A 56,912-nucleotide genomic window follows, 5' to 3' on the forward strand; every position below is an offset into this window, starting at 1 on the left:
TGAGCATCGGCGTCGAGGCCGAGGCCACCCACATCCCCACCGGCATCGAGGTCGACGTCGAGGGCTTCGCGGTCGGCCGCGTCGTCACCGCCGCCGACCTGGTCGTGCCGCAGGGCTCCTCGCTGGCCGCCGACCCGGAGACCGTCGTCCTCCAGGTCATCGCCAAGCCGACCGAGGCCGCCGAGGAGGACGAGGCCACCGAGGCCGAGACCGTCGCCACCGAGGCCCCCGAGGGTGAGAGCGCCGAGTAACACCCACGTTCACCGCACGGGGCAGCCGGGATCATCCGGCTGCCCCGTCGTGGTGTTCTCGTAGAGTTACGGCAGGCCGCCACGTGAGCAAGGAGTCGCATTGGACCGCTGGCTGATCGTCGGGCTGGGCAATCCCGGCGACGAATACGCGGGAAACCGGCACAACGCCGGTTTCATGGTGCTCGACGAACTGGCCGCCCGCGCGGGGGGCAAGTTCAAGGCGCACAAGAGCCGCTCGGCCGTCCTGGAGACGCGGCCGGCGATCCTGGCCAAGCCCCTCACCTACATGAACCTCTCCGGCGGCCCCGCCAAGCTCCTGGCCGACTTCTACAAGGTCGCCCCCGAGCGGATGATCGTCGTGCACGACGAGCTTGACGTCCCCTACGGCGCGTTGCGCGCCAAGCTGGGCGGCGGCGACAACGGCCACAACGGGCTCAAGTCCATCACCAAGGTCTTCGGCACCCGTGACTACCTGCGTGTCCGCTTCGGCATCGGCCGCCCGCCCGGCCGCATGGACCCGGCCGCGTACGTGCTCAAGGACTTCGCCACCGCCGAGCGCAAGGACCTCGCCTTCCTCGTCGACCGCGCCGCGGACGTGGTCGAGTCGCTCATGGAACGCGGCCTCGAAGTCACCCAGAACGAGTTCCACCGGTCAGACCTCAACATTTCCGGCCCTCCACGCTGATCACCACGTAAGGCCGTTCGCGATCCGGCCGACGTTGCCCGCCGCTACTATCTGGTGACCATTCGTTGACGGTCGGTCACGGGGAGGCGCGGCGTGAGCAAGGGCGAGGTGCTGATGGCCGTCGTCCGTGCGCATCCTGAGCTCGTCTGGCAGGCCGCTCCCGGCGTGCCCGGCTGGGTCCGCGCCTACCGGGTGCGGGCGCTGGTGGCCGATCTGGGCGGCGCGGGCGCCGGCGCGGCGCTGGCCTTCTTCGCCCGCTTCGGTGAGCTGACCCCCTACGCCGCGCCGTACCTGCTGCTGAGCGCGGCCCTGCCGCTGGCCTGGGTCTGCGCGAACGCGCTCAACCGCGCCTACGAGCCGCGCATGTTCGGCGTCGGGCCCGAGGAGTTCCAGCGCGTCGTGCGCTGCGGCCTCGCGCTGACCGCCGCCACCGCCATCGTCGCCTACCTCACCAAGACCGACGTCGCGCGCGGCTACGTCGTGCTCGCCCTGCCCCTGACCACCCTGCTCACCCTCGTCTTCCGGTACTGCTTGCGCCGCGCCCTGCACCGGCGCAGGGCCCGCGGCGAGTGCATGCGCCGCGTGGTCGCCGTCGGGCACCGCGCCTCGATCGCCGAGCTCGTCGAGCGGTTCAGGCGCGAGCGCTACCACGGCATGGAGGTGGTGGCCGCCTGCCTGCCCGAGGACGCGCCCGGCGACGACGTGGCGGGGGTGCCGGTGGCGGGCGGGCTCAGTGACGCGCCGCTCGTGGTGGAGCAGTCGGGGGCCGACTCCGTCGCCGTGCTCGCCTGCCCCGAGATGGACGGCGTGGCCCTGCGGCGGCTGGCCTGGCGGCTGGAGCGTACCCACACCGAGCTGGTCGTCGCGCCCGCCCTCATGGAGGTCGCCGGGCCGCGCACCACCATCCGCCCGGCGGCCGGGCTGGCATTGCTGCACGTGGAGCATCCGGAGCTGGCGGGGGCGAGGCAACTGGTGAAGAACGTCTTCGACCGGCTCGTGGCCGCCTCGCTGCTGGTGGCGCTGTCGCCGTTGCTGGCGGGGCTGGCGGTGGCCGTACGGGCGAGCAGTTCCGGACCCGCGCTGTTCAGGCAGACGCGCGTCGGCCGCGACGGCGCGCTGTTCACGATCGTGAAGTTCCGTACCATGCGGCAGGGCGCCGAGCACCAGAAGCTCACCCTCGTCAGCGACGCCGACGGAGTGCTGTTCAAGGTGCGCAACGACCCACGCGTGACCTCGCTGGGCGCGCTGATGCGGCGGCACTCGCTCGACGAGCTGCCCCAGCTGATCAACGTGGTGTGCGGGCACATGTCGCTCGTCGGCCCCCGCCCGCCGCTGCCCGAGGAGGTCGAGCGCTACGGCGACGACGTCCGGCGGCGGCTGCTGGTGCGCCCGGGGCTGACGGGGCTGTGGCAGGTGAGCGGCAGATCTGATCTGTCGTGGGAGGAATCCGTCCGCCTCGACCTGCGTTACGTTGAGAACTGGTCCCTCATGCTGGACCTCCAGATCCTGTGGAAGACTTGGTCGGCCGTCGCCCGCGGGCAAGGAGCTTATTGATGACGATTCGCGACGACCACGCCCTCGCCTCCGATCTCGCCGACGAGGCGGGACGGCGGCTGCTGGACATCCGCGAGCGCGAAGGGTATGGCGAGGCGCCGGCGCTGCGCAAAGCAGGTGACCGGGGCGCCCACCTCTATCTGATGGAGGCGCTGGCCCGGCTGCGGCCCAGCGACGGCGTGCTGTCGGAGGAGGCCACGCGCGAGGAGCGGGAGGACCCGCGCAGGCAGCGCGCCGAGCGGGTGTGGATCGTCGACCCGCTCGACGGCACCCGCGAGTTCGCCGAGGAGGGCCGCTCCGACTGGGCCGTGCACGTGGCGCTGTGGGAGCGCGGGGCGCTGGCCGCGGGCGCGGTGGCGCTGCCCGCTCAGGGGCGCACGCTCACCACCGGTGCGCCGCCGAAGCTGCCCGCCTATGACAAGGGCAGGTTCAGGATCGCCGTCAGCCGTACCAGGCCGCCGGAGTTCGTGCAAAGACTTGCCTATCTCGTCGGGGCCGATCTGGTGCCCATCGGCTCGGCCGGAGCGAAGATCTCCGCGGTGCTCACCGGAGACGTCGAGGCCTACGTTCACGCAGGCGGACAATATGAATGGGACTCCGCCGCGCCGGTCGCCGTCGCCCAGGCCGCGGGCGCCCACGCCAGCCGGATCGACGGCTCGAAGCTGACCTACAACCAGGCCGACCCCTCACTACCGGATATCCTTGTATCCCTACCTGAGCTGGCGCCAACGTTGCTCGCCGGAATTCGGGACCTGCACCGCTGACACCACGCCGGAGGAAGCCCCATGCTCCAGCGCGACTACACCACGTCGCAGCTAGACGTTCTCGAGGCCGAGGCCATTCACATCATGCGTGAAGTGGCCGCCGAGTTCGAGCGTCCCTGTTTGCTCTTCTCCGGCGGCAAAGACTCGATCGTCATGCTCCGCATCGCCGAGAAGGCATTCTGGCCCGCGCCACTGCCCTTCCCGCTGATGCACGTCGACACCGGGCACAACTTCGACGAGGTCATCGAGTTCCGCGACCGCAGGGCCGCCGAACTCGGCGCCCGCCTGGTCGTCGCCAGCGTGCAGGAGTCCATCGACGCCGGCCGGGTCACCGAGGAGACGGGGCGGCGCGCCTCGCGCAACCGCCTGCAGACCACGACGCTGCTCGACGCGATCGAGGAGCACGAGTTCGACGCGGTCTTCGGCGGGGCCCGCCGCGACGAGGAGAAGGCCAGGGCCAAGGAGCGCGTCTTCTCCTTCCGCGACGACTTCGGCCAGTGGGACCCCAAGAACCAGCGCCCCGAGCTGTGGAACCTCTACAACTCCCGCATCCGCAAGGGCGAGCACATCCGGGTCTTCCCGCTGTCCAACTGGACCGAGCTCGACATCTGGGACTACATCCGCCGCGAGGGCATCGAGATCCCCTCGATCTACTACGCCCACACCCGCCAGGTGTTCGAGCGTGACGGCATGCTGCTGCCCGACGCGCCGGTCGTGTCGCGCGGCGACGACGAGCCGCTGTTCGAGGCCGTCGTGCGCTACCGCACCGTCGGTGACATGACCTGCACCGGCGCCGTCCAGTCGGCCGCCGCGACGGTCGAGGAGATCATCGAGGAGATCGCGGCCACCCGCATCACCGAGCGGGGCGCCACCAGGGCCGACGACCGCGCCTCAGAAGCCGCAATGGAAGACCGCAAGCGCGAGGGCTACTTCTAAGATGGACATTCTTCGTTTCGCCACCGCCGGCTCCGTCGATGACGGAAAGTCCACCCTCATCGGACGCCTGCTCTTCGACTCCAAAGCGATCTTCGAAGACCAGCTGGAGGCGGTCGAGCGCACCTCGCGCGACCGCGGCACCGAGTACACCGACCTGTCGCTGCTCACCGACGGCCTGCGGGCCGAGCGCGAGCAGGGCATCACCATCGACGTGGCCTACCGCTACTTCGCGACCCCGCGGCGCAAGTTCATCATCGCCGACACCCCGGGCCACATCCAGTACACCCGGAACATGGTCACCGGCGCCTCCACCGCCGACCTGGCCATCATCCTCATCGACGCCCGCAAGGGCGTGCTGGAGCAGTCGCGCCGCCACGCGTTCCTGACCACGCTGCTGCGGGTGCCGCACCTGGTGCTCGCGGTCAACAAGATGGACCTCGTCGACTACTCGGAGGAGCGCTTCGAGGAGATCCGCGAGGAGTTCACCTCCTTCGCCTCCAAGCTCAACGTGGCCGACCTGACCTTCATCCCGATCTCCGCGCTCCACGGCGACAACGTCGTGTCCCGCTCGGAGACCATGCCCTGGTACCACGGCAGCTCGCTTCTCCACCACCTGGAGAACGTGCACATCGCCTCCGACCGGAACCTGGTCGACGTGCGCTTCCCGGTCCAGTACGTCATCCGGCCGCACAAGACCGAGTTCCACGACTACCGCGGCTACGCGGGCCAGGTGGCCGGCGGCGTCCTGAAGCCGGGCGACGAGGTGCTTCACCTGCCCTCCGGCCTGACCAGCAGGATCGCCTCCATCGACACCTACGACGGGCCCGTCGAGGAAGCGTTCCCGCCCATGTCGGTGACGCTGCGGCTGGAAGACGAGATCGACATCTCGCGCGGCGACATGATCTGCCGGCCCAACAACCAGCCGACCGCCGCGCAGGAACTGGAGGCCATGGTCTGCTGGATGACCGACGCCACCAAGCTCGCGCCCCGCTCCAAGCTGGTCATCAAGCACACCACCCGCACCGCGCGGGCGATGGTGCGCGAGCTGCACTACCGGCTCGACGTCAACACGCTCCACCGCGACGAGACCGCGACCGGGCTCGGCCTGAACGAGATCGGGCGGGTGTCGCTGCGGGTGACGCAGCCGCTGTTCGTGGACGACTACGCGCGCAACCGGGCGACCGGCGGCTTCATCCTGGTCGACGAGACCACCAACACCACGGTGGGCGCCGGCATGGTCATCGAATCCCGCTGACCCGGGTCACCTCCGTCTGCGCCTGAGCAGGCCGTACGCGGTACGGAGGGCGGCGATGCCGGCCGCCCCCACCGCGCCGACCAGAGGTTCGCGTTCCTCCAGGGCGCTCGGCCCCACGTCCGGCAGGGCGGGGCCGGGCTCCCCGGCGCGTGCCGCCTCCAGTTGCGCCGCGAACGCCAGCCCCAGGAACAGCGCGATCGAGCTCAGGAACGCCCACAGCAGCAGCGCCATCACCGTGGTCAGCGGGCCGTAGGTGCTGCCGAACGTGCCGCTCTTGTCCGTGTAGAGGGCCAGGGCGAGCGTGAACGAGGTCCACAACACCAGCGTCACCACCGCCCCGAACGCCAGCCACGTGTGGCCGGGCTGCCGCCGCCTGGGCGCCGCCCGGAACAGCACCGACGTGGACACCAGCGCCAGCAGGAACCCCACCGGCCAGCGCACCACGTCGAACGCCAGATGTTGCCCGGAGGTCCAGCCCCACACCTGTGCCAGCGCGCCACCGATGGCGGCGCCGCCGACCATGGCCACGAAGCCGGTCACCATGAGGGCGCCGGCGGTCAGGGCCAGGATGACGGCTCTGCCGTACTTGCGGGGGAAGGGTCTGTCGCGCTCCATGCCGTAGATGCGGTTGGCGCCGCGCTCGACCTGGGCCATCGTGGACGTCAGCGAGACCAGTGAGGTGGCCAGTCCCAGCCACAGGGCCAGCGCGTCGCGCCGCGAGCCGCCGCCGAGGACGTCGATGACCGAGGCGCCCCCTTCGCCCGGCGCGAGGCGGCTGAGGGAGAGCTGGAGGACCTGGCCGAGTTGTTCCTGGTGGGTGACGGAGCTGAGGCCGACCAGGGCGATGGCGCCCGGGATGATCGACAGGCACATCTGGAACGCCAGGGCCCTGGAGTGGCTCATGCCGTCGCCGTACCGGAATCGGACGAACGAGTCATGGGCCAGGCGGCGCATGCCGTACTCGCGCAGGGTGGTCCACGCATGATCGGCGGAAAGCTCCATCGTGCGTGTTTGAGGTACTAATGTCGCGGATCCCACGCCGCACAGCTAACCACCGTGGGGGAGTCCTCGGCGACTTCGAACGTCAGGTAGATCATTTGGGCTTTCGGTGACTGCGTGATTACTCCGCGCTACTGTCTCCCACGTTCCGTATTCACGAGGTTAGGTCCCTGTCCGTGACTGACCGTTCGCCCGCCCCCGGGGTGATCTTCCTGGGCGGCCTTGGCCGCAGTGGCACCACGCTGCTGGAGCGGTTGCTCGGCGAGTCGCCGGGCGTGACCGCGCTGGGCGAGGTGGCCCATCTGTGGGCCAGAGGCGTGCTCGCGGGGGAGCCGTGCGGGTGCGGTGTGGGGTTCGCGGCGTGTGACTTCTGGCGGCGGGTGGGGGAGCGGGCGTTCGGCGGATGGTCGCCGATGCTGGCCGAGCGGGTGCTGGGGCTGCGCGACCGCGTCGACCGGACCCGGCGCATCCCTCGCATGGGGCATCCCGACCTCGACGAGTACGTGCGCGCCTATCGCCGCGTCTACACGGCCGCGGCCTCGGTTGCCGGGGCTCGGCTGGTCATCGACTCCAGCAAGCACGCCTCGCTGGCGTGGTGCCTGGCCGCCGGGGGCGTGGCTGTGCACGTCGTCCATGTGGTGCGCGATCCGCGGGCGGTGGCCCATTCCTGGCGGCGCGACGTCGAACGCCCCGAGGACGGGCGGCCCATGACCCGCTGGGGCCCGATCCGCACCTCCCTTCACTGGACTGCCCAGAACCTCGCGCTCGACCTGCTGGCGCGGCGCGGAGCGCCGGTCACCCGGGTCCGATACGAAGATCTGCTCGCCGACCCGCGCGCGACCCTCACCGGGCTGGCCGTGCGTCTCGGTCTCGACCCTGCCTTCCCGCACCTGGACGGCTCGCTCGCGACCCTGGGCCCGGCCCACACGGCGTCGGGCAACCCGATGCGGTTCGCCGTCGGCCAGGTCAGGCTGACCAGGGACGACTCGTGGAACACCGGCATGCCCCGCCACCTGGTCGCCGCCCTGACCAAACCCCTCATGCGCCGGTACGGCTACCGCCCCGGCGGCACTGGGCCTGGCGGTCCGGCCGGCGACCACGCCGGCGATCTGAACGGCGGCGTCCCGATGCGGGGCGGGGAGGAGGCGGAGTGAGTGCGTCCATCGGCGTGGTGATCCCCACCCGGGGCAACCGGCCCGAGCAGTTGCGGGCGGCGACCAAGGCGGCGCTCGACCAGGCGTACCCCGGGACCATCGACCTGGTCATCGTGGTCGACGGGACGTCACCGGAGAAGGTCGCCGAACAGGTGGCCGACGTGATCGCGCCCCGCGACGCCACGGCCGGGCACCACCGGGTCCGCGTGCTGCCCAACCGGCTCAGCCCCGGCCTGCCCGGCGCCCGCAACACCGGCATCGCCGCCTGCGACACCGACCTGATCGCCTTCTGCGACGACGACGACATGTGGCTGCCGGGCAAACTCGCCGCCCAGGTAGGCCGGTTGGAGCCGGGGGCCGAGTTCGCCTCCTGCGCCATCGAGATCGCGTACGGCTCCCGCCGCGTACCCAGGCTCGCCGGAACCGACCGCGTCACCAAGGCCGACCTGATCCGGTCGCGGATGGTGATGGTGCACAGCTCGACGTTCCTGTTCCGGCGCGGGTCGCTGTGGGTCGACGAGAGCGCCCCCGGCGGCCAGAACGAGGACTGGGACCTCGCCCTGCGCGCCGCCCGGCGGCAGCCGATCGTCCACGTCGACCGGCCGCTCGTCCGGGTCGCCTGGGGCGCCTCCCACTACGTCGCCCGCTGGGCCGACCGCATCGCCGGGCTGGAGTGGATGCTTGCCCGGCACCCCGAACTGGCCGTGGATCCGCGCGGCGCGGCGCGGATCTACGGTCAACTCGCCTTCCACAACGCCGCACTGGGGCGGCGCCGGGAGGCTGGACGCTGGGCGCTGCGTACCTTCGCCGCCCGGATCGGCGAGCCACGCGCACCGATCGCGCTCGCCGTGGCCGCCGGGCTGATCCCGGCCTCGGCGGTCCTATCCCTGCTGCACCATCGGGGGCACGGCATTTGACCACCCGAGACCTCACCCACCCCACCTCCCCGGACCCCGGTCCCCCGGAGCCATCCCCCGCTGCCCCGACCTCCGGCCGTGCGGAGCCACCCCCTGCTGCCTCGATCTCCGGCTCTGCGGTGCCGCACCTGGCGTCCTCGGGCCTTGATGTCGCGGACGTGCGCCTTCCCGCCCTTCCCCGCCAGCGCACCGAACCCCCACCACCCACACCCCAGACCGACCTCCAGCACCCCGCCGACGACCTGTCGGCAACTGCCCAGGCCGACCCTCAGCGTCCCGCCGGCGGTTCGCTCACGGCTCGGGTCGGCCCTCAGGGCCTTGCTGGCGGTTCGCTCACGGCTCGGGTCGGCCCTCAGGGCCTTGCCGGCGGCCCGTCCACGGCTTGGGTCGACCCTCAGCGCCCCGCCGGCGGCTCGCCTGACCCGGGCACCGCTCCTGACCTGGGCACTGCTCCCCACCCGGGCGCTCCTCACGCGAGCGACAGCGGTCACCCGGATTCCGCGGGTCATGCGGGTGGTGCGGATTGTCCGGGCGGCACGGCCCGCGTTGGGGATGGGGCTGCGGGGGGTGGCAGGCATCGGAGCAGTCCGCATGTGGTGCCGAGGGTTGGCCGGGGTGGCCAGGAGCTGCCCGTTGGGGCGTTGGAGGTGCTCCGGCGGGTCAAGGGGAGCGACACCGCGCGGCCGTACGAGAGGGAACGGCATGTTTGCACACCCTCCACGGCCGACCAGGCCGGGCGGGTGGTCGTCGGTGGGGTGGCGGTTGATCCGCTGACCGAGCGGCAGGTCGTGGAGCGGGTGGCGGCCGAGCTGGCGGCCGGGCGGGGTGGGCACATCATCACCCCGAATGTGGACATCTGCAGGACCGTCGCCAAAGACGAGGCGCTGCGTCGGCTCGTACATGAGGCCGAGGTCGTGGTGGCCGATGGGATGCCGCTCGTGTGGGCGTCTCGGCTCATCGGGGTGGCGTTGCCGGAGCGGGTGACCGGCGCGGATCTGATCTGGTCGCTCAGCAAGATGGCGGCGCGGAAGGGGTTCTCGATCTACCTGCTGGGCGGGCCGCCAGGGGTGGCGCGGCAGGCGGGAGAAGAGCTCAGTAGCTGCCATCCCCGGTTGAACGTCTGCGGGTACGATGCGCCGCCGTTCGACTTCGACGTGACCGCTCAAGGGCGGGACGGGGTGCGGGCGCGGGTCGTGGCGGCCGGGCCGAAGCTGGTGTTCGTGGGCCTCGGCTTTCCCAAGCAGGACCTGCTGATCGAGGAACTGCGGCCGGAACTGCCGGGCGCGTGGTTCGTGGGCTGCGGGTCGGCGATCGCGTTCGCGGCGGGAACGGTTCACCGTGCGCCGGACTGGATGCAGAGCCTGGGCCTGGAGTGGCTCTACCGGCTGACGAGCGAGCCGGGACGGCTGGCGAAGCGCTACCTGGTGGACGACCTGCCCTTCGCCGCCCGCTTGCTGGGTGGATGCCTGGTCCACTACATCAGGCGCCGCGCGAGGTGAGATGGCGGACGCGGCTCATCTCCTCGGAGGTGAGCCCGCGGGTGGCGTTGTGGAGGGCCTGGCGGGAGTTCATGGGGCGGTACGCGGTCCTGGACACGCCGGTCCAGGCGAAGCCCCGCTCGGCGCTGCCCTCCGCCAGGCAGGCGCGGGCGACGTGGTGCTCGGCGGCCGGGGTCCAGGTCAGGTTGGCGTAGGAGTACAGGGCACGGAAGCCGTTCACGGGGTCGGCGGCCAGTTTGTCGTAGGAGACCTGGAGGACGTCCGGGGTCTTGTCGAGGACGGCCCGGGTGACCCGCCACAGGGCGGCGGCCTTGGCCAGGTGGTCCTGGGAGCCGATCAGGGGGCGTAGTTCCTCCACCTCGGGGTGGTCGCGGACCAGGAGCGGCTGTTCGAGCAGTTCGTGGAAGTAGACGGTCCAGCTGAGCCGCCGCCAGCTGGCCGCGAACGCGACCGGGTCGCGGACGAGCGCGATGACCCGGCAGCCCAGCCTCCTGGCGAACCAGCCGGCCGACAGTACGGCGAACGGGTCGTCCAGCAGCGCTCGCCTGCCGGTCAGGCGGCCGTGGGTGAAGGCGGCGCCGTAACGGATCATTCTGGCCAGGTCGTACGGCGAGCGGTTCGCGCGCAGTTCGGCCAGGAACCGGTAGCGCAGGCGGACGGTGTCGCGGAAGGCGGGCAGCCAGTCGGCGGCGTTGTCATCACAGATGTACTGGAACCGGTGGGTAACGCTGGCGCGTAGCACGCCGGGGCAGCGGCCGGGCGGGTGTTGCGGGTTGAGCGGCTCGTTGACGTAGACGAGTTCGCCGCCGGCGGCCAGCATCTTGCCGACCCAGCTCGTCCCACTGCGAGGCAGCCCGGTGACCAGGATCGGAGTCATCGCGTGGCCCACGGGGCGGCTTGGGTGCGTCCGGTGATCGTGCTCGGGATCATGTGGTGGCCCAGGTTCGGGGGCGTAGCGCTGCGTGAGGCTGTCCGGTGATGGCGCGCGGGGTCGCATGGTGGCCCGGACTTGGGGTGTGGGGGATCGTGCTCGGGATCATGTGGTGGCCCAGGTTCGGGGGCGTAGGGCGGTCAGGCTGTGGCGGCCGAAGGGGTGGAGGCCGTAGCGGCGGTGGAGTTGCCAGAGCGGGAGCAGGTTTTTGACGATCACGCCGCCGGACCAGCCGAGCACCGCGCCGACGGCTCCGTGTGACGGGATCAGCGCCAGGTCGAGCGCCAGCGTGCAGGCGATGGCGGCGACCAGGTTGAGGAGGCTTGAGGTGGTGTGTCCGGCGGCGGTGAGCACCACGTCGACCATCCCGCACGCGGTGGCCAGCATCATCGTCGCGGACAGGATCAGCGCCACGGGTACCGCCGCGCCGTACTCCTGGCCGAAGATCCGCAGCAGCCACGGCGCGACGGCCGCGTAACCGAGCCAGACGGGCCAGGTCAGCAGCACCAGCCACATGGTCGTGGCCTGGTAGAGCTCGCGGGCGCGCACCAGGTCACCGCGGGCGAGCGCCTGGATGAGCCGGGGCTGCGCGGCCTGGGCGAGGCCCTGGTTGGCGAGCTGGCCGATGACCTTGAACCGGGTGGCGGCGGTGTAGACGGCGGCAGGGGCGGGCCCGGCCAGCGCCGCGACGACCACGATGTCGAGCCGCTGGAAGATCGCCTGGATCGCGCCGGCCGCCGACCGCGGCGCGGTGTAGCGCCACAGGTCGTGCCCGGTCCCGGGCAGGTAGGGGGTGCGCGGCAGCCGCCCGCGCAGGCTGAACCCCGCCAGCACCAGCACCACCGGGTACGGCACCGCCCAGGCCGCCAGCAACCACCCTTCCGGAGAGCCCACCAGGGCCGAGCCCCCCGCCGATCCCACCAGGGCCGATCCCTCCGATGAGCCTCCCGCCGATCCCACCAGGGCCGAGCTCCCCGATGAGCCTCCCGCCGAGCCCACCAGGCCTGAGCCCTCCGACGGGCCCCCCGCCCAGCCCATCAAGGCCGATGAGCCCCCGGCCAAGCTCTCCGGCGAACCTGTGGGCAACCACCCGCGTGTCCACGCCAGACAGGTCGCGGACACGAGGACGAGCTGGGCGACGGGCAGCAGGATGCCGTCGAACAGGACGGTAGGCCGCATCACGCCGAACCCGCGCGTGGCCGCCAGCAGGATGTCCGCGGCGACCATGACGGGCAGGACCAGCGCGACAATCCCCAGCTGTGGATGGAGAACGACACCCGCGACCGACGCCAGCACCACTCCCGGCACCAACGCCGCCCTGACATATCCGGAAATGCCGCGATACTCAAAGGTCTTCGCCCGCGCGATGAAGAAGATCAGCCCGTTGCCCGCGTCCAGCTTGGCCACCCCGGCGACCATCAGCGCCAGCGCCACCGCGGTGAAGAACGACCCGGCAACCGACACCTCGAAGGCCCTGGTCACCAGCACCACGAGCACGAACTGCGCCACCGCCCCCGCGGCCGCCCCGGTGAGCCCCGCCGCGCCGCCCCTGGCCACCCGGCGCAGCGACGCCCGCCGTACCCCGGTCACTGGCGCCATGACGGATCACCGCCCAGCCATCGCACGAGCTGCTGGTCGTAGACCTCGAAGTGGTCGCGCAGGGTCTGCCGCAGCGACTCCGCGACCGGCTTGGGGAGCGGACGCCCGTTGTGCCGCTCGAACACCGGATTGCCCAGACGCGGGACTCCCAGGAACTCCAGCACCCGGTCATAGATCCGCTCGGGCGTGCGGAAGAAGCGGTGGCTGTCGATCACCAGGATGCGGTCCTGCCCGAACAGCGGCTCCAGGCGGTCGAGCTGCTCGGCGTAGCGGCCGCGGGCCAGGTAGGCGTGGTGGCGGTGGGAGTGGTGGACGGCCTCCGGTCGGCGGCGCAGCAGTTCCTCGGCGCCGGCCAGCCGCTTGTCCTCCAGCTCCACCGCGTACTCGAAGTGCGACTCCGTCTCGAAACCGCGTGCCAGCTCGTGCGCATGGGCCGAGCAGGCCCGCTCCACGGGGTCGCGCACGAGCACGATCAGCTTCACCTCCGGCAGGTCACGGGCGATGCGCTCACCGGCCAGCGGATGGAACAGGTAGTACGGCGACGACTCGAACGCCAGCGGCCGGTGCCCGTGCTTGCGCGCCAGCAGTGCCGCGCCCACCTTCAGCGGAAAGTGGCCCTGGTACCAGGACATGCCGCGCCCGTGGTTCACGTCGAAGTAGTGCACGCCCTTGTGCAGCACCGGCTTGAGCAGCAGCGGATGCTGCGCCAGCGCGCGGTAGAGCGAGGTGGTGCCGCACCGCTGCGCGCCGACGATCAGGAAGGAGGGCAGGATCCGCCCGGCCGAGGTGAATCTGCCCGTGGTCCGCGAGACGGCGAGCACCGATTGCTTCATCGCGTTCATGTGAGCAGCTCCTGGGAGTCGACGAGCGGGTTGAGCCAGGTGCTCGGCGGGCCGAGCGGCTCGTGGCCGTCGGCGGCGTGCCGGTCGGCCAGCGCGATCAGGTAGAACAGGGCGGTCTGCCTGGCGACGGCGGCGCTCAGCCCGAGCGGCGCCAGCACGCCCACGGCCTGGGCCAGGCAGGCGCGGGCGGCGGTGGGCGCGTCCATCCTGCGCAGCGCGCGCTGGAAGAGGTGGTGAAGGGCGTCGAAGCCGTACGGCACGCCGATCTCGTACCGTTCCCAGTCCCAGACCAGCAGGCGGCCGTCGGCCGACGGGCAGATGTTCCACGGGGAGAGGTCACCGTGCCAGGCGTGCTCGGTGCCGCCGGTGGCGGCGATCTCCTTGACCGCCCGCGCCAGCAACGTCGCCGGCACCCGGCCCCGTCCCGTGACCGGCAGCGGCGACAGCGCCAGCACCGACAGATCCCGCCAGCGGGAGTGGTGGAGGACGGTCGGCGGCTGGATCGTCTTCAGCGGCAGGTCGGCCAGCCGCTGGAGCGCGCCGGCCTCGTTGGCGATCAGTTCCTGGGCACGTGGGGTATCGCCGATCTTGACGAAGGCGATCAGCCCGGACTCGGTGTGCGCCTCCAGGATCGGCTTGCGGTTGGCGCGCCTGGCCGGCCGTACGTGCAGGACGGTCTCGACCCGGACGCCGAAGACCTCGCTCAGGTACGCCGAGATCGACCCCTCGACCGGAACCATCACCCTGGGCCCGAGCGCGGCGTGCCACCACCGGCGCGGCGCCAGCCGCCTGGGCAGCAGCGCGTGCGGCAGCAGACTGTACGGCTGAGGCGACCCGTGACCGGGAAACAGCACCCTGACGGTCTGCCCCAGATAGCGCAGCCGGATCTTCGCGTCGTTCATGTCGTGTTCCTCCACAGGAGGGCGAAGGAGATGAGGTAGAGGCTGAGCGGCGTGACCAGGCCGTCGTAGACGAACATGTAGAACAGCACGAGCAGCATCACCAGCACCCCGGCCAGCCCCACGGGGCTGCGGTCGCGCCAGTGACGTCGCACCGCGCCGGCGAAGAAGGCCACGTAGAGGACGGCGCCGGTGACGCCCTGGGTGATGAGCAGCAGCCAGAGCTGCCCGTCGCTGCCCAGCGGAGGATGGCCGCAGCCGGCGCACCAGTCGGTCTTGCCGGTGGTGATCGTGCGGTGGTTGCCGGTGGCGTTGCGCGTGTTGCCGAAGCCGATCACGGGGGAGTGGGCGGCGGCCTCGATCGTCGCCGAGACGGTGAACGCCCGGATGTCGTTGGAGTGCGGGTTGTCCAGGCGCTGGATGACCAGCGCGGCCAGTGGGCTGAGCGCGAAGGCCAGCGCTGCGGCGGCGGCGATCGCGCAGACGGTGAGCCTGGTCCGGCCGCCGACCCGGACCACGAGGTAGAGGGCGGCCAGGCCGAGCCCGATCCACAGGCCGCGGTTGAGCGAGTACACGACGGGGACGGCGGCCAGGCAGATCAGCACCACGGCTGCCGCCTTGCGGTGCCGCCCGCCGTACACCCACCAGCCGACCACGAACCAGACCAGCAGGATCGACAGGTTGCTGCCCCAGGCGTTGGCCCATTCGAAGGGGGCCTCGGGGCGGGGCAGGCCGTAGCCGAGCACCTTCTGCGTCTGGGCGGCGGTGGGGTGGATGAGGTTCTGCACGAAGGAGTTGTCGGCGATCCAGCCGGGCAGCACGTACTCGACCGGCGAGGTGTAGGCGAACTTCGGGAACAGGACGCCGAGCAGCCCGCCGGCCACCGTCCAGACGAACAGCACGCCCAGCATCCGCACCAGCCGCAGCTGCGACAGCTCCTGTTTCGTGAGGTTGCCCAGGTAGAGGACGACGACGAACAGGGAGGCGTAGAGCGCGAACCGCATGCCGTAGCCGATCAGCCGCCCCGGCCCGAGGCCGCCGTAGGTGCCGGGCGGCGCCTCGGCCAGCGCCAGGCCGCTGACCAGGTAGCCGGCCAGCAGCAGCACCCACAGCCCCGCGCCGCGAGGCAGCCTGATGGGCCGGCGCCGCCACAGGATGACCGCCATCGGCACCGCCATCACCACGACCGACAGCCCGCCGAAGCCCAGGGCCCACCACACGGGGTAGCCGACGAGAAGCGCGGCGATCGGCCACGCAGGATCCTTCACGGCTTGGGGCCCGGAGTGTCGGTGACGGCGGGCATGGGGGTGGTCTCGGGTTCCGGCGCGGGCGCGGGGACGACGAGCTTGTCGAGGGTCTGCGACAGCTTCGGCAGCGCCCTGGACTTCGCCGGCGGTGCCGGGAGGTCGCCCGTGCAGGTCACCGCGCCGATGATCGGCACGTTGTGCCTGCTCAGATGGCGTACGGCTGCCGCGACGTCCCCGCCCGCCGCCTTGCGCAACGTGATCAGGAGGATCGCCGCGTCGGCCTTGGCCAGGTCGTTCACGTCCTCGCCGCTGAGCACCGACAGCGGGGCACGGGCGGACAGCGGGACGGCCAGGGCGTGGGCGCCCGGACCCGGCGGAACCACCCTGACCAGCAGTCGCTTGCCGGGACATGCCGCGACCACCGAGGAGGCCAGGTCGTGGAGCGTGCCCTTGTCCAGGACCTTGACCTGATCGGACAGGTCGGCCAGGACGGCGACGCCGGTCAGCCGCTCGACGTCGGCGGCGCGGCGCAGCCGGGTGTCGAGCCGGTCGCGGCCGTAGGCGGCGGCGGAGCCGGACAGCAGGCCGAGCATGAGGCCCGCGCCGAGATACAGCGGCAGGCTGGGGGCACTGGGCGCGGTCGGCGTGGCCGCCTCGCTGATCACCGTGCCCGGCGTGATGGCGACCGTCTTCAGGCTGTCGTACTTCATCGTCAGGCTGAGGGCCTGCCGGTTGAGCACGCTCTGCCGGTGGGTGGCGACGGCGTGGCCGGCGGTGCCCCTGCGCAGCTTGGTCACCTGCTCGGCGGTGTCGCCGAGGGCGGAGTTGACCTGTTTGAGCTTGGCCAGGAGCGCCTTCTGCTGGGCGGCGAGCGCGGTCTGCGCGGATTCGGTGCGATGGGTCAGATACGCCTGCCCGTAGGCCCGCGACTGCGCGACGGCCGTCAGCGGGTCCGCCGCGGTGACCGCGATCGCCAGCACCGAGGAGTTGGGCGGCACGCTCACCTCGGCCGGCTCGGCCACCGGGACCTTGAGCGCCGTCGCCGTCATGGCCGCCACGACGGCCGACTGCGCGACCCGCGCCTCGGTGTCGAGATTGAGCGCCTCGCGCTGACGGCTGGTGACCTGGTTGTTCTGCTCCTGGACGCCGACCGGGGCGACCAGCACCTCGGTGGTCGCGGTGTAGGCGGGTGGTACGAGCCTCCAGAGGCCGAGCGCGGCGGCGACCGCGGCCAGCAGGCAGCCGGTGAAGAGCAGCTTGCGCCTGCGGAGCAGCGACAGGTGCTCCGCCAGGTCCGTGCCGGAGCTACGGGCCTGGACGGCCGGCGGCGGGCTCATGGAAGTGTTTACCCCGTGCTTCCGATCGGCGACTCTGCGTCACTATAGGGCGCGCGGATATTGCCCCGTTTGAATACGGAAGATTTTCTCCGGTACGGCTCCGCCATCCGCCCGGAAATGTCCCAAGATAATAGGGAAATGCCACTCAAAATCGGGCGAAAGGAATTGGCGGCGGAGTGGATTCCGCGGTGACTGATCGGCGCTCTCGGCAAGCTCGGTTCCCCGAGTGTACCTGCGATTTCCCGCGCATCGAACCACCTCGACAGTGGGGAACCGGGAAGGTGGCACTGGCTGAAAGTGTCGGCCGGCCGTGGCAAAGTTGCAACGTTGTTTTACCCCGGGGTGGGGGTCCCGGGAGGAAGGACAAAGGGGTCGACGTGTTTCAACGGGGAATTCTCATTAAAAGCCGAAAAATCGGGATGAGGGTGCTGCTTATCGGCGCCCTCCTGCCGGTCGCGGCCTGCGGCGGCGCCGAGGGCGTCCGCGATCCGGGCACCGGCGACGCCGCCCGGGTCAACGGACGGCTGGGCATCGGGAGGTCGCCCGCCTGCGCGGTCACGGCCAAGCTCATCCCGTCGTGCGGCGCCTGGTGGGGCATGGCGCCCGAGATCTTCACCGGGCTGCCGGTCGGCAGGGCCGTACACAAAGCGGAAGAGCGGATGGGCGCGACCGCCGACATCGTGCACGTCTACCACCGGGGGAAGGAGCTGTTTCCCACGGACAAGGAGGTCGAGCTCGCCCGAGACCCCCTCAAACCGCGCATGCTGCTCATCAACTGGAAGCCCTCGTTCGAGCACACGTGGGCCGAGATCGCCGACGGCGCGCTCGACCGCAGGATCGACCGCCTGGCGGCGCACGTCCGCGACACGTTCCCCGAGCGCTTCTTCCTCACGGTCCACCACGAACCGGAGAACGACGTCGTGCCCTCCGCGGGCTCCGGCATGCAGGCGGCCGACTACGCCGCGATGTACCGGCACGTGGTGCTCCGGCTGCGGGAGAAGGGCGTGAAGAACGCCATCACCGTCATGACCTACATGGGCGCGCCCAACTGGGCGGCCAAGTCCTGGTTCCAGAACCTGTACCCGGGTGACGACGTCGTCGACTGGGTCGCCATGGACCCCTACGCCGACGACAACGTCCGCGACCTGGCCGGACTGGTCAACAAGACCCGCAAGGACTACCCCGGCTGGCCGGGCTTCTACCGGTGGATGCAGTGGCGCTTCCCCGGCAAGCCCATCATGGTCGCCGAATGGGGCGTCTTCGAGCGCTGGAGCGACCGCGCGTTCAAACGTGCCTTCTACGAGTCGGTCCGGGCCCAGATCAAGCACTATCCGCAGATCAGGGCGCTGGTCTACTTCGACTCCCCGAAGGCGCCGCGCGGCGACACGCGCTTCGACACCACCCCTGAGGGCCGCCGAGCCTTCACCGACCTGGCCCGCGACCCCTACTTCCGTTCCACCCGGGTCCCGCGCCCCTGAACGTCAGCGGATCCAGCGCCCGGCGCGCATGGTGTCCAGCACCCGCGACACCGCCGCCTCGATCGAGAGGTGCGTGGTGTCGATCGTGAGGTCGGCGTCCTCGGGCTCCTCATACGGATCGGAGACGCCGGTGAACGACGGGATGGCGCCGGAGCGGGCCTTGGCGTACAGGCCCTTGCGGTCGCGCCGCTCGCACTCCTCCAGCGGGGTGGCCACGTGGACCAGCAGGAAGTCCGCCCCGACCCCCTCCACCATGGCCCGCACCTCGTCCCGGGTCCGTGCGTAGGGGGCGATCGGGGCGCAGATGGCCAGGCCGCCGTGCCGCGCGGTCTCGGCGGCGACGAAGCCGATGCGCCGGATGTTGAGGTCGCGGTCCTCCTTGGAGAACGTCAGTCCCTTCGACAGCAGGTGCCGCACCACGTCCCCGTCGAGGTAGGTGATCGTCCTGCCGCCCTCTTCGAGCAGGGCGTCGCGCAGCCCGCGGGCGATCGTGGACTTCCCCGAACCGGACAGACCAGTGAAGAACACCACCAGCCCGCGCCGGTGCGGCGGTCCGGGGATCTTCACGGGTTCCGGGCCGGCCAGGTGCTCGGTGGCTCCGTAGGCGGCGGCGACGTGCTCGCGTAGTTCGAGGTCGAGCTCGGGTTCCTCGCGCGGCGCGAGTGGCACGGGGACGACGAGGGTGTCCTCGGGGAGCTGGTTCTTGGCCTTGAGTGCGGCTCGCACGACGGCCGGGCCGGCTTCGCCGTACGCGAGAGGAAGAAGGAGGATGCGCGCGCCGAGCTCCTTGGCGGTGGCGACGACCTCACCGAGGTCGTCGAGAGGGCCGCGCATCGTGACCGCGAGCGTCTCGCGCCCGCCCAGCTCGGCGCGGACCTGCTCAGGGGTACGGCGCAGCCGCGCGAACGGCCCGTGCTCCGGCGGGTTGAGGCTCCTGAGCGGCCCGGTGGCGCCCTGCCCGGTCACGGTGACCACGGCCAGCGGCAGGCCTTCCGGGTCGAGAAGGGTGACCTCGTCGCCGGGTCCGGCCTGCTCGGGCAGGTGGAGCGCCACCGGCGCCGGCCAGGGCGTACCGTCGGCCAAGGTGCCGCGCTCCTCGACGGAGTGCAGGTCGTCGTGCCCGAGGAAGCCCTTGAGCGGCTCGAAGGCCCCCGACAGGAGAAGCTCGAGATCGGCGAGTTCGCGCTCGTCTGGGGTGAACTCCACGTATTCCATCCCAAGTGAATCGGTAGGAAGGAACTCTAGCGTGCGGCAGGCATAGCGGGACGGTGCATGCGGCGTCTCAGGGGTGACCCATTGGAGGTGAACGTGGACGAACCAGCCTTCCGCGAGTTCGTCGCGGCACGGTCTCCAGCCCTGATGCGGCTGGCGTTCCTGCTGACCGGCGGTGACCAGCACGCGGCGGAGGACCTGGTGCAGATCGCGCTGTCCAAACTCGCGGGGAAATGGCGGCGCGTGAGCACGCCCGAGGCATATGTACGCCAGATCATGTACCGCCAGCAGGTGAGCTGGTGGCGCGCGGCCGGACGGCGACCGGAGGTGGTGCGCCCGGAGGTGCCCGACCTGGCGGAAGCGGACGCCACCCACCAGAGCGAACTGCGCATGGTCTTACGCGGCGCGCTGGCCAGGCTGACCCCGCGGCAGCGGACGGTCGTGGTGCTGCGCTACTTCGAGGACCTGCCCGACCACGAGGTGGCCAAGGTGCTGGGCTGCTCGGTCGGGACCGTGCGGAGCACCGCACACCGATCGCTCGCCAAGTTGCGGGAGCTCTTCCCGGAGCTGGAGGTAGTGGGATGACGAATAAGTTGCGCGAGGTGATGGGCGAGTGGGCCGACGAGGTCCAGGTGCCGCACGACCTGGCCGACCGGGCGCTACGGCGGCGTGCCCGGCGACCCTGGGTCTACGGCGCGCTGGCGGTGGGGGTCGCGGCGGCGCTGGCCGTGGTGGCGATGATCGTGCCGGGAGAGGGAGACATCGTGATCAAGCCCGCGACCGAGGTGACGTTGCCCGCCAGGCCGTCACCGGCGCCGACGGACGTGCGGACGGACGTGGACAACGTCCCGCCCAGGAACATGATCGCGGCGGGGAACTACGCGATCTCCTCATACTTCGTGTACACGACGGAGAAACTGGGCGGCCGTTGGGAGCGGCGCCGCCATACCTGGTGGCTGCTGAACCCCCGGACCGGCACCTATGAGAAGACCCCCTACGCGTGGCTGGACGTGGCGCCCGGCCTGCAGGTGGCCGCCGTGCTCGAAGGCGAGGTGATGGGGCGCAGGATCGGCATACTCGACCTGAACACCGGGCAGTTCCTGACCTGGATCGAGCTGGACCAGGACGTCATCGGCCTGAAGTGGTCACCCGACGGCACGAAGCTGCTGGCCACCGCCTACACCGAGTACCCCATGCGCTGGAAGCGGATTGACCCCAACACCACAACGGAGGAACCGACGACCCGCACCGGCTTCTACGTCGTGGACGTGCCGACGAAAAGGGTGGCGTTCCGCCCCATGCCCATCGACAGGAACATCCTCCCCAACGGCTCGCAGAATTTCTCCTGGAGCCAGGACGGCACGCTGGTCTGGGAGGGCCGCGGCGGCCAGCCGAACCGTGTGTACTTCACCCTCGACGGACGTCCGCACGAGGCGCCCCAGGAGGAGTACTCCAGCGGAGGCGTCACTGCGCTGTCGCCCAACGGCGCCCTGCTGCTCGGCGACGCCGGCCTGCCCACCTCGATCACCGACAAGGCGACCGGCCGCGTCGTCGGCAGGCAGCGGGCGCTGCAACTCCACGCATGGGCCGACGACGAGAGCGTCCTTGGCCTGCGATGCGCGGGCGAATGTGACAACGAGTTTCATTCGGCGCTGACGCTGATGGGCGTGGACGGCTCGATGAAGCAGCAGCTCAGCGGCTACAAGGACGAGACGAAGGAGGACCCCTGGGTCTGGGTGCTGACGCCTAGATGAGCCGGGCGAAGTGGTTCTGGGGCTTGCGGATGACCATCGTCACCTCGTCGTGAGCGGACGGGAGGCGGCCGCGCGTGAGTTTGTCCACGAGCGCGACGGCCGCGCTCCCGATCCGCCCCATGGCGGGGCCGGTGGTCGCCGTCTGATCGTCGGTGATCATCAGGCCGCGGGTGAGGCAGAAGGCGTGCATGCCGTCGCGCGAGGTGATCGGCTCGTACACCGCCGGCAGCGGCCCCGGAGTGCCCTCGGCGACCAGCCGCTTCCAGAGCAGCGAACGCAGCCACGACGGAACGGCCCGATCGCACCACCCGTAGGCGGAACGCCGATCGCGCATCCTGAGCAGCACCAGCCCGCCCGGCCGCAGGGCCTGGAGCATGCGGTCGAGAACCAGCTCGGCATGCTGGATCCGCTCCAGCAGAAACGTCAGCTGGATCACGTCGAACGACCGCGGCGGCATCGGCACCGACCGCATGTCACCCAGCGCCCACGAGGCCAGGTCCTGCCGCCCCTCGACGACCGCCCGGACAGCCGGCAGCTCCTCATCGACCCCCGTGACCCTGGTCTCCATGCGCTCCAGAAGGAGCGGCTCGTCACGCGCGCACCCGGCGATGAGAATGTCGAGCCGCCGCCCCAACTGCTCGGTCCACTGCTCGCGGATCCGCTGACCAAACAGGTCGCCCCGCAGAGCGACCGCACGCACCTCTGACATGTCACCAACAGTAATCACTCGATCGCTCTTAGTTGCGCATTTCTCCTCTCTTCCCAGCCCCCTTTCCCCCACGACCCCCGTTCGCCCGCTTCCACCACCCCTGCACGCAACCTCCCGCCCACTGCCTCCCGTCCTGCGCCAAAGCTCCCGCGCGGTGCCCGACCGCGCCTCCGCCACCCGTCCGCCTCGCGCCGCGTCTTTGCTCAAGCCGGTCCGTTGTGGCAGGGCGCCTTGGTTCCCCTCGCGTCTCGTTCCACGCCCATCCGTTACGGCAAGCCGCCCCCACGCCCCCCGCCGCCATGGGCGCGCCTCCGTGCAAGGTCGCCCGGCAGCCGGACAAACGCGCCGCCGCGACGACGCCTGTTTCACCACCCGCGCGGAAACCACGAACTGGGAGCGCGCGGAAGCCGTGCACCGGGACCGAGCGGAAGCCGTGAACCGGAGGCCAGCAGAAGCCGTGCACCGGGACCGAGCAGAAGCCGTGAACCGGAGGCCAGCAGAAGCCGTGAACCGGGACCGAGCAGAAGCCGTGAACCTGACCTGAGCGGAAGCTGTGAATCGGGACCGACTCGTAACGCGGCAAGTAGGGATAAATCTGGTGAAATGTCGGAGTGGAGACGCTGAAGGACCTCCTTGACGGCGTGGCGGCCGGACAACTGCCCGCTCCCGACGGAGCCGTGGACCTCCTCCCGCAACCCACCACCCGAGACCTGGGCATCATCGCCTTCACCGCCCACACCGTGGTCTTCGCCGACCTTCACCCCATCTGGCTGCGCGCCCGCCTGCCGGAAGGCGACCTGTCGGCGCCGCTGAACCCGCCCTTCCTTCGCGCCCTGGAACGCAAGACAGGCCGCCGCGTGGACGGCCTGGACATGCTCCTCCTCGCCCAGCCCCTGCCCGGCCCCCCGGCGGCCGCCCTGGCCGAGGTCACCAGCCGCGCCCACCCGAGGGTCGCGCGAGCCCACCGCCACCGCGACGGCGTACGCGCGTGGGGCTGCCAGGGGGGCCTCCTCGTCCTGGGCCGAGGCGTGGCGGGCCGCTGGGAGGCCGCCGTGGAGATCGCCCCCGAACACCGGGGCAGAGGCCTGGGCCGCACCTTGGCCACCGCCGCCCGCCACCTGACCCCGGAACCCGTCTGGGCCCAGGTCGCCCCGGGCAACGCCGCCAGCGTCCGCGCCTTCCTCGCCGCCGGCTTCCTCCCCATGGGCTCAGAAGCCCTCCTCCCCCCACCCGACTAACCCCCACCCGACCTAACCCCAACCCCGAACCCCCAACCCCAACCCCCAACCCCGAACCCCCGAACCCCAACCCCCAACCCCCAACCCCGAACCCCCGAACCCCAACCCCCAACCCCGAACCCCGAACCCCGAACCCCAACCCCCAACCTCAAGCGGTCCGCCACTTTGCCCGCCTGCCGTTCGGGTTCATCCGCTGATCTCTCGCGGTGACCTGCCAAGCGGGGTTGCCACCGGGAGCTGGCTGCCTGGGCACGACGCGCCACCTGGATGCGGGGCGGCGCGGGTGGTGAACGGGCGCCGTTACGGCGGTGCGTATGTCCGACTGCCGGGCGACCTTGCACGGACGTTTCGCCCGCGTCGGTGGGAGGCGGTGGTGTGGCGCAGCCGTAAGGGATGGGCCGGACGCGAGGAAGCGCGGCGGGGCAGGAGCAGACCACGGGATGTGCAGTCGGCGAGGAGAAGGGGAGGCAAGGGAGGCAAGGGACGGGGAGATGAGGGGACGAGAGGGCGGGAGGAGGGGACGAGAGGGCGGGAGGCGGGGACCGGGGGGAGGGAGGCGGGGACCGGGGGGAGGGGCAGGAGCCACAGCGAAGAAGACAGGACCCACAGCGAAGAGGAGATGGGGCGGGGAGGGGATTGGGGGCGGACAGTAGGGTGGGGGTGACCCCCGCGACCGATGCAGGCCGGGGGTAGTCGTGTTGCCCCGGGCTGGGGTGATCATGTTGCGTGGGGCTGTGGATGAGTCTTTCCGGACTGCTTGACCTTGTTGCCGCCGATCCCAAGTTGACCGCCGCTCTCGAGGAGGGTGGCGATGTCGCGCTGGTCGCGCCCGCGGCCATGCGCCCGTTCGGGGTGGCCGCGCTGGTCGGCCATGACCAGCGGACGGTGCTGGCCGTCACCGCGACCGGGCGTGAAGCCGAGGACCTGGCGGCGGCGCTGACGAGCCTGATCGAGCCCGGCACCGTCGCCGTCTTCCCCGCCTGGGAGACGCTGCCGCACGAACGGCTCTCGCCGCGCAGCGACACCGTCGGCCAGCGGCTGGCGGTGCTCAGGAGGCTGGCGCATCCGGTGAGCGGTGACGTCTCGGCCGGGCCGCTCAGCGTGATCGTGGCGCCGGTGCGCGCGCTTCTGCAGCCCATCGTGAAGGGGCTCGGCGATCTGGAGCCGATCCGGCTGCGGGCGGGTGACGACGCCGATCTCGACGACGTGGTGGACCGGCTGGTCACCAACGGCTACCACCGCGTGGACATGGTGGAGCGGCGCGGTGAGGTGGCGGTTCGTGGCGGGCTGCTGGACGTGTTCCCGCCTACGGAGGAGCATCCGCTGCGGCTGGAGTTCTGGGGCGACACGGTCGAGGAGATCCGCTGGTTCAAGGTGGCCGACCAGCGTTCGCTGGAGGCGGCGGAGGACGGGTTGTTCGCGCCGCCGTGCCGGGAGCTGCTGCTGACGCCGGAGGTGCGTGAGCGGGCCAGGGCGCTGGGGGAGGAGCATCCTTCGCTGGCGGAGGTGCTCGACCAGCTGGCCGAGGGGCTGCCGGTGGAGGGGATGGAGGCGTTCGCGCCGGTGCTGGCGGGGGAGATGGACCTGCTGGTCGATCATCTTCCGGCGCGGTCGGCGGTGTTCGTGTGTGATCCGGAGCGGATTCGCGGGCGGGCAGAGGAGCTCGTCCGGACTTCTCAGGAGTTTCTCGAAGCGTCGTGGATCAACGCGGCGGCCGGTGGCGAGGCGCCCATCGATCTCGGCGCCGCGGCCTTCAGGACGCTTGACGACGTGCGCGGGCACGCCGACGCGCTGGGGCAGCCGTGGTGGACGCTGGCGCCGTTCGGATCCGGGGTGGAGCTGGACGCGCACGACTCCGAGGCGTATCGGGGCGACACCGCGCGGGCGCTGGCCGACATCAAGGGCTGGCTGGCGGAGGACAAGGCGGTCGTGCTGCTGAGCGAGGGCATGGGCTCGGCCGAGCGCATGGTCGAACTGCTCAAGGGCGTGGACGTTCCCGCCCGTCTGCAGAAGTATCTGGACAAGGCGCCGGAGCCCAAGGTCGTCCACGTCACCACCGGCCTCATCGAGCACGGCTTCGTCACCAAGGACCTCGCCGTCCTCACCCACCTCGACCTCGTCGGGCAGAAGGCCTCCACCAAGGACATGCGCCGCCTGCCCAGCCGCCGGCGCAACATGGTCGACCCGCTCCAGCTCAAGGTCGGCGACCACGTGGTGCACGAGCAGCACGGCGTCGGCCGCTACGTCGAGATGGTCCAGCGCACGGTCCAGGGCGCGACCAGGGAGTATCTGGTCATCGAGTACGCCAAGGGCGACCGCCTCTACGTGCCCACCGACCAGCTCGACGAGGTCACCAGGTACGTGGGCGGCGAGGCCCCCACGCTCAACCGCATGGGCGGCGCCGACTGGAACAAGGCCAAGGCCAAGGCCAAGAAGGCCGTCAAGGAGATCGCCGGCGAGCTGATCAGGCTCTACAGCGCCCGCATGGCCAGCCCGGGCCACGCCTTCGCCGCCGACTCGCCGTGGCAGCGCGAGATGGAGGACGCCTTCCCGTATGCCGAGACGGGCGACCAGCTTGAGGCCATCGACGAGGTCAAGCGCGACATGGAGCGCGGCGTCCCCATGGACCGCCTCATCTGCGGCGACGTCGGCTACGGCAAGACCGAGATCGCGGTGCGCGCGGCCTTCAAGGCGGTGCAGGACGGCAAGCAGGTCGCGGTGCTGGTGCCCACGACGCTGCTGGTGCAGCAGCACATGTCGACGTTCACCGAGCGGTTCTCCAGCTTCCCCGTCTCGCTCAAGCCGGTCTCCCGCTTCCAGACCGACGGCGAGGTCAAGGGCACGCTGGAGGGGTTGCGCTCGGGCGCGGTGGACATCGTCATCGGCACCCACCGCCTGCTCAGCCCCGAGGTGCGCTTCAAGGACCTCGGCCTGATCATCATCGACGAGGAGCAGCGCTTCGGCGTCGAGCACAAAGAGGCCATGAAGCACCTGCGCACGCAGGTGGACGTGCTGGCGATGTCGGCCACGCCGATCCCGCGCACGCTGGAGATGGGCCTGACCGGCATCCGTGAGATGTCCACGATCCTCACCCCGCCGGAGGAACGGCACCCGATCCTCACCTTCGTCGGCCCCTACGACGAGAAGCAGCTCACCGCCGCGATCCGCCGCGAGCTCATGCGCGACGGCCAGATCTTCTTCGTGCACAACCGGGTGGCCTCCATCAACCGGGTGGCCGCGCGCGTCAAGGAGCTCGTGCCCGAGGCGCGCGTCGCGGTCGCGCACGGCCAGATGAACGAGCACCAGCTTGAGAAGATCATGGTGGGTTTCTGGGAGCGCGAGTACGACGTGCTCGTGTGCACCACGATCGTCGAGTCCGGACTCGACGTGCCCAACGCCAACACGCTCATCGTCGACCGGGCGGACAACTACGGCCTGTCCCAGCTCCACCAGCTACGCGGACGCGTGGGCCGGGGCCGAGAACGCGGCTACGCCTACTTCCTGTATCCGCCGGAGAAGCCGCTGACCGAGACCGCGCACGAGCGCCTGGCCACGATCGCCCAGCACACCGAGATGGGCGCCGGCATGTATGTCGCGATGAAGGACCTGGAGATCCGCGGCGCGGGCAACGTGCTGGGGGCCGAGCAGTCGGGGTTCATCGCCGGGGTGGGCTTCGATCTCTATGTCCGGTTGATGGCGGAAGCCGTACAGGAGCAGAAGGCGAAGCTGTCGGGGCAGCAGGTCGTGCAGGAGCAGCACGACGTGAAGGTCGAGCTGCCGATCAACGCGCACATCCCGCACGACTACGTCACCTCGGAGCGGCTGCGGCTGGAGGCCTACAAGCGGATCGCCGCGATCGCCTCCGACCTCGGCATCGACGAGGTGCGCGCCGAGCTCACCGACCGGTACGGCAAGCCGCCCGTGCAGGTCGAGAACCTCCTGGCGGTGGCACGTTTCCGGCTCAGGGCCCGCCAGGCGGGGCTCACGGACGTGACGCTGCAGGGGCAGAACATCAAGTTCGGCCCGGTCGTGCTGAAGGAGTCGCAGCAGGTCCGCCTGGACCGGTTGTACAAGAGCGCCATCTACAAGCAGGCGGCGGAGACGCTCCTGGTGCCGATGCCGAAGACCAAGCCGGTGGGCGGGCAGCCGCTTCGCGACCTCGACCTGCTCAAATGGTGCGGGGATCTGGTCGAGGCGATGTTCCTGGAGCCCGCACGGGTAAGCTAGCGCCGGTTTTTGTCGGAAAGGATGCACGTGAAGTCGATTCGAGTGGCCGTGGCCGCCGCCGCGGTGGGTGTCGCGCTGACCGCCTGCTCCAGCCCGGTCGAGGCGGGCGCCGCCGCCGTCGTCGGTGGGGAACGCATCGCGGCGAAGGACCTCAACTCCGAGGTCCAGCAGTATGAGAAGGCGCTGACCGCGGCGCGGCTGGACGCGAGCGCGCTCCAGGTGCCGCTCAACCAGTTCGTCCTGTTCCGGATGACGAACGAGGTGGTGTACCGCCAGCTCGCGCAGAGGTACAAGGTCCAGGTGAGCGAGTCGGAGATCGACACCGCGCTGAAGGACCCGGGCCAGCAGCAGACTCCGGCGATGAACCTGCTGTCGAAGGGCGTGCCTCCGGGCGATGCCCGCGACTACCTGCGCGGCGAGCTGTCGATCCAGAAGATCCTCCAGCAGCTCGGCGGCGCCCAGAACCAGCAGGCGATCGAGAAGCTCCGCTCGGAGTTCACGACCGTCAAGGTCACCTACAGCCCGCGCTACGGCCAGCTGAACACGCAGCCGACGCAGGAGAACCCGTCGATGTTCGTCGACACGGGCCGCTTCGGCAAGCTCACGCCCACCCAGCAGCCCCAGCAGCAGCAACAGCAGCCGCAGGGCTGAGCGATGCCGCTCATCGTCGTCACCACCTCGCCCAGGGTCGCCCCCGGCCTGCTCAGCCACCAGGCGTGGCAGGCGCTGCGCTCGGGCGAGGTGCTGACCGCCTCGGCCGCCCACCCGCAGTTGCCCTACCTCGCCGAGGCGGGCGTCGAGGTCACGGTCAGCCCGCAGAATCCGGCCGAGCTGGTACGGCGGGCCGTGGGCGCCACGCTCGTCTGGCTGGCCATGGACGACGAGGAATTCCTGCGCGCGGCCGGGCACGCCGCCCTGGCGCTGGACGAGCCGCCGGTGATCGAGATCGTGCCCGGCTCCTACGACCTGCCGGGAGCCCGGGTGCTCGACCTGGTCGGTGTGATGGACCGGCTGCGGGTCGAATGCCCCTGGGATCGCAAGCAGACGCACGAGACGCTGGTGCCGTATCTGCTGGAGGAGGCGTACGAGGTCCTGGAGACGATCGAGCACGGCGACTACCCGGCGCTGCGCGAGGAGCTCGGGGACCTGCTGCTGCAGGTGGTCTTCCACGCGCGGGTGGCCGAGTCGTTCGACATCGACGACGTCGCGGAGGGCATCGTCGAGAAGCTGGTCAGGCGGCACCCGCACGTGTTCGGCGGCGTCAGGGCGGAGACCGCCGACGAGGTGAACGACAACTGGGAGGCCATCAAGGCCGCCGAGCGGGCCGAGAAGGGCACCGAGTCGATCCTGGACGGCGTGCCGATGGGCCAGCCGTCGCTGTCGCTGGCCGCCCAGCTCGTCCGGCGGGCCGAACGGTCCGGCGCCCCCGAGGCGCTGGCGCAGGCGGTGGGCCAGGGGGTGGCCCGCGAGCTGTTCGACCTGGTGCGCCGGGCCCAGGAGGCCGGCCTCGACCCGGAGGCGGAGCTGCGCGCGGCGGCCCGCGACTACCGCGAGCGCGTGCGCAACTGGGAGTCCCGCGCCACCTGAGCACCACATGATCCGAAGCAACCCGAGTGGCGGGATATGTCGGGAGATGTCAGGATCGTCCGGGGGCTTTACAGGGGGAGTGACGAATGGCTGAGGTGCGCCGCCTGAGATCGGGCGAACCTCGTGAAGTGGCGGGATACCGCCTGGTCGGCGTGCTCGGCGACGGCGGGCAGGGCTCGGTGTACCTGGGGGAGGACGCCGAGCGGGGCCAGGTCGCGGTGAAGGTGCTGCACGCCCGGCTGGTCAACGACCGCCGGGCCGTACGCCGCTTCCTGGCCGAGGCGCAGACCGCGGAGAAGGTCGCCGGGCATGGCACGGCCCGGATCATCGAGGCCGGGGTCCTGGACGACCGGCCGTACCTGATCAGCGAGTTCGTGGACGGCCCGTCGCTCCAGCAGTACGTGGCCCAGAACGGGCCGATGAGCGGCGCGGCGCTCACGGGGCTGGCCACCGCCACCGCGCGGTCGCTGGCCGCCATCCACGAGGCCCAGATCGTGCACCGCGACTTCAAGCCGAACAACGTGCTCATGGGTCCCGACGGGCCGCGGGTGATCGACTTCGGCGTCGCGCGTACTCCCGAGTCGGCCACGACCGCCACCAGCTCCGTCGTCGGCACGCCCGGCTACATGGCGCCCGAGCAGATCTCCGGCGAGAGCGTGACGCCGGCCTCGGACATGTTCGCCTGGGCCTCCACCATGGCCTACGCCGCCACCGGCACGTCGTTGTTCGGCGGCGACTCGATCCCGGCGGTCATGCACCGCATTCTCAACGCCTCTCCCGACCTGTCGGGCATCGAGGAGCCGCTGCGCTCGGTGCTCACCTCATGCCTGGCGAAGGTCCCCGCCCACCGGCCCGGCGCGGCCCAGGTGCTCACGACCCTGACCAGGCGCGCGGAGGAGACCAGGCCCGTGCTACGGCGGGTCAGGCGGCGCAGGCGGCGCATGGCGGCGGCGGGCCTGGTCCTCGTGGTGATGTTCGGCGGCGCGATCGGGCTGACGATACGCGGCGGCGGGGTGACCGCGGGCGACGACGGAGCGGGCTCCTCGGCGGACATTGGCCAGCGCATGACGGCGTTCGGCGACCTCGAGAACCAGATCTCCAAGATCGCGCTCGGTTCCCTGGGCGACGGGAGCCTGGTGGCCGCGGCCAACGAGAGCAGCAAGCGCATCGAGCTGTGGGACCCCAACGGCGGCGAGATCATCAACTCCGTCCCGATGGGCGCCGGGGACGTCGGCTCGCTGGCCTTCACCAAGATCGGCACCAGGCAGGCCGTCGTGTGGTCGGCGGCCGACGGAGCGGTCCGCGTGTGGCAGCCTCGGCGGGGCAACGCCGTGGAGACGATCAAGGCGTGCAGGGGCAGGGGACGGGCGGCGATGTCCGTCGTGCCCTCGCAGAAGGGCGCCGCCGCGTACGTGAGCTGCGCCGACGGCCGCATGCAGGCCTGGGACCTGGCCAGCGGCAAGCAGTCGAGCCTGTGGCGGGTGGGCCAGTCGGTCCACGACGTGGCCTGGGCGGGCGCGGGCACGAACGTGTTCGCGGTCATGAGCAAGGGAATCCTGCAGCGCATCGACCCGTGGAGCAGCACCAAGGTCCAGCCCGGGGCGGTCGTCGAGTCGGGGTCGCCCGCCTCCGGCGTCGAGGCGGCCGACGGGCTGGTCGCGGTCCGCGTCGAGGGGGTCGGCGTGAAGATCTACGACCAGGAGGGGCAGCGGCAGCGGTGCACCGTGAAGATCCCTTCCAAGAGGACTTCCCCGGCCGTGCCCATCGACGACTTCGCGCTGACCAAGGGCGCGCTGGTCACCGGCATCGACGGGCTGAGCGTCTGGGATCCGCGCACCTGCAGGCGGGTCAGGGACCTGCCCGCGTCGAGCGGGCGCGCCACCGCCCTGGCGATCGGTCAGTTCAACGGCAGGAAGTCCGTCGTGGTGGCCAAACCTGACGAGGAGATGGCGGTTTGGGACCTTGTGGGGTGGTAGCCGTACCGGCTGGTAGACCTCGATAGGCTCTGGGAGCGAACTGCCCTTCGACTCTAGGAGCTTTGACGTGGCTACCATCGAGGTCGTCTACGCCCGCGAGATCCTCGACTCTCGTGGTAACCCCACCGTTGAGGTCGAGGTGGTGCTCGACGACGGCAGCACCGGCCGCGCGGCGGTGCCCAGCGGCGCGTCCACCGGCCAGTTCGAGGCCGTCGAGCTGCGTGACGGCGGCGAGCGTTACCTCGGCAAGGGCGTCGAGAAGGCCGTGCTCGCGGTCACCGACGAGATCTTCGACGAGGTGCACGGCGTCGAGGCCGAGGACCAGCGGATCATCGACCAGATCATGATCGACCTGGACGGCACGCCCAACAAGTCCAAGCTGGGCGCCAACGCCATCCTGGGCGTCTCGCTGGCCGTGGCCAAGGCCGCCGCCGACAGCGCCGAGCTGCCGCTCTTCCGCTACGTGGGCGGCCCCAACGCGCACGTGCTGCCCGTCCCGATGATGAACATCCTCAACGGCGGCGCCCACGCCGACACCAACGTGGACATCCAGGAGTTCATGATCGCCCCGATCGGCGCGTCGAGCTTCAAAGAGGCCGTGCGCATGGGCACCGAGGTCTACCACGCGCTCAAGGGCGTGCTGAAGGAGAAGGGCTACGCCACCGGCCTGGGCGACGAGGGCGGCTTCGCCCCCAACCTGCCCTCCAACCGCGACGCGCTCGACCTCATCCTGGTCGCCATCGAGAAGGCCGGCTACACGCCGGGCGAGGACATCGGGCTGGCGCTCGACGTGGCCGCCTCCGAGTTCCACAAGGACGGCGTCTACACCATCGACGGCAAGGGCCTGTCGGCTGCCGAGCTGATCGCCTTCTACGAGGACCTGGTCGCCGGCTACCCGCTGGTCTCCATCGAGGACCCGCTGAACGAGGAGGACTGGGAGGGCTGGAAGGCCATCACCACCGCTCTCGGCGACAAGGTGCAGCTCGTCGGCGACGACCTGTTCGTGACCAACCCCGAGCGCCTGGAGCGCGGCATCCGCGAGGGCTCGGCCAACGCGCTGCTGGTCAAGGTCAACCAGATCGGCACCCTGTCCGAGACCCTCGACGCGGTCGACCTGGCCCACCGCAACGGCTACAAGTGCATGATGAGCCACCGCTCCGGCGAGACCGAGGACACCACCATCGCCGACCTCGCCGTCGCCGTGAACTGCGGCCAGATCAAGACCGGCGCGCCCGCCCGCTCCGACCGGGTCGCCAAGTACAACCAGCTGCTGCGCATCGAGGAACTCCTCGACGACGCCGCCCGTTACGCGGGTCGCGCGGCGTTCCCGCGCTTCCAGCGCTAGTTTCGGGTACGGCCGGCGTCCACGGCGGACGCCGGCCGTACCGGCACGGCCCGACAGCCCGGGAGGGACGCATTGGCGAAGAGACCGCAGCTGACCGGACGGGCCGCCATCCTCGCGGTGGTGGTGTGCGCGATCGCGATGAGCCTGGCCTATCCGGTGCGCGAGTACGTCGCGAACCGGCGCAACATCGCCGAGCTTGAGGAACAGAAGGCCCGGGTCGAGGCCGAGCGGCAGGCGCTGGCCGAGGAGTCCAGGCGGATCAGCGACCCCAACTGGGCCAAGCGCACCGCCAAGGAGCGGCTGCACTACTGCGGCCCCGGCGAGAAGTGCTACGTGGTGACGCGGCCGGACGCGCGCCCGCAGAAGGTGGCGGCGCAGGAGCAGGCGGACCTGCCGCCGTGGTACCAGACGTTGTGGGAGTCCATCGAGGCTGCCGACACCGGCAAGGGGCAGAAGGCGCCCACCGGGGAGAAGACCATTAGGGATCATCAGAGTGGAAAGTAGCGACATCGACGCGGTCACCCGGCAGCTCGGCCGCCCGCCGAGGGGCGTGCGCTCGGTGGCGCACCGCTGTCCCTGCGGCAACCCCGACGTGGTGGAGACCGCGCCGCGGCTGCCCGACGGCACGCCGTTCCCCACGCTCTACTACCTGACCTGCCCCAAGGCGACCTCTGCCATCGGCACGCTCGAAGGCTCCGGCCTGATGCGCGAGATGCAGGCGAGGCTGGCGGATGACCCCGAGCTGGCGGCCGCCTACCAGGCCGCCCACGAGGACTACATCGCCCGGCGTGACAAGGCCGCCGAGGACGAGGACATGGAGCCGCTGCCGCGCGACATGCAGAGCACGGGCGGGATGCCGCTGCGGGTCAAGTGCCTGCACGCGCTGGTGGCGCACGAGCTGGCGGTGCCGGGCGGCAACCCGTTCGGCGAAGAGGCGCTCGGCGCGCTCGGCGAGTGGTGGAAGGACGGCCCGTGCGTATGAGCACGCGCGTGGCCGCCGTCGACTGCGGCACCAACTCGGTGCGCCTGCTGATCGCCGACGTGGCCGGAGACTCGCTGCGCGAGCTCGAACGGCTGATGGAGATCGTCCGCCTGGGCGAGGACGTCGACCGGACCGGCCGGCTGGCGCCGCAGGCGCTGCGGCGCACGTTCACCGCCATGCGCCGCTACCGCGAGCTGATCGACCACCACGCCGCCGAGGAGACGCGGGTGGTGGCCACGAGCGCCACGCGGGACGCGGCCAACCGGCAGGAGTTCGCCGAGGGCGTGCGCGAGATCTTCGGCGTCGATCCCGAGGTGGTCTCCGGGGACGAGGAGGCCACGCTCTCCTTCACCGGCGCGACCAGGGGCCTGGCCGGGCTCTCGCCGGAGGCGGGGGCGAGCCCGCCGTACCTGGTGCTGGACATCGGGGGCGGCTCGACGGAGTTCGTGGTGGGCGATGACCGGGTCGAGGGGGCGATCTCGGTCGACGTCGGCAGCGTACGGCTGACCGAGCGTTACGTCAGGAACGATCCGCCGACGGCCGCCGAACTCGAATCCGCGGTGGCCGATATCGAGGCGGCACTGGATCGGGTGACGGAATCTGTACCGGTTCAGAAGGCGCGGACTTTGGTCGGCCTCGCGGGTTCGGTGACAACGCTCGCCGGTATGGCTTTCGACCTGCCGACATATGACTCGGATAAAATTCACCACTCCCGGATTTCCGCCGGACAGGTTCACGAAGTAACCCGCAGACTTCTTTCGATGACGCATGGTGATCGTCTTGCCGTGCCGGTGATGCACCCCGGCAGGGCCGACGTCATCGGGGTCGGCGCGCTGATACTGGATCGTGTCCTGAGGCGGTTCGCATTTTCGCAGGTCATCGTCTCAGAGCACGACATCCTCGACGGAATTGCGTGGTCGGTCGCCCGATAAGGTCGCGAAATCGGTACGTTACCGGGCTTGATTCGTATTGTGACTGCAATCTGATCTGTGCTTAAGTAAGGAAGCTTTACGGGGGCTTTGCCATATTGTCGTGCGCAGATAGTGACGACGTGGCGACCGTTCCCGAGCGCATCTAGTTCCTCACGGAATGGAGCACTCTCAGATGAAGTCCACTGTGTTGGCGCGGAGGGTGGCGGCGCTCGGCGCCACCACCGCCGTGCTGGCCGCCATGGTGTCGGGTCTTATGGCCACCCCGGCATCCGCGGCCTCGACCGCGTCGGCGAGCAAGGCCACCACGGCCGGCGCCAAGGTGACCTCCTCCAAGGCCAAGGTGTCGGTTTCGACGCCCAAGGCCAACCCTCGTTCCTACGAGGGTGCCTGTCCTGTTCAGGTCGATGTCACGTCCCGTATCAAGGTTTCCTCGCCCAAGGCCACCAAGGTCTCGTACCGGTGGCTGCACGGCGACGGCTCCAAGAGCGGCGTGAAGACCGTCAAGGTCGGCAAGGGCACCAAGTACATCAACGTCAAGACGAGCATCGACTTCGACGAGGATGTCCGGGGCTGGGAAGCCCTCCAGGTCCTGAGCCCGCGGAAGGTGACGTCCCGCAAGGGTTACTTCGACGTCAACTGCCACAAGGGCCCGGTCCGTACTGACAAGGACCCGCAGGTCTGGGCGCGCGCTTGGGCGAGCCCCGACAGCTACGTCGGTTCCTGCACCCCCGGCGACAAGATCGACTTTGTTGGCCTGATCAGGGTTTCCGACCCGACCTGGGTCCGTTACCGCTGGGTCCTCAACGGTCACGTCGTCGACTACGGCAAGATCAAGGTCTGGGACGCCCGCAAGGTCTACTTCGGCTTCTCGCCGAAGTACAGCCACCGCGGCTCCGCCGTTCTGGAGATCCTCGGCCCGGACCACACGTCCTCCAACCGCGCCTACTACAAGGTGTGGTGCAAGGACGAGGCTCCGGCGGTGAAGGTCTCCGCCTCGAACGTCTCCGCGGTCACCAACCAGACCGCCTGCAGGGTCGACGCTTCCGGCACCGTCAGCTCCACCGGCCGTGCCCGCGTCGAGTACTCGTGGTCGGTCAACGGCAGCACCGTTCACCGTGGCACCGCCTACTTCGGCTACCACGGCGGTTCTGAGCGGGTCTCCCTGCCGGACCACGCCCTGACGGGTGCCGCGCGCGACGGTGGCGTCATCACGTTGTCGGTCTCCGGGCCGAACAACAGCGACTCCTCCGCCGACCGCTACGTGGGCTGCCTGTCGACGCCGGCTCCGACGCCGACGCCCACGGACAGCAAGACCCCTGAGGCTCCCAAGCTCTGATCGCTGAGCGCGAACCGGGAGAACCAGGATTGATCTGAGGCCGGGCGGCGCCCATCGTGGCGCCGCCCGGTTTCTTGTTGCCACTATTACGCATTGCACAGTAGTGTGCATCGCGTGGATAACAGCCAGCTCCTCAAGGGCGTGCTGGACCTGGCGGTGCTCGCCGTGCTCGGCGAGCGCGACGGATACGGCTACGACGTCGTGCGCAGGCTCAGGGACGCCGGGCTCGACGAGGTCGGCGACGCCTCCGTATACGGCACGCTGCGCCGCCTGTTCAAGGCCGGCGCGCTCAACTCCTACGTGGTCGCCTCGGACGAGGGCCCGCACCGCAAGTACTACGGGCTGAACGAGGTCGGCCGCGACATGTACGCGGCGCAGGCCAAGACCTGGACCACCTTCTCCGCCACGATGGCGAACCTGCTCACGGAGGGGAGCGCACGATGACCCCGGCCCAGTACGCGCAAGCCGTACGCGAGGCTCTGGCCGATCACCCCGATCGGGACGAGCTCCTCGAAGACCTCGACGACCACCTCGCGGAGATCGCGGAGGAGTCGGAACTGCCGCTCGAAGAGCGGCTCGGCCCGCCCGGGGCCTACGCGGAGGAGCTCGTGGCCGCCTACGGGGGCCGCCCACAGAGCCCGCGCGAGCGTCGCAGGCTCGCCCTCGCGCTGGCGTGGCTGCGCCGCCAGTCGGCCTACCAGGAGGTCGCCGCCTTCATGCCGCAGTTGCGGCCGGGGTGGTGGGTCCTGCGCGGCTACGCGGCCGCCATGGGCGCGGTCTCGGTGATCGGGCCCGTCCGGCTCGTGCCGGGCGCCCCGGTGGACCTCCTGCTGGTGATCGGGGCGATCCTCGGCTCCATCTGGTACGGCAGGCACGCCTCCGGCCGGGTCCAGCGCGGCTTCACCATCGCGGCCAACGCCCTGGTCGCCATCGTGATCCTGGGCGGCCTGGCGACCGCGTCGACCTGGGGCGCGCGGGACGAGCACGTGGCCTACACGATGAACGGGCCGGTGGCGATGGAGCCCGCCGCGTTCGGCGACACCGTCTACAACATCAAGCCCTACGCCAAGGACGGCACCCCGCTGTCCGACGTCCTGCTCTACGACCAGGACGGCCAGCCGATCACCACCAGCCCGGACCGCTTCGGCTACCGCGTGGACCGCAGTTGCGGCGAGCCGGTGCTCAACCGCTTCCCGCTGCCGCTGATCGAGGAGGACCCGGAGATCCAGTTCGACGGGGACAGCGGCCAGGCCGCGGGATCGCCGACGACGCGCCCGTGCGCGTCCTTCAGGACCCCCGAGCCGGGCGCGACCGCGTCGGAGGCGCCGCGCCCCTCGGAGGAGCCGTCGGAGTCCGCCAAGGGAGAGCCGAGCCCGTCAGAACCGCCCACGAGCACGCCCAGCCCCTCCAGGAGCCGCTGAAGGCCCGCCCGATCGCCGGTGATCGGGCACCATCGGTGTCATGAGCTTCGTACCTCCTGGCACCGGCTGGCCCGGCGACCCGGCCACGGCCGAGACGCCGGTCGCCCGCGATCCCGCGGACGTGCGCCGCCTCGCCGCCACCAGCGGCACCCTCACGGAGCTCGCCGCCAGGCAGTCGGTCTGCCGCGCGTGCCCCCGTCTGGTGGCCTGGCGGGAGGAAGTCGCCGAGGTGCGGCGGCGCGCGTTCGCGACCGAGACGTACTGGGGGCGCCCGATCGCCGGGTGGGGCTCGGCCGAGCCGCGCGTGCTGCTGGTAGGGCTGGCGCCTGCGGCACACGGGGGCAACAGGACGGGGCGCATCTTCACGGGGGACCGCAGCGGCGACTGGTTGTTCGCCTCGCTGTATCGGGTGGGGCTGGCCGTACGGGAGACCAGCACGCACGCGGGCGACGGGCAGGAGCTCATCGGCGCGCGGATGATGGCGGCGGTGCGCTGCGCCCCGCCGGAGAACAAGCCGACGACCGGGGAGCGGGACGCCTGCCTCCCCTGGCTGGCCCGAGAGATGGCGTTGTGCGCGCCGAGCGTGCGGGTCGTGGTGGCGCTGGGAGGGTTCGCCTGGCAGGCGATGTGGCCGGCGTTGCGCGAGGCCGGATACGTGCTGCCGCGCCCCCGGCCGGCGTTCGGGCACGGCGTCGAGGTGAAGGTCTCATATGGCGAGACGCCGGTCACGCTGCTCGGAACTTATCACCCCAGCCAGCAGAACACTTTCACCGGCAGGGTCACCGCGGAAATGCTGGACGACGTCTTCGCCAGGGCCCGCGAACTGTCGGTGTGACGCGTGCCATGTCCAGGGGATTGGCGTTTTCCCGAGCCGTCGGCGTAAGCTTGTGAATGCTTTCACAAGCATTCCACGAGGGATGGGGCTTCAAGATGAACAAGCACATCTTGATTGTCGGCGGCGGATACGTCGGCCTGTACACCGCGCTTCGGCTGCAGCGCAAGTTCCGCAGGGAGCTGCGCGACGGCAGCGTGCGCGTCTCGATCATCGACCCCAACTCCTACATGACCTACCAGCCGTTCCTCCCCGAGGCCGCCGCGGGCAACCTCTCGCCCCGGCACGTGGTCGCCCCGCTGCGGCGGGTGCTGCCCAAGGTGCGCATACTCAACGGGCGCGTCACCAAGGTCGACCACGGCGAGCGCACCGTCACCTTCCAGCCTCCGGAGGGCGCGCCCCGCGAGATCGCCTACGACGTCATCGTCATGGCCGCGGGCTCGATCTCGCGTACGCTCCCGATCCCCGGCCTGACCGACATCGGCATCGGCTTCAAGACCGTCGGCGAGGCCATCGCGCTGCGCAACCGCGTCCTGCACCTGCTGGACGTGGCCGAGTCGAGCGAGGACCCCGAGGTACGCCGCCGGGCGCTCACCTTCGTCGTGGTCGGCGCCGGCTTCGCCGGAGTGGAGGCCCTGGCCGAGCTGGAGGACATGGCCAAGCACTCGACCCGCTACTACCGCAACATCAAGGCCGCCGACATCCGCTGGGTGCTCGTCGAGGCGACCGCCCGGGTGCTGCCCGAGGTCGGCCCCGAGATGGGCAAGTGGACGCTGGAGCAGCTGCGCGAGCGCGGCATCGAGGTGAAGCTGGAGACGCGCCTGGAATCCTGCGTGGACGGCCACGTGGTGCTCTCGGACGGCACCGAGTTCGACGCCGAGACGCTCGTGTGGACGGCCGGCGTCAAGCCCAGCCCGATCGTGGCCGAAGGCGGCCTCCCGGTCGACGAGCGCGGCCGGATCAAGGCCACCACGATGCTCACGGTCGCCGGCGTCCGTGACGCCTTCGCCGCCGGTGACTCCGCCGGCGTGCCCGACGTGACCAACCCGGGCGAGTACTGCGCGCCCAACGCCCAGCACGCGGTCCGCCAGGCCAAGGTCCTGGCCGACAACGTCGTGCGCAGCCTGCGCGGGCAGGAACTGGTCGAATACCGCCACAAGTACGTCGGATCGGTCGCCGGACTCGGCCTTCACCAGGGTGTCGCCAACGTCTATGGGGTCAAGCTTCGCGGATTCCCTGCATGGTTCATGCACCGCACCTACCATCTGTCCCGGGTGCCCACGCTGAACCGCAAGGTCCGCGTCGTCGTCGACTGGACTCTCGCGCTCTTCTTCAAGCGCGAGACGATCTCGCTGGGCGAGATGGAGCACCCGCGTGACGGGTTCAGGGCCGCGGTGGCGACCATGCGCCGCTAAGGCGTGATCGAGAAGGAGATCCTGGGTTGGGGCTCTCAGCGGTGACCGTGCTCGGCGTCGACAGGCCCGGCGTGATCGCGGCGGTGTCAGGGGCGCTCGCCGAGTGCGGTGCGAACATCCAGGACTCCACGATGACCCTCCTGGGCGGTCACGTGGCGATGATGCTGCTCGTCTCGGGGGAGCTCGACACGAGGGAGCTGACCCGTCACCTGTCGCAGCCCGAGCTGGTGGTGACGGTCTCGGCGGTCGAGGCCAGGCGCGACTTCGGCTGCCCCGGCACCGGCATCGGCTACGTCCTGACCGTCCACGGCCCCGACCGGCCGGGCATCATCTCGGCCGTCAGCGCCGTGCTCGCCTCGGTCGGCGGCAACATCACCGGCATGAGCACCCGCCTCACGGGCCGCCTCTACGTGCTCATCGCCGACGTCGACCTGCCCGCCGAGGTGGACGTGGCCGGGCTCATGCGCCGCCTGGCCGCCGTGGGCTCGGGGCTCGACTCGGAGATCACCTTCCGTCCCATGGAACCGGATCTGCTGTGAAGACGGGGATTCCAGCGCCGCCCACCCACCACTGGAGGCCACAGTGCCGGTCCGTGCCGCGTTTCCGACCCGCCGGGGTGTGTGGTGATCGTCGGCGAGGGTGCGGTCAGGGAGATCCTGCGGGCGCCGCACCCGTCCTTGTCGCGTACGGCGGAGCCGGTCGAACCGGCCGATCCCGCCGTGCTGAACGCGGCCGGAGACCTGCTGGCCACGCTCCGTAAGGAGCCTTCCGGCGCCGGACTGGCCGCCCCGCAGATCGGGCTCTCCTGGCGCATCATCGCCTTCGACGCCCGCCGCCACCCGCGCAGCCGTTCGGCCGCGGGCGAGACCGTTCTGGTCAATCCGAGGCTGACCGAGGCTTCCCGATGGGAGGACGGCCGCGAGGGCTGCGCCTCGATAGCGGGTCTGACCGGCGACGTTTCCCGCGCGACCCGCATCGTCGTCGAGGGCGTCCTGCCGGGTTCGGGGGAGTTCGTCACCATCGAAGCCGATGCCTTCGAAGCCCGGTGTATTCAGCACCAACTGGACCATCTGGACGGTCTGCTGTTCCTGGACAGAGTGCCCGGAGTGCTATCACTTCACCGCAGACCTCACAGTTGTGACGCCTGATACAAAGTTGTGCTCCTCGGAGGCATGGTCCCTTTCGTATGATTGCGGCGCCCCCGTAGCCCAATGGCAGAGGCAAACCCCTTAAAAGGGTTGTAGTGCGGGTTCGAATCCCGCCGGGGGCACCGCCCATTTCCAGCCTCTGACCTGCAAAGACACGCCGGGTGAATTCTCTGTGTAATTAAGAACTCCCATATACGTAAGCGCCGCGCTTCGTCAGCGTCAGCGGGGTGCGTACCCGGGAGGCCCGCTCCTCGGCGTCCGCCGGGCCGACGAAGCGGGCCACGAGGTAGTCGCGCACCGCCGCCCGATCGCCGAGCGTGACCAACGGGGCGTCCCACGACTCGACCTCCACCCGCTCGAAGACCTCGCCCACGAGAGCGGGCGCCTCCTCGGCGTCGAACGTGGTCGCCGCGGGCCGCCAGACCCCGGCCAGTTCCGGGGAGTCGGCGCGGCTGGGGGTGACGGCCACGAACAGTCCGCCCGGCCGCAGAACCCGCCGCGCCTCGCGGATGGCGAGGAGCGGGTCTGCGAGGTGGTAGAGCATGTTCACCGCCGTGACGGCGTCGAAACTCCCGTCACGGAACGGCAGCGCCGCCGCCTCACCCAGAACCCGGGGCGCCGGATGCGCGCGCAGCATGGTCATCGACCCGTCCAGGCCGACCACCTGGGGCGACTCGGCCCGCAGATTCCCGTCGCCGCAGCCGACGTCCAGCACCCTGGCGAACGGGCGCAGGCGCTCGGCCAGCCGTACGTAGAGGGCGCGGGCGGCGGGCGAGCGGGAGCCCAGCGCGAACCTGCGCGGGTTGACGTCGTAGTCACGCGGAACGCTCACGACCTCCAGTGAACCCGGGAACTCCGCCCGCCCTCCACTCGTTATTGAAATCTCGAAAGCACATAGATCCGAGCGGGAGTTGACCTCTGCGACGCTCGGTCCCTTAGGCTGACCGCACTGGTCGCAGCGTGGAGGCAGCGATGCAAAGCAAGAACCCCGTCTTCAGCAAGTCCCGAAGTACCCAAGGGCAAGGTTGGGCAGGCCCGTCGGCGACGCCGCAGGACCTGCAGGACATGTACAACCAGCCGTCGTACGCCCCGCCGGCCAGCCCCGCATACCGGACGATGACCCTCGATGACGTCGTCATCCGCGGCTTCATCACGCTCGGTGTGCTGGTCGCGTCCGCGGGCGCCGCGTGGATCCTCGAGGTGCCCATCGCGGTGGCGGTGGTCTCGGCGATCATCGCGCTGGTCCTCGGCCTGGTCGCGTCCTTCAAGATGAGCACCAACCCGGCGCTCATCCTGGGCTACGCGGTCTTCGAGGGTGTGTTCCTGGGCGCGCTCAGCAGCATCTTCGAGCAGCGTTTCCCGGGCATCGTGCTCAACGCCGTGATCGGCACCATGATGGCCTTCCTGGGCGTCCTGGCCGTCTACACGTTGCGCATCGTCCGGGTCACACCGAAGCTGGTCAGGTTCGTCGTCGCCGCGGCGATCGGCGCGCTCGGCCTGATCCTGGTCAACTGGATCGCCGCGTTCTTCATGCCGGGCGGCCTCGGCCTGCGCACCGACAGCCCGATCGGCATCATCTTCAGCGCCGCGATGATCCTGCTCGGCTGCTTCTTCCTCCTGCTCGACTTCGACTCCATCGAGCAGGGCGTCAAGCAGGGCGCTCCGGAGAAGTTCGCGTGGCAGTGCGTCTTCGGCCTGACGCTGAGCCTCGTCTGGATCTACCTCGAGGTGCTCCGCTTCATGAGCTACTTCAGCGGCGACGACTGATCGACCAGGTCACAGCCGATCATTGAAGGCCCCGCCGCCCGGCGGGGCCTTCTCTGTGTGCGACCACAAAGTCACAAAACGCTTCCGATTTGGGGGTTGCACTTCACGACCTCGTGTTGCAGTGTCAAGCAAAGGACCCGAATCCGTGGAGGTGCCCATGTCCTTGAACCACTCACCGGAGACGCAAACAAAGCTCATCGCCAGGGTCCCGTCTATAACGGGGCGCGAACTCCCAGAGTGGTTCCAAGCGATCGACAACGGCCCGGCTTTCCTCAGGTGCGACGAGCGGGCCAACTGGCTTGCCGACGAGCACGGGCTGACCCACGGCTACGCCGCCGCGATCGTGTTCGAGCACGAGCGGCACCGCCGTAACCGGATGGGCTTCATCTAGAGAGCCCGAACCCCAACCTTCGCGCCCGTGCCACCGGTACGGGCGCGCGCACGTGCCACGCGCGATCATGTATCCATGGACCTGAACAAGGCACGCGACTTCCTCCGCGGCCACCACCGCGCCGTCCTCCTCACCCGGCACCGCGACGGGCGCCCGCAGATGTCCCCGGTGACCGTGGGCGTGGACGCGGACGGGCACGCCGTCGTCAGCACCCGCGAGACCGCCGCCAAGACCCGCAACATGCGCCGCGACCCCAACGTCGCCCTGTGCGTGTTCTCGGACAGTTTCTATGGCGACTGGGTCCAGATCGAGGGCCAAGCGGAGATCATCCCGCTACCGGACGCGATGGACCACCTGATCACCTATTACCGCGACATCTCCGGCGAACACCCCGACTGGGACGACTACCGCTCCGCCATGGTCCGCGACCAACGCGTAGTAGCCCGCATCACCCTGACCAAAGCCGGCCCCGACACCCACGGCTAACCCCCACCGCGAGCCACCCCACGCCCGAGGAGTCGGCCCACGCTCGGGGGTCGGCCCACGCCCCGGCCTCGACGTGTGGGGTTTCCCGGCGCTGTGCTTGGCGCGCGGGCTGGGCGGCGCGGGGCGACCAGGGCCGCGAACACGGGGCGATCGGCTGGTCAGAGCCGTGACCGTGGGCACCGGGTCACGAGGCCGTGGGTGTCGGGTCACGGGGCCGTGGGTGTCGGGTCACGGGGCCGTGGGTGTCGGGTCACGGGGCCGTGGGTGTCGGGTCACGGGGCCGTGGGTGTCGGGTCACGGGACCGTGGGTGTCGGCTCGCGTGGGCCGTTGCGGCGGGGACCACGTCCGACGTGAGAAGCGACCCCCACGATCGGCGCCCGCCGACGGCGGCGGGTGGCGTGGGGGTGGCTTCGCCGTAACGGATCCAAAGGCCGTGACGGATCCAAAAGAACAGAAGAGCTACGAGAGGCGCTCGAGGAGCATTGCCATGCCCTGGCCGCCGCCGACGCACATGGTTTCGAGGCCGATGGACTTGTCGTGGTGCTGGAGGCTGTTGATCAGGGTGGAGGTGATGCGGGCGCCGGTCATGCCGAACGGGTGGCCGACCGCGATGGCGCCGCCGTTGACGTTGAGGCGGGCCAGGTCGATGCCGAGGTCCTGGTACGAAGGGATCACCTGGGCCGCGAACGCCTCGTTGATCTCGACCAGGTCGACGTCCTCGATGGCCATCCCGGCGCGCGTCAGCGCCATCTTGGACGCCTCCACCGGCCCCAGGCCCATGATCTCGGGGGACAGGCCCGTGACGCCGGTGGAGACGATGCGGGCCAGCGGGGTGATGCCCAGTTCGGCGGCCTTGGTGTCGCTCATGACGATCACCGCGGCGGCGCCGTCGTTGAGGGGGCAGCAGTTGCCCGCGGTCACGGTGCCGTCGGGGCGGAAGACGGGCTTGAGGCCGGAGACCGCCTCGTAGGTGGTGCCGGCGCGCGGGCCGTCGTCCTTGCTGACGACGCTGCCGTCGGGGAGCGTGACGGGCGTGATGTCCTTCTGCCAGAAGCCGTCGGCCAGTGCCTTCTCGGCGAGGTTCTGGGAGCGGACGCCGAACTCGTCCTGTTCGCGGCGGCTGATGCCCTTGAGCTGGGCCAGGTTCTCGGCGGTCTGTCCCATGGCGATATAGATGTCCGGGACCGTGCCGTGGTGGCGCGGGTCCTCCCAGGTCTGGCCGCCGGCGGCGAACGTGGCGGTCCTGGCGCGGGCCTGGTCGAAGATCGAGTTTTCGAGCTTGGGCCGGGGCTGCTCGGTGTCCTGGGGCCACGGCACCGAGTCGGAGTTGCCGTTGACGAAGCGCGAGACCGTCTCGACGCCCGCCGAGACGAACACGTCGCCTTCGCCCGCCTTGATCGCGTGGAAGGCCATCCGGGTGGTTTGGAGCGAGGAGGAGCAGTAGCGCGTGATGGTGGTGCCGGGCACGGTGTCCAGGCCGAGCATCACCGACACGACACGGGCCATGTTGAAGCCCTGCTCGCCGCCGGGCAGACCGCAGCCCAGCATGATGTCGTCGATCGTTGCCGGGTCGAGCTGCGGCACCTTGGCCAGTGCCGCCTTGATCATCTGCACGGTCAGGTCGTCGGGACGGATGTCCTTCAACGACCCTTTGAAGGCACGGCCGATCGGCGAGCGTGCGGTCGCGACGATGACAGCCTCAGGCATGGGAGCCCCTCCTCGGTTGGCATTCCCCAGAACTATATTTCAGTCGGAATGACCTCTCAGCAGAGGGCCTTGGCGGCGATGCCGAACAGGTCCGCGGTGGAGGCCTTCTCGGTGCCGGGGTTCAGCGAGAGCGTCATCGTGGCGCCGTCGTCGGTGGTGAAGCTGAAGGTCAGGTAGCCGATCAGCTCGCCGCTGTGCCCCCACGCCGCCTTGCCGCAGGGCAGCGGGTACTTCTGCAGGCCCAGGCCGTAGCCGAACCCGGCCTTGGTGTCCTCGGTGGTTCGCATCGCCGCCAGCGACTTCTTGCTGGTGAGCTCGCCGGTCAGCAGCGCCTTGGTGAAGCGGTTGAGGTCGCGGGTGGTGGAGATCATCTCGCCGGCCGCGCCGTCCAGGGACGGGTTCATCCTGGTCGCGTCGACCATCTTTCCGTCCACGGGCTCGTAACCGCGAGCGTGCGGGTACGGCACGCCCGGCCGGTCACCGGGCACCGACGTCCGCGTCAGCCCGAGCGGCCGCAGGATCCGCCGCTCCACCTCCTTGCCGTAGGGACGGCCGGTCACCTTCTCGATGATCATTCCGGCGACCACGTAGTTGGTGTTCGAGTACGACCAGGCCTTGCCCGGCTCGGTGTGCTCGCCCCTGTCCGCGACCTTCAGCAGTTCGGCCGGCGTGTAGTGCCGGAACCGGTCCTTGCCACGCCAGCGGTTGGTGGAGTACCCGGCTTCGTGCATGTAGTCGTAGAGCCCGCTGGTGTGGTTGAGCACCTGCCGTACCGTGGCGGAGCTCTTGACCTGCTCGCCCAGGTAGGTGGAGACCGGCGCGTCCAGCCGGACCTTGCCCTCGTCCACGAGCTGCATGATCACGGTGGCGGCGAACGTCTTGGTGACGCTCCCGATCCGGAAATGCCCGTCCGCCCTGGCCGGTGCCGGCGATCCGAGGCTTCTGGTGCCCGCCGCGGCGGTCCGGCTGCCCGCCTTGTTCTCCACCCGGATCAGCGCGGCCGTGGCCTTGTTCTCGGCGACAAGCTTGTCCAGCATGCCCTGGACCTCGTCGGCGGGCGTGGCGGTGGTGAGGGCGAGGGCGGCGATCAACAGTGTCTTCATGGCCGGAAACGCTACGAGCGGGTGGGCGTCGCTCCCATGAGGTACGCCATCCGGTTCGCCTGGGGAAAACCACACCCCGTGTCCTTCAGGTTCCAGCCCGCCGGCCGCCCGCGTTGAGCGGGGACGTCAGTTGCCGCAGGCCCGGGTGATGACCTGGAGCGAGCCGGTGGTCTCCGAGCGGATCTTCTGGATGGCGGCGGGAACGTCGGTGACCTCGATCTCCTGGTAGGAGCGGGACAGGGCGCTCAGCGCGTCGTTGAGCGCGGCGTTGCCGGACTCGACGCCGATGTTCTTCAGCCGCTCCGCCGCCGCGTCCACGGTCTTGTCCAGCTCGGGGGGATCGCCCGCCAGGCCGGGGATCTTCGACAGGAGGTCGTCGGCGACCTTGGTCGCCTCGTCGCAGGCCTCCGTCGCGTTGAGGATGGCTCCTGCCTCCTGGATGGTGCCGCAGCCGGAGGCGAGAACGACCGCGACGAGAACGGCCGGGAGTCGTCTCATGCGTGCGACCTTACCCAACCGATGTGGGGGCCGGTCCCGGAACCGGCCCCTGGGCACTATCCGTACATGCCGGGCGCGTTGGGGGTGCCGTCGTTGACGCCGTGCATGGCGCCCTTCTCGTCGCGCCACATGCGCCAGCCCTCCTGGCTGCCGGTGAACCAGGACGGCGGTGCGGACGAGCCGGGGACGCGCTTGCCGGCCGCCAGGTCGTACTCGCAGACCGCGGCCACCGAGTAGAAGCCCGGCGCCTGCCCGCGCAACGGCAGCGGCTTGGGGTCGGTGACGCAGAAGCTCCAGCCGGTCTCGTCCTCGATCGGCAGCGGTTTGCCCGAGGCCAGGTCGTAGGCGGTGCCCTTGGTGTTGTGCTTGAGGAAGCCGAGCTTGTCCATGCGGTCGGGGAAGGCCAGCCACCAGCCGGAGCCGGGCACCTGGGTGGCGGTGATCTGGCCGACGACGCGGCCGCTGTCGGAGTCGAGGCGGGCGAATCCGCCATAGGCGCCCTGCTGGTCGACCGGGCGGACGACGGGGGCGAAGCCGGGGTTGCCGCTCGGGTAGACGCGGACGACCGAGGGCCGCATCCAGTTGATGCTGCCGTCGCTGATCCGCATGGAGAACAGCCCGAACGTGGAGACCTTCTTGGTGCGCGGGTCGGTGTAGGGGGCGATGTATCCGGTGAGGTTGTCGCCGGTGGCGCCGAAGGCCCAGCCGCCCGACATGTCGATGCCGGGGCCGAGCGCCTGCTCCAAAGGCTGCTGCCACTGGAGCTTGCCGGTCTTGAGCTCGTAGGACTCGATCATGGGGTTGGCCGCGAGCCTGAGCAGCAGGACCCGGTTGGCGTCCGACCACTCGACCTCGGCGAGGCCGGGCAGCTTCCACATGGTCTTGCCGGTGACCGGTTCGAGCACGACGACGCGGGCGCCGCTCAGCGCGGTGTGCTCCGACAGGCAGATGTACGGCCCGCAGCGCTGCGGCCCGAACGTCGAGTGCACGGGCCTGGCCCACTTCTGCTGGCCGGTGCGCCCGTCGCGGGCGATGAGGGTGGCGTTCCAGCGGGACTTCTTGGCCGGGTCGAGTGCGACGACCACGGGGCGGCCGTCGGCGGCGGGCACGATCGCGGGGGCGGAGACGCCCATGCCGGGCAGGCGTCCGGCCATGGTGGCCGGGTACTGCCACAGCTTCTTGCCGGACTTCTGGTCGAGTGCGACGGTCTCAAGGTTGCCGTCCGGCTTCATGGAGGTGGTCGTGACGACGCCCGCGGCGGCGGCCATCCGGCTGACGGCGTTGACGTCGGTGTTGTGCCACGTGGGGAATTCGGCGGTGGCCGCGTCGCTGCCGGAACAGCCGGTGGCGGCGAGTACGGCGAGGGCGAGGGCCGGTTTCGTGAGAGGTCGGAGCACGAGGCTATCCATCTCCAGTGGGGACGGGGCGTGGCGGCTCGGCCTCGGAGGGTGACCGGGGTCAGGCGTCGTTGAGCAGCTCTCCCAGTCGCCGGCGGAACAACGTCACCCACTTTCCGTAGGGGCCGGTCGCCCGCCCGGCGACCCGGGTCGCGCTGACCTCGGTTCCGGGTTCCTCCGCGGCCGTGGCCGCCGCAAGGTAGATCGGTTGCAGTCCTTCGCCACGGACGGGTCGCGGCTCGGGCCACAACGCCAACGCAGCGCATACAGAAGGTAGCACCGCGTAAGCGGCCTGGGCGTAACCTCGGTCAGATGGATGGAAACGATCCGGTCCGAACATTTCGCCCGGGTTTGTTGCGAATTCCGGGCCGAGGATGTCGGCGAACGCGACCGTCCTGCCGCCCGCCTCGACCACGGCCACCGTCTGCGCGGCGGCGAGCTGGCGGCTCCACCGCCGGGTGACCCAGCGCAACGGCTGCGCCAGCGGGCGTACGGTCCCCAGGTCCGGGCAGGTTCCCACGACCACCTCCGCCCCCGCCTCGCGCAGCCGGCGCACCGCCTTGGACAGGTGCCGCACCGCCACCGCCGGCGGCGTCTGGGTGGTGACGTCGTTGGCGCCCACGAAGACCACCGCGATCTCTGGCCGCACCCGCAGCGCCTGGTCCACCTGCTCGCCCAGGTCGGCGGAGGGCGCCCCGGAACGGCCGAAGACGTCCAGCCGCACCGGGCGCTCGGCCACGGCGGCCAGGCCGTGGGCGAGCAGCACCCCCGGCGTCCTGGCCGGGTCGGTCATGCCGAGCCCGACGGAGGTCGAGTCGCCGAGCATGACGAGCCGCACGGGCTCGCCGGAGAAGTCCCCGTACACGCCGTCGGACGGCGGGCCCTCCATGCCGTGCGGACGGCCGATCACCTTGCGCGCGACCAGGCTCTCCGCCATCAGAAGCCCGTAGGCCGTGGCTCCCAGGGCCGTCAGCCCGCCGCCTCCGAGCGCGGCAGCGGCCGCGATCTTCCGCGCCGCCCGCGCCACCCCCGGTGTCCAGATCACGTAGCGTGCCCCCCTCGACCCCACTGGCGGTAGCGTTTGTCTGAAACTAGCCGAGCGCCCGCCACCCCCTGGGGATCTCGGCGCCCGGCAAGCTGACCAAGCTTCGGTAAAGAAGGTGAACACCTCGGTGCGCGTTTACGATTCCCTGGTCGAGCTCATGGGGAACACCCCGCTCGTCCGGCTGCACAAGGTATCCGCGGGACTGCCTGCCCAGGTGCTCGCCAAGGTCGAGTACTTCAACCCCGGCGGATCGGTCAAGGACCGCATCGCCGTACGCATGATCGAGGCCGCCGAGCGGTCGGGAGCGCTGCGCCCCGGCGGCACGATCGTGGAGCCGACCTCGGGCAACACCGGCGTCGGCCTGGCCATCGTGGCCCAGACCAAGGGCTACCGGTGCGTCTTCGTGGTCCCCGACAAGGTCGCCCAGGACAAGATCGCCGTGCTGCGCGCCTATGGCGCCGACGTCGTGGTCTGCCCGACGGCCGTCTCGCCCGACCACCCCGAGTCCTACTACTCGGTCTCCGACCGGCTGGCCAGGGAGATTCCCAACGCCTGGAAGCCCGACCAGTACTCCAACGAGAACAACCCCGACTCCCACTACCACTCCACGGGGCCGGAGCTGTGGGAGCAGACCGACGGCCGGATCACCCACTTCGTGGCGGGCGTGGGCACGGGCGGCACGATCAGCGGCACCGGCCGCTACCTCAAGGAGGTCTCCGGCGGCCGGGTGAAGATCATCGGTGCCGATCCCGAGGGCTCGGTGTACTCCGGGGGGACGGGCCGGCCGTACCTGGTGGAAGGGGTGGGCGAGGACATCTGGCCGGCCACCTACGACACCACGATCTGCGACGAGATCATCGCGGTCTCCGACAAGGAGTCCTTCAACATGACCCGCCGCCTGGCCCGCGAGGAGGGGCTGCTGGTGGGCGGTTCGTGCGGGATGGCGGTGGTGGCGGCGCTGCGCGTGGCGGCCAAGGCCGCTCCCACGGACATCGTGGCCGTGCTGCTGCCCGACGGCGGCCGCGGCTACCTGTCGAAGATCTTCAACGACGACTGGATGGCCGACTACGGCTTCCTGACCACCTCCTCCGACGAGGGGCTCGTGGCCGACGTGCTGGCCCGCAAGGGCGCGGGGCTGCCGGAGTTCGTGCACGTGCACCCGCACGAGTCGGTCGGCGAGGCGATCGCGATCATGCGCGAGTACTCGGTGTCACAGCTGCCGGTCATGAAGGAGGAGCCGCCGGTCATGGCGGCCGAGGTGGTCGGCTCGATCGTGGAACGCGACCTGCTGGAGGCGCTCTACCGCGGCCGGCTCAGGGCCGACGACCCGATCGCCGAGCACATGTCGCAGCCGCTGCCCACGATCGGCGGCGGCGAGCCGGTGGCGCGGGCGGTCGAGGCGCTGGAGAAGGCGGACGCCGCGGTGGTCCTGGAAGACGGCAAGCCCGCCGGGCTGCTCACCCGGCAGGACCTGCTCGCCTTCCTGGCCAACTCCGCGCACTAGGGCTTCTTGATCGATTCGATCACGGCGCCGAGGCCGTCGGCGCCGTGCCCTTCCCGGTCCGTGCGCGCGAACAGCTCCTTCAGCGCCGCCGGCATGGAGGTGTCCAGCCCGGCGTCGCGGAAGGCGTGCAGGGCGTGTTCCATGCCGACGGCCTGCATGTGCAGGCTGTTCTCCGCGCCCGGGTAGACGCCGGCGTCGATCTCCTCGCTGAGGATCTTCAGGAAGCCCATCGGCCCGTCGCCCGCCAGCGAGCCCACGAGCCCCTGGAAGAAGGGCACGATCTCGGCCGCCTTCACCCCGGCGCTGCCGAGGAGCGCGGCGGAGTACATGTACGCGGTCAGCGTGGACCAGAACACGTACAGCTGCGACTGGTAGAACATCATCGCCAGGCCCTCGTCCGCGCCCACGTGGACCACCTCGCCCAGCGCCGCGAGCGTCGCGGAGTGCCGGTCGAGCACCTCGCGCGGCCCGCTGTAGAAGGCGAAGGAGCCCGGCTCGCCGATGCCGGGCGGCGGCACCATGATCCCCGCCGTGATCAGCACACCGCCGCGCCCCGCCACCCACGCCGCGGCCTCCCGCAGCTTGGCGGGGGTGTCGGAGCTGAGGTTGACCAGCACCTTGCCGTCGAGGTCCACGCCGTCGAGGCTGTCGTACATCGCCTGGTATTCAAGCTGGCTGATCACCATGAGGTCGCCGGTGGGCCGCTCGGCCCGCCTGGCGCCGAGTGCCACCAGAGGATCGGCCTTGGCGGCCGTCCTGTTCCACACGGTCACCTCGAAGCCGGCCTTGAGAAACGTCCGCGCCATCTGGGCGCCCATCGGCCCGAGGCCGATCACTGTCACCTGAGTCGTCATGGCTTCACCCTGCGAGAAGCCGCTACGGAATCTCCACGGGCCCGCTACGGGTTTAATCGGTACGTGGTGAGATTCGGGGTGCTGGGACCGCTCGCGGTGTGGGGCGACGACGGTGAGCCGCTGCACGTGGCCGAGCCCAAGGTGCGCGCGCTCCTGGCCGATCTGCTCGTGCACGGGGGCCACCCGGTCTCGGCGGACCGGCTGATCGACGACCTGTGGGGCGAGCGCCCGTCGCGCAACCCGACCGGCACGTTGCAGGCCCGCGTCTCGCAGCTCAGGCGCGCCCTGGGCGATCCCGGCCTGGTCGTGCGCGGCCCCGGCGGCTACCGGATCGTCGCCGAGCGGGTCGACGCGGCCCGCTTCGAGGAACTGCTCGCCCGCCGCGCCGTCCCGCCGCACGAACGCGCGGCCGAGCTGGGCCGGGCGCTGGCGTTGTGGCGCGGCCCCGCCTACGCCGACGTGGCCGACCTCGACTTCGCCAGGCCCGCGATCACGCGCCTGGAAGAGCTGCGCCTGGCCGCCGTCGAAGAGCTGTCCGAGGTACGGCTGGCCCTCGGCGAGCCGGTCGAGGTGGCCGGCCTGGTGGCCGAGCACCCCCTGCGCGAGCGGCTGAGAGCCGTGCACATGCGCGCCCTGTACCACCAGGGCCGCCAGAGCGAGGCCCTGGCCACGTACGCCGACCTGCGCGAGAGGCTGGCCGGAGAGCTGGGCCTCGACCCGTCGCCGGAGCTGGCCGAGCTACACACCAAGATCCTCCGCCAGGACCCCGAGCTGCGCGCGAGGACGGTGCGCCAAGAGCCTGGCCCGCGCCCGGAGACGGTGCGCCGTGACCCCGGAGCCCGCGACGACCGCCCCGTGCCCCCGCGCCTGCCCGCCGCCCTGGCCCCGCTGGTCGGCAGGGACGACCAGCTCGCCGAGGTCGCCGCCCGGCTCGGCCGCGACCGGCTGGTCACGCTGACCGGCCCCGGCGGCGTGGGCAAGACCAGCCTCGCCCTGGAGGTGGCCCGCCGCCGCACCGAGCGCGTGTACCTCGCCGAGCTCACCGGCACCACCCGGCCGGCCGACGTGCTGGCGGCGGTGGCCGGGGTGCGCGACGACTCCTCGCAGCCGCTGGAGCAGCGGATCGCGCGGGCGCTGGGCGGCAGGCGGGCGCTGCTCGTGCTGGACAACTGCGAGCATCTGATCGAGCCGGTGGCCCACCTGGCGGCCGTCCTGCTGAAGGCGGCGCCGGAGCTAGGCGTGCTGGCCACGAGCCAGGAGCCGCTGGGCGTGACCGGGGAGCGCGTCCACGTGGTGCCGCCGCTGGCCGAGGACGACGCGGTGGCCCTGTTCGCGGCGCGGGCGGGCATCGAGCCGGGCCCGGCGGTACGCACGATCTGCCGCAGGCTGGACGGCATCCCGCTGGCGCTGGAGCTGGCCGCGACGCGGGTGCGGGCCCTCGGGGCCGACGAGCTGGCCAGGCGGCTGGACGACCGGTTCCGGCTGCTCAGCACCGGGATGCGGGACGCGCCGGCGCGGCAGCGGACGCTCCGGGCGATGATCGACTGGAGCTGGGACCTGCTGAGCGAGCCGGAGCGGCTGGTGTTGCGGCGGCTGGCCGTACACGCCGACGGGTGCACGCTGGAGGCGGCGGAGCAGGTGTGCGCGGAGCCGGGCCTCGACGTGCTCGACCTGCTGGCCAGGCTGGTCGACCGCTCGCTGGTCACCGCGGGGCCGCGGTTCCGGCTGCTGGAGTCGGTGGCGGCCTATGGGGTGGAGCGGCTGCGGGAGGCCGGTGAGTACGAGCTGGTCAGGGAACGGCACGCGCGCTACTACACGGCCCTGGCCGAGCGCGCCGACCTGCGCGGGCACGGCCAGCGCGACTGCCTGGAACGGCTCGACCAGGAGAGCGGCAACCTGCGGCTGGCGCTTGAGGGGCCCGAGCCGCTGCGGCTGGTGAACGCGATGGCCTGGTACTGGTTCCTGCGCGGGCGGCTGGGCGAGGCGCGCAGGTCGCTGGCCTACGCGCTGACCAGGGGCGGAGCCTCGGAGGAGAGCGCGATGGCGGCCATGTGGCTGGCCGGGTTCACCAAGGTGATCGGCGAGCCGGCGGAGGCGGTGCCCTACGCGGATCTGGATCCGCGGGGACGGGCCCTGCACGACTGGTTCCTCAGCCACGTGGCCTGGGCCTACGGCGGCTTCTCCGTCCACGACGACCAGGTGGAGAAGGCGCTGACGGCGTTCGGCGCGATGGGCGAGCGCTGGGGCGTGGCCGCCGCGCTCGCGCTGCGGGCCAGACTGGCGGTGGGCCGCGGCGACCTGGCGGCCATGGAGCGTGACGGCGCCCGCAGCCTGGAGATCTTCCGCGAGCTCGGCGACCGCTGGGGTCAGGCCGAGGCCATGGACGCGCTCGACCTGGCCGCCGAGATCCGCGGCGATTACGCGCGGGCCGCCGGGCTGCGCGAGGAGCAGCTACGCCTGGCGGGGGAGCTGGGCATCGCCTCGCCGTTCAAGCTCTCCGGGCTGGGCCGCCTGGCGCTGCTGGAAGGCGACTACGCGCGCGCCGACGACTACCACGAGCGGGCCCGCGCGCTGGCGGTCGAGCAGTCGGTCAAGTCCGCGGAGGAGCACGCCGTGATCGGGCTGGCGATCAGCGCGCGCCGCCAGGGCCGCTTCGCCGACGCCGAGGACTATCTGCTGCCGTGGTTCGCCTGGTTGCGGCAGGTCGGCGGCACGCCGGGCATCGCGTTCGCGCTGGCCGAGCTGGGCTTCGCCGCCGAGCAGCGGGGCGACGCCGAGACCGCGCTGGCCAGGCAGGAGGAGGGCTACGCGGCCGCCACCTCCACCGGCGACCCGCGCGCGGTCGCGCTGGCGCTCGAAGGGCTGGCGGGCGCGCTCTCGCTGGCCGGTCGCGCCGAGGAGGCCGCCCGCCACCTGGGTACGGCCGCCGCCATGAGGAGGTCGGTGGGCGCCCCGCTGCCCGACGGCGAGCGGCTCGACGTCGACCGGATCACCGCCCGCGTCAGGACGAGCCTGGACGCCGGGGCCTTCACCGAGGCCTTCCGCTCAGGCGAGCGGGAACTCGGCGATCACCTCCCAGTAGCCCTCGGGCGTGGGACCGGCGAAGAGCCTGCCGCCCAGAGCCTCCACCCGCTCGGCCATGCCGACCAGGCCGAAGCCGCCACCCAGCCGGGCCACCCTGGGGTCTGAGGCCGAGCCGAAGTTGCGCACCCGCAGCCGCACCGTGCCGACGGTCGCGCTCCCGACGGCTCCTCGCTGGTTGCGCGAGCTGCCGCTCTCGGAGCCTGCTCGCTGATCCGAGCCGGAGTAGGCGCGCAGGTCGGCCTCGACCCAGGCCGCGCCGGGCGCGTGCCTGCGCACGTTCGTCAGCGCCTCCTGCAGCACGCGGTGCAGGGTGGTGACGACCTCGGGCGGCAGCGTGCCGTCGCTGACGCCCTGGCCGATCTCGAAGGCCACTTTCGGCCCGCTGGCGGAGAAGCGCTCGGTCAGCAGGCGCAGGTCGGCCAGTGTGGTGCCGGGCCTGCGCTCCGCCTCGTCCTCCGCGCGCAGCACGCTGACCAGGCGGCGCATCGACGTCAGCGCCTCCGCCCCGGCTCCGGCGATCGCGTCGAGGGCGGGCACCACGGCTTCCGGCTTCATCTCGGCGACGGTCTTGGCGGCCTGGGCCTGGACGACGATGCCGGTGATGTGGTGGGCGACCAGGTCGTGGAGCTCTCTGGCCAGCTCAAGGCGTTCGGCCCGGCGTACCGAGAAGACGGCTTCCGAGCGGCGTTCCTGCTGGAAGCGGAGGTAGCCACCCACGCCGGCGGCCAGCGACCAGCCGGCGAACAGCAGGAACGAGAAGGCCAGGCCGGCGTTCTGGTAGTCGCGGCCGGAGGCTTCCGCCAGGAGGACGACCAGGGAGACCAGCGCGAAGACGGCGGCCTTGCGCACGGGCTGGATGTGGCGCAGCACGCCGATCGTGAGGATGAGGACCGCGCCCGACTCCGCCATGCCGGGCACGCCGTCGTAGTTGGTGCCGCTGATGATCGTGGAAGTGACGAAGCTGAAGGCCAGCAGGAACGTGAAGCCCTCGACCCGGTACTTGTGCCGGGCCAGCACGGCGGCGATGCCGGCGATGCCGCAGAAGGGCACCAGCCACTGGGGCCCGCCGACGCCGGCGGCGGCCACCACGTCGACCATCAGCATCAGGCCCAGCCAGCCGATCATGGCGATTTCGCTGAGCCTGCGGATCCAGTAGACGAAGCGCTTGGTATCCCCCACGGCATCGAGCCTAAGCCGGAAGTTGGAGCACCCGTATCAACCGTTCGGCCGAGTAAGGAAGCCGCAGACCAGACCTTCAGCGGAGGTGAAAGGGGTGGGTGGTCACCGATGCTGGATATGTCGGAAGGGAGACGGGGAAATGGTCGTCATCGGATTCGTGTTGCTGGGTGTGGGACTGGTTGTGGGCGTACTGCTCGCGCTGGCCGACCCCGTGATGCTCTCCAGGATCAACGGAGAGCCCGCCGAGGGCGGCAGTGGCCGCCACATCCACGCGCCGCGTGCGGCGCACGAGGGTGAGGTGGTCCGGCTGCCGAGCCGTACCGGCGACCGGAGCCGGCCCAAGGCGGCCTGAGACGGGGCTCGCGGCGGCGGGCAAGACGCCGGCGAGCCTTGGGGGAGGGATCGGCCCGCGAGACCGTTGGGGGACGGAATCGCGGGCCGGTTCCGTTACCGTGGCGGGTATGAGCAACGGATTCGAAACGCTGGCGATCCACGCAGGTCAGGAGCCCGACCCGCTGACCGGCGCGGTCGTCCCGCCGATCTACGCCACGTCCACCTACAAGCAGGACGGTGTGGGCGGGCTGCGCTCGGGCTATGAGTACAGCCGATCGGCCAACCCGACCAGGACCGCGCTCGAAGAGGCGCTGGCCGCGGTCGAGGCCGGCGCTCGGGGGCTGGCGTTCGCCTCCGGCCTGGCCGCGGAGGACACCGTGCTGCGCACCGTGTGCCGGCCCAACGACCACGTCATCATCCCGAACGACGCCTACGGCGGCACCTACCGCCTGTTCGCCAAGGTCAACGAGCGCTGGGGGCTGCGCTACGACCCGGTGCCGCTGGGCAACCTGGACGCCGTGGCCGGGGCCATGACGCAGAAGACGAAGATCGTCTGGGTGGAGACGCCGACGAACCCGCTGCTGGGCATCGCCGACATCGCCGGGCTCGCCGAGCTGGCCCACGAGAACGACGCGCTGCTGGTCGTGGACAACACCTTCGCCTCGCCGTACCTGCAGCGGCCGCTTGAGCTGGGGGCCGACATCGTCGTGCACTCCACGACCAAGTACGTGGGCGGCCACTCCGACGTGGTCGGCGGCGCGCTGATCGCGCGTTCGAAGGAACTGGGCGACGAGCTGGCCTACCACCAGAACGCCATGGGCGCGGTGGCCGGGCCGTTCGACGCGTGGCTGACGCTGCGCGGGCTCAAGACGCTGGGCGTGCGGATGGACCGCCACTGCGACAACGCCGAGCGGGTGGTCGACCTGCTGCTGGCACACCCGAAGGTGACCCAGGTGCTCTACCCGGGCCTGGGCGAGCACCCCGGCCACGAGGTGGCGGCCAAGCAGATGAAGCGCTTCGGCGGCATGGTGTCGTTCCGCGTGGCGGGGGGCGAGGAGGCCGCCGTGGAGGTGTGCAACCGCGCCGAGCTGTTCACGCTGGG

At 70.8% G+C, this 56,912-nt stretch carries 51 protein-coding genes, 1 tRNA gene and 1 pseudogene (2 of these 53 cut by a window edge); 36 read left to right on the forward strand and 17 right to left on the reverse strand.

Going from position 1 to position 56,912, the window contains the following annotated elements; genetic code table 11:
* The 6 genes from ACIBKY_RS22210 to cysN all read left to right on the forward strand — a co-directional run.
* Positions 1 to 251, forward strand: the end of a protein-coding gene (locus tag ACIBKY_RS22210; protein ID WP_397098893.1) for a 50S ribosomal protein L25/general stress protein Ctc. Its footprint begins 364 nt before the window's first position; the window shows 251 of its 615 coding nt (coding positions 365-615); the start codon falls outside the window, past its left edge; its stop codon occupies positions 249 to 251.
* A gap of 100 nt (positions 252 to 351) precedes the next feature.
* Complete coding sequence (gene pth, locus ACIBKY_RS22215) at positions 352 to 936, forward strand: aminoacyl-tRNA hydrolase (protein ID WP_184967504.1); 585 nt, start codon at positions 352 to 354, stop codon at positions 934 to 936.
* A gap of 114 nt (positions 937 to 1,050) precedes the next feature.
* Complete coding sequence (locus ACIBKY_RS22220; protein ID WP_397099461.1) at positions 1,051 to 2,490, forward strand: sugar transferase; 1,440 nt, start codon at positions 1,051 to 1,053, stop codon at positions 2,488 to 2,490.
* Entirely contained in the window at positions 2,490 to 3,254 is a 765-nt protein-coding gene (locus tag ACIBKY_RS22225) for an inositol monophosphatase family protein (protein WP_397098895.1), read from the forward strand. Before ACIBKY_RS22220 ends, ACIBKY_RS22225 begins: the two co-directional genes overlap by 1 nt.
* Positions 3,255 to 3,275: 21 nt before the next feature.
* Positions 3,276 to 4,190 carry a sulfate adenylyltransferase subunit CysD gene (gene cysD, locus ACIBKY_RS22230; protein WP_397098897.1) on the forward strand — a complete coding sequence of 305 codons (915 nt, stop codon included), beginning with the start codon at positions 3,276 to 3,278 and terminating at the stop codon, positions 4,188 to 4,190.
* A gap of 1 nt (position 4,191) precedes the next feature.
* Positions 4,192 to 5,445, forward strand: coding sequence for a sulfate adenylyltransferase subunit CysN (gene cysN / locus ACIBKY_RS22235; protein ID WP_397098899.1), 1,254 nt, complete (start codon positions 4,192 to 4,194; stop codon positions 5,443 to 5,445).
* A 6-nt stretch (positions 5,446 to 5,451) separates the two neighbouring features.
* Here cysN and ACIBKY_RS22240 read toward each other — a convergent pair whose 3' ends face one another.
* Positions 5,452 to 6,447 carry a YihY/virulence factor BrkB family protein gene (locus tag ACIBKY_RS22240; protein WP_397098901.1) on the reverse strand — a complete coding sequence of 332 codons (996 nt, stop codon included), beginning with the start codon at positions 6,445 to 6,447 and terminating at the stop codon, positions 5,452 to 5,454.
* Positions 6,448 to 6,620: 173 nt separating this feature from the next.
* Between ACIBKY_RS22240 and ACIBKY_RS22245 the strand changes: the two genes are divergently transcribed.
* From ACIBKY_RS22245 to ACIBKY_RS22255, 3 genes are all read left to right on the forward strand, one after another.
* Positions 6,621 to 7,598 (forward strand): sulfotransferase, encoded by a 978-nt coding sequence (locus tag ACIBKY_RS22245; protein WP_397098903.1) that lies wholly within the window; start codon positions 6,621 to 6,623, stop codon positions 7,596 to 7,598.
* Positions 7,595 to 8,515 (forward strand): glycosyltransferase family 2 protein, encoded by a 921-nt coding sequence (locus tag ACIBKY_RS22250; protein ID WP_397098904.1) that lies wholly within the window; start codon positions 7,595 to 7,597, stop codon positions 8,513 to 8,515. Before ACIBKY_RS22245 ends, ACIBKY_RS22250 begins: the two co-directional genes overlap by 4 nt.
* Positions 8,516 to 9,270: 755 nt before the next feature.
* Positions 9,271 to 10,014 carry a WecB/TagA/CpsF family glycosyltransferase gene (locus ACIBKY_RS22255; RefSeq protein ID WP_397098906.1) on the forward strand — a complete coding sequence of 248 codons (744 nt, stop codon included), beginning with the start codon at positions 9,271 to 9,273 and terminating at the stop codon, positions 10,012 to 10,014.
* On the opposite strand, the gene ACIBKY_RS22260 is transcribed toward ACIBKY_RS22255, so the two are convergent.
* From ACIBKY_RS22260 to ACIBKY_RS22285, 6 genes are all read right to left on the reverse strand, one after another.
* On the reverse strand, positions 9,995 to 10,891 hold the full coding sequence (locus ACIBKY_RS22260; protein WP_397098908.1) for a sulfotransferase: 897 nt from the start codon (positions 10,889 to 10,891) through the stop codon (positions 9,995 to 9,997). The two genes, ACIBKY_RS22255 and ACIBKY_RS22260, sit on opposite strands and share 20 nt — an antisense overlap.
* A 159-nt stretch (positions 10,892 to 11,050) precedes the next feature.
* Positions 11,051 to 12,544 carry a lipopolysaccharide biosynthesis protein gene (locus tag ACIBKY_RS22265; RefSeq protein ID WP_397098910.1) on the reverse strand — a complete coding sequence of 498 codons (1,494 nt, stop codon included), beginning with the start codon at positions 12,542 to 12,544 and terminating at the stop codon, positions 11,051 to 11,053.
* On the reverse strand, positions 12,532 to 13,386 hold the full coding sequence (locus ACIBKY_RS22270; RefSeq protein WP_397098912.1) for a sulfotransferase family protein: 855 nt from the start codon (positions 13,384 to 13,386) through the stop codon (positions 12,532 to 12,534). The genes ACIBKY_RS22265 and ACIBKY_RS22270 overlap by 13 nt, the downstream gene beginning before the upstream one ends.
* Positions 13,383 to 14,288 (reverse strand): hypothetical protein, encoded by a 906-nt coding sequence (locus ACIBKY_RS22275; RefSeq protein ID WP_397098913.1) that lies wholly within the window; start codon positions 14,286 to 14,288, stop codon positions 13,383 to 13,385. The genes ACIBKY_RS22270 and ACIBKY_RS22275 overlap by 4 nt, the downstream gene beginning before the upstream one ends.
* Positions 14,285 to 15,553, reverse strand: a complete 1,269-nt coding sequence (locus tag ACIBKY_RS22280; RefSeq protein WP_397098915.1) for a hypothetical protein — start codon at positions 15,551 to 15,553, stop codon at positions 14,285 to 14,287. The genes ACIBKY_RS22275 and ACIBKY_RS22280 overlap by 4 nt, the downstream gene beginning before the upstream one ends.
* Positions 15,550 to 16,869, reverse strand: coding sequence for a Wzz/FepE/Etk N-terminal domain-containing protein (locus ACIBKY_RS22285; protein WP_397098917.1), 1,320 nt, complete (start codon positions 16,867 to 16,869; stop codon positions 15,550 to 15,552). The genes ACIBKY_RS22280 and ACIBKY_RS22285 overlap by 4 nt, the downstream gene beginning before the upstream one ends.
* Before the next feature lie 419 nt (positions 16,870 to 17,288).
* On the opposite strand from ACIBKY_RS22285, the gene ACIBKY_RS22290 reads away from it, so the two are divergent.
* The gene (locus ACIBKY_RS22290; RefSeq protein ID WP_397098919.1) at positions 17,289 to 18,347 is read left to right on the forward strand and encodes a glycoside hydrolase family 26 protein; all 1,059 of its coding nucleotides are present in this window, start codon (positions 17,289 to 17,291) and stop codon (positions 18,345 to 18,347) included.
* 3 nt (positions 18,348 to 18,350) lie between these two features.
* Here ACIBKY_RS22290 and cysC read toward each other — a convergent pair whose 3' ends face one another.
* Complete coding sequence (cysC, locus tag ACIBKY_RS22295) at positions 18,351 to 19,553, reverse strand: adenylyl-sulfate kinase (RefSeq protein WP_397098920.1); 1,203 nt, start codon at positions 19,551 to 19,553, stop codon at positions 18,351 to 18,353.
* A gap of 102 nt (positions 19,554 to 19,655) precedes the next feature.
* On the opposite strand from cysC, the gene ACIBKY_RS22300 reads away from it, so the two are divergent.
* Both ACIBKY_RS22300 and ACIBKY_RS22305 read left to right on the forward strand, forming a co-directional pair.
* A complete protein-coding gene (locus ACIBKY_RS22300; RefSeq protein ID WP_397098922.1) occupies positions 19,656 to 20,144 on the forward strand; it encodes a SigE family RNA polymerase sigma factor in 489 nt (162 codons plus the stop codon).
* Positions 20,141 to 21,313 (forward strand): hypothetical protein, encoded by a 1,173-nt coding sequence (locus tag ACIBKY_RS22305; RefSeq protein WP_397098924.1) that lies wholly within the window; start codon positions 20,141 to 20,143, stop codon positions 21,311 to 21,313. The genes ACIBKY_RS22300 and ACIBKY_RS22305 overlap by 4 nt, the downstream gene beginning before the upstream one ends.
* Here ACIBKY_RS22305 and ACIBKY_RS22310 read toward each other — a convergent pair.
* Positions 21,306 to 22,022 (reverse strand): class I SAM-dependent methyltransferase, encoded by a 717-nt coding sequence (locus ACIBKY_RS22310; RefSeq protein WP_397098926.1) that lies wholly within the window; start codon positions 22,020 to 22,022, stop codon positions 21,306 to 21,308. The two genes, ACIBKY_RS22305 and ACIBKY_RS22310, sit on opposite strands and share 8 nt — an antisense overlap.
* A gap of 611 nt (positions 22,023 to 22,633) precedes the next feature.
* Between ACIBKY_RS22310 and ACIBKY_RS22315 the strand changes: the two genes are divergently transcribed.
* The 17 genes from ACIBKY_RS22315 (at position 22,634) to ACIBKY_RS22395 (ending at position 40,583) form a co-directional block, all read left to right on the forward strand.
* On the forward strand, positions 22,634 to 23,260 hold the full coding sequence (locus tag ACIBKY_RS22315; protein ID WP_397098928.1) for a GNAT family N-acetyltransferase: 627 nt from the start codon (positions 22,634 to 22,636) through the stop codon (positions 23,258 to 23,260).
* Between the two features lie 738 nt (positions 23,261 to 23,998).
* Positions 23,999 to 27,487 (forward strand): transcription-repair coupling factor, encoded by a 3,489-nt coding sequence (gene mfd, locus ACIBKY_RS22320; RefSeq protein WP_397098930.1) that lies wholly within the window; start codon positions 23,999 to 24,001, stop codon positions 27,485 to 27,487.
* Between the two features lie 27 nt (positions 27,488 to 27,514).
* Positions 27,515 to 28,138: a SurA N-terminal domain-containing protein gene (locus ACIBKY_RS22325; RefSeq protein ID WP_397098932.1), complete on the forward strand. Its 624-nt coding sequence runs from the start codon at positions 27,515 to 27,517 to the stop codon at positions 28,136 to 28,138.
* Positions 28,139 to 28,141: 3 nt separating this feature from the next.
* Positions 28,142 to 29,074, forward strand: a complete 933-nt coding sequence (locus tag ACIBKY_RS22330) for a MazG family protein (RefSeq protein ID WP_397098934.1) — start codon at positions 28,142 to 28,144, stop codon at positions 29,072 to 29,074.
* Positions 29,075 to 29,160: 86 nt separating this feature from the next.
* The gene (locus tag ACIBKY_RS22335) at positions 29,161 to 31,050 is read left to right on the forward strand and encodes a WD40 repeat domain-containing serine/threonine protein kinase (protein ID WP_397098936.1); all 1,890 of its coding nucleotides are present in this window, start codon (positions 29,161 to 29,163) and stop codon (positions 31,048 to 31,050) included.
* Between the two features lie 67 nt (positions 31,051 to 31,117).
* Complete coding sequence (gene eno / locus ACIBKY_RS22340) at positions 31,118 to 32,395, forward strand: phosphopyruvate hydratase (RefSeq protein WP_397098938.1); 1,278 nt, start codon at positions 31,118 to 31,120, stop codon at positions 32,393 to 32,395.
* 72 nt (positions 32,396 to 32,467) lie between these two features.
* Entirely contained in the window at positions 32,468 to 32,899 is a 432-nt protein-coding gene (locus tag ACIBKY_RS22345; RefSeq protein WP_397098940.1) for a septum formation initiator family protein, read from the forward strand.
* Positions 32,889 to 33,377 (forward strand): DUF501 domain-containing protein, encoded by a 489-nt coding sequence (locus tag ACIBKY_RS22350; protein WP_397098941.1) that lies wholly within the window; start codon positions 32,889 to 32,891, stop codon positions 33,375 to 33,377. Before ACIBKY_RS22345 ends, ACIBKY_RS22350 begins: the two co-directional genes overlap by 11 nt.
* Positions 33,374 to 34,309 (forward strand): exopolyphosphatase, encoded by a 936-nt coding sequence (locus ACIBKY_RS22355; protein ID WP_397098943.1) that lies wholly within the window; start codon positions 33,374 to 33,376, stop codon positions 34,307 to 34,309. Before ACIBKY_RS22350 ends, ACIBKY_RS22355 begins: the two co-directional genes overlap by 4 nt.
* A gap of 172 nt (positions 34,310 to 34,481) precedes the next feature.
* Positions 34,482 to 35,645, forward strand: coding sequence for a hypothetical protein (locus ACIBKY_RS22360; protein WP_397098945.1), 1,164 nt, complete (start codon positions 34,482 to 34,484; stop codon positions 35,643 to 35,645).
* Positions 35,646 to 35,759: 114 nt separating this feature from the next.
* A complete protein-coding gene (locus ACIBKY_RS22365) occupies positions 35,760 to 36,089 on the forward strand; it encodes a PadR family transcriptional regulator (RefSeq protein ID WP_379637640.1) in 330 nt (109 codons plus the stop codon).
* A complete protein-coding gene (locus ACIBKY_RS22370) occupies positions 36,086 to 37,066 on the forward strand; it encodes a hypothetical protein (RefSeq protein WP_397098947.1) in 981 nt (326 codons plus the stop codon). Before ACIBKY_RS22365 ends, ACIBKY_RS22370 begins: the two co-directional genes overlap by 4 nt.
* Positions 37,067 to 37,106: 40 nt before the next feature.
* Positions 37,107 to 37,901 (forward strand): uracil-DNA glycosylase, encoded by a 795-nt coding sequence (locus ACIBKY_RS22375; protein WP_397098949.1) that lies wholly within the window; start codon positions 37,107 to 37,109, stop codon positions 37,899 to 37,901.
* A gap of 95 nt (positions 37,902 to 37,996) precedes the next feature.
* The gene (locus tag ACIBKY_RS22380) at positions 37,997 to 39,313 is read left to right on the forward strand and encodes an NAD(P)/FAD-dependent oxidoreductase (protein ID WP_397098951.1); all 1,317 of its coding nucleotides are present in this window, start codon (positions 37,997 to 37,999) and stop codon (positions 39,311 to 39,313) included.
* Positions 39,314 to 39,339: 26 nt separating this feature from the next.
* The gene (locus ACIBKY_RS22385; RefSeq protein WP_379610776.1) at positions 39,340 to 39,852 is read left to right on the forward strand and encodes a glycine cleavage system protein R; all 513 of its coding nucleotides are present in this window, start codon (positions 39,340 to 39,342) and stop codon (positions 39,850 to 39,852) included.
* 84 nt (positions 39,853 to 39,936) lie between these two features.
* Entirely contained in the window at positions 39,937 to 40,461 is a 525-nt protein-coding gene (gene def / locus ACIBKY_RS22390) for a peptide deformylase (RefSeq protein ID WP_397098953.1), read from the forward strand.
* Between the two features lie 49 nt (positions 40,462 to 40,510).
* Positions 40,511 to 40,583 (forward strand) — tRNA-Leu (locus ACIBKY_RS22395).
* Positions 40,584 to 40,639: 56 nt separating this feature from the next.
* On the opposite strand, the gene ACIBKY_RS22400 is transcribed toward ACIBKY_RS22395, so the two are convergent.
* Positions 40,640 to 41,293 carry a class I SAM-dependent methyltransferase gene (locus ACIBKY_RS22400; protein ID WP_397098955.1) on the reverse strand — a complete coding sequence of 218 codons (654 nt, stop codon included), beginning with the start codon at positions 41,291 to 41,293 and terminating at the stop codon, positions 40,640 to 40,642.
* 140 nt (positions 41,294 to 41,433) lie between these two features.
* Between ACIBKY_RS22400 and ACIBKY_RS22405 the strand changes: the two genes are divergently transcribed.
* The 3 genes from ACIBKY_RS22405 to ACIBKY_RS22415 all read left to right on the forward strand — a co-directional run bounded on the left by ACIBKY_RS22405 (position 41,434) and on the right by ACIBKY_RS22415 (position 43,105).
* Positions 41,434 to 42,228: a Bax inhibitor-1/YccA family protein gene (locus tag ACIBKY_RS22405; protein WP_397098957.1), complete on the forward strand. Its 795-nt coding sequence runs from the start codon at positions 41,434 to 41,436 to the stop codon at positions 42,226 to 42,228.
* Positions 42,229 to 42,385: 157 nt separating this feature from the next.
* Positions 42,386 to 42,619 carry a DUF4287 domain-containing protein gene (locus ACIBKY_RS22410; protein ID WP_184967573.1) on the forward strand — a complete coding sequence of 78 codons (234 nt, stop codon included), beginning with the start codon at positions 42,386 to 42,388 and terminating at the stop codon, positions 42,617 to 42,619.
* A 75-nt stretch (positions 42,620 to 42,694) separates the two neighbouring features.
* Positions 42,695 to 43,105, forward strand: coding sequence for a PPOX class F420-dependent oxidoreductase (locus ACIBKY_RS22415; RefSeq protein ID WP_397098959.1), 411 nt, complete (start codon positions 42,695 to 42,697; stop codon positions 43,103 to 43,105).
* A gap of 460 nt (positions 43,106 to 43,565) precedes the next feature.
* Here ACIBKY_RS22415 and ACIBKY_RS22420 read toward each other — a convergent pair whose 3' ends face one another.
* The 5 genes from ACIBKY_RS22420 to ACIBKY_RS22440 form a co-directional block, all read right to left on the reverse strand.
* Positions 43,566 to 44,813, reverse strand: coding sequence for an acetyl-CoA C-acetyltransferase (locus tag ACIBKY_RS22420; protein ID WP_397098961.1), 1,248 nt, complete (start codon positions 44,811 to 44,813; stop codon positions 43,566 to 43,568).
* A 56-nt stretch (positions 44,814 to 44,869) separates the two neighbouring features.
* A complete protein-coding gene (locus tag ACIBKY_RS22425) occupies positions 44,870 to 45,916 on the reverse strand; it encodes a serine hydrolase domain-containing protein (RefSeq protein WP_397098963.1) in 1,047 nt (348 codons plus the stop codon).
* Positions 45,917 to 46,042: 126 nt separating this feature from the next.
* The gene (locus ACIBKY_RS22430) at positions 46,043 to 46,414 is read right to left on the reverse strand and encodes a hypothetical protein (protein ID WP_397098965.1); all 372 of its coding nucleotides are present in this window, start codon (positions 46,412 to 46,414) and stop codon (positions 46,043 to 46,045) included.
* A 56-nt stretch (positions 46,415 to 46,470) separates the two neighbouring features.
* The gene (locus tag ACIBKY_RS22435) at positions 46,471 to 47,811 is read right to left on the reverse strand and encodes a PQQ-binding-like beta-propeller repeat protein (RefSeq protein ID WP_397098967.1); all 1,341 of its coding nucleotides are present in this window, start codon (positions 47,809 to 47,811) and stop codon (positions 46,471 to 46,473) included.
* A gap of 61 nt (positions 47,812 to 47,872) precedes the next feature.
* Complete coding sequence (locus tag ACIBKY_RS22440; protein WP_397098969.1) at positions 47,873 to 48,856, reverse strand: SGNH/GDSL hydrolase family protein; 984 nt, start codon at positions 48,854 to 48,856, stop codon at positions 47,873 to 47,875.
* A gap of 127 nt (positions 48,857 to 48,983) precedes the next feature.
* On the opposite strand from ACIBKY_RS22440, the gene ACIBKY_RS22445 reads away from it, so the two are divergent.
* Positions 48,984 to 50,360 carry a cystathionine beta-synthase gene (locus tag ACIBKY_RS22445; protein ID WP_397098971.1) on the forward strand — a complete coding sequence of 459 codons (1,377 nt, stop codon included), beginning with the start codon at positions 48,984 to 48,986 and terminating at the stop codon, positions 50,358 to 50,360.
* Here the strand turns inward: ACIBKY_RS22445 and ACIBKY_RS22450 are convergent.
* Positions 50,357 to 51,214 carry an NAD(P)-dependent oxidoreductase gene (locus ACIBKY_RS22450; protein ID WP_397098973.1) on the reverse strand — a complete coding sequence of 286 codons (858 nt, stop codon included), beginning with the start codon at positions 51,212 to 51,214 and terminating at the stop codon, positions 50,357 to 50,359. The genes ACIBKY_RS22445 and ACIBKY_RS22450 overlap by 4 nt on opposite strands.
* A gap of 63 nt (positions 51,215 to 51,277) precedes the next feature.
* Here ACIBKY_RS22450 and ACIBKY_RS22455 point away from each other — a divergent pair, with 63 nt between their 5' ends.
* Complete coding sequence (locus ACIBKY_RS22455; protein ID WP_397098975.1) at positions 51,278 to 54,403, forward strand: BTAD domain-containing putative transcriptional regulator; 3,126 nt, start codon at positions 51,278 to 51,280, stop codon at positions 54,401 to 54,403.
* 357 nt (positions 54,404 to 54,760) lie between these two features.
* On the opposite strand, the pseudogene ACIBKY_RS22460 reads toward ACIBKY_RS22455, so the two are convergent.
* A pseudogene (locus ACIBKY_RS22460) lies at positions 54,761 to 55,423 on the reverse strand (sensor histidine kinase); the annotation flags it as partial.
* A 193-nt stretch (positions 55,424 to 55,616) separates the two neighbouring features.
* Between ACIBKY_RS22460 and ACIBKY_RS22465 the strand changes: the two are divergent.
* Both ACIBKY_RS22465 and ACIBKY_RS22470 read left to right on the forward strand, forming a co-directional pair.
* Positions 55,617 to 55,829: a hypothetical protein gene (locus ACIBKY_RS22465; RefSeq protein WP_397098977.1), complete on the forward strand. Its 213-nt coding sequence runs from the start codon at positions 55,617 to 55,619 to the stop codon at positions 55,827 to 55,829.
* A gap of 109 nt (positions 55,830 to 55,938) precedes the next feature.
* Positions 55,939 to 56,912: the 5' portion of a cystathionine gamma-synthase gene (locus tag ACIBKY_RS22470; RefSeq protein ID WP_397098979.1), read on the forward strand. It continues 166 nt past the right edge of the window; only the first 974 of its 1,140 coding nucleotides appear in the window; the start codon lies at positions 55,939 to 55,941; its stop codon lies beyond the right edge, outside the window.

The organism is Nonomuraea sp. NPDC050394 (assembly GCF_044459065.1).
GTDB lineage: Bacteria > Actinomycetota > Actinomycetes > Streptosporangiales > Streptosporangiaceae > Nonomuraea.

Coding starts and splice junctions, on each gene's coding strand:
- ACIBKY_RS22430 (WP_397098965.1), bottom strand. CDS start 46,414: ATGAGACGACTCCCGGCCGTTCTCGTCGCGGTCGTTCTCGCCTCCGGC.
- ACIBKY_RS22450 (WP_397098973.1), bottom strand. CDS start 51,214: ATGACGACTCAGGTGACAGTGATCGGCCTCGGGCCGATGGGCGCCCAG.
- ACIBKY_RS22375 (WP_397098949.1), top strand. CDS start 37,107: ATGAGCTTCGTACCTCCTGGCACCGGCTGGCCCGGCGACCCGGCCACG.
- ACIBKY_RS22260 (WP_397098908.1), bottom strand. CDS start 10,891: ATGACTCCGATCCTGGTCACCGGGCTGCCTCGCAGTGGGACGAGCTGG.
- ACIBKY_RS22410 (WP_184967573.1), top strand. CDS start 42,386: ATGTCCTTGAACCACTCACCGGAGACGCAAACAAAGCTCATCGCCAGG.
- cysN (WP_397098899.1), top strand. CDS start 4,192: ATGGACATTCTTCGTTTCGCCACCGCCGGCTCCGTCGATGACGGAAAG.
- cysD (WP_397098897.1), top strand. CDS start 3,276: ATGCTCCAGCGCGACTACACCACGTCGCAGCTAGACGTTCTCGAGGCC.
- ACIBKY_RS22355 (WP_397098943.1), top strand. CDS start 33,374: ATGAGCACGCGCGTGGCCGCCGTCGACTGCGGCACCAACTCGGTGCGC.
- ACIBKY_RS22415 (WP_397098959.1), top strand. CDS start 42,695: ATGGACCTGAACAAGGCACGCGACTTCCTCCGCGGCCACCACCGCGCC.
- ACIBKY_RS22420 (WP_397098961.1), bottom strand. CDS start 44,813: ATGCCTGAGGCTGTCATCGTCGCGACCGCACGCTCGCCGATCGGCCGT.
- ACIBKY_RS22285 (WP_397098917.1), bottom strand. CDS start 16,869: ATGAGCCCGCCGCCGGCCGTCCAGGCCCGTAGCTCCGGCACGGACCTG.
- ACIBKY_RS22310 (WP_397098926.1), bottom strand. CDS start 22,022: ATGTCAGAGGTGCGTGCGGTCGCTCTGCGGGGCGACCTGTTTGGTCAG.
- ACIBKY_RS22380 (WP_397098951.1), top strand. CDS start 37,997: ATGAACAAGCACATCTTGATTGTCGGCGGCGGATACGTCGGCCTGTAC.
- ACIBKY_RS22305 (WP_397098924.1), top strand. CDS start 20,141: ATGACGAATAAGTTGCGCGAGGTGATGGGCGAGTGGGCCGACGAGGTC.
- ACIBKY_RS22335 (WP_397098936.1), top strand. CDS start 29,161: ATGGCTGAGGTGCGCCGCCTGAGATCGGGCGAACCTCGTGAAGTGGCG.
- ACIBKY_RS22240 (WP_397098901.1), bottom strand. CDS start 6,447: ATGGAGCTTTCCGCCGATCATGCGTGGACCACCCTGCGCGAGTACGGC.
- ACIBKY_RS22465 (WP_397098977.1), top strand. CDS start 55,617: ATGGTCGTCATCGGATTCGTGTTGCTGGGTGTGGGACTGGTTGTGGGC.
- mfd (WP_397098930.1), top strand. CDS start 23,999: ATGAGTCTTTCCGGACTGCTTGACCTTGTTGCCGCCGATCCCAAGTTG.
- ACIBKY_RS22265 (WP_397098910.1), bottom strand. CDS start 12,544: ATGGCGCCAGTGACCGGGGTACGGCGGGCGTCGCTGCGCCGGGTGGCC.
- ACIBKY_RS22405 (WP_397098957.1), top strand. CDS start 41,434: ATGCAAAGCAAGAACCCCGTCTTCAGCAAGTCCCGAAGTACCCAAGGG.
- ACIBKY_RS22370 (WP_397098947.1), top strand. CDS start 36,086: ATGACCCCGGCCCAGTACGCGCAAGCCGTACGCGAGGCTCTGGCCGAT.
- ACIBKY_RS22275 (WP_397098913.1), bottom strand. CDS start 14,288: ATGAACGACGCGAAGATCCGGCTGCGCTATCTGGGGCAGACCGTCAGG.
- ACIBKY_RS22290 (WP_397098919.1), top strand. CDS start 17,289: ATGAGGGTGCTGCTTATCGGCGCCCTCCTGCCGGTCGCGGCCTGCGGC.
- ACIBKY_RS22425 (WP_397098963.1), bottom strand. CDS start 45,916: ATGAAGACACTGTTGATCGCCGCCCTCGCCCTCACCACCGCCACGCCC.
- ACIBKY_RS22220 (WP_397099461.1), top strand. CDS start 1,051: ATGGCCGTCGTCCGTGCGCATCCTGAGCTCGTCTGGCAGGCCGCTCCC.
- ACIBKY_RS22330 (WP_397098934.1), top strand. CDS start 28,142: ATGCCGCTCATCGTCGTCACCACCTCGCCCAGGGTCGCCCCCGGCCTG.
- ACIBKY_RS22360 (WP_397098945.1), top strand. CDS start 34,482: ATGAAGTCCACTGTGTTGGCGCGGAGGGTGGCGGCGCTCGGCGCCACC.
- ACIBKY_RS22225 (WP_397098895.1), top strand. CDS start 2,490: ATGACGATTCGCGACGACCACGCCCTCGCCTCCGATCTCGCCGACGAG.
- ACIBKY_RS22270 (WP_397098912.1), bottom strand. CDS start 13,386: ATGAACGCGATGAAGCAATCGGTGCTCGCCGTCTCGCGGACCACGGGC.